The organism is Deltaproteobacteria bacterium (assembly GCA_019309045.1).
In the GTDB taxonomy this organism is placed as follows: domain Bacteria; phylum Desulfobacterota; class Syntrophobacteria; order BM002; family BM002; genus JAFDGZ01.
The window spans coordinates 1-46,701 of sequence record JAFDGZ010000015.1 but is presented as its reverse complement, the minus strand read 5'-3'; the positions used below and the strand labels follow the sequence as shown (position 1 = coordinate 46,701).

Genomic DNA, 46,701 nt, shown 5'->3' with positions numbered 1-46,701 from the left:
CTTGCTCGTCAGACCATTGTCCAATTTTCTGCTGTTTCCGGGGAGGGACGTGATGTGCTCTGGCAGCGGCTGCAGGCCATGATGGAAGGATGAGGTGAGGTGTGAGGGCAGTGATCCAGCGTGTCAGTGAGGCGAGCGTCAGGGTGCACCAGCGGGAAGTGGCCTCCATTGGCAATGGTCTGCTTGTCTTTCTGGGAGTGGCCCACGATGATGGTCCAGAAGACGTCTCTTACCTGGCTGAAAAAATCATCCACTTGAGAATCTTTGCTGACGAGCAGGACAAGATGAATCTCTCTCTGCTAGATGTAAAGGGCGATTTGCTGGCAGTTTCCCAGTTTACTCTGCTGGCCGACTGCCGCAAGGGCAGGAGACCGTCTTTTGCGGCGGCCTGTGAGCCTCGGAAGGCCGCGAGATTATACCAAGACTTCGTTCGACGCTTGCGGGACCGCGGCGTGCAGGTGGCCTGCGGACGCTTTCAAGAACAGATGATGGTCTCCCTGGTCAACAATGGTCCGGTTACAATCTTATTGGACAGCAAAAAGACCTTCTGAAAGCAGGCGGTAAAGTTGACGACTGAGGTAAAAATGAACGGGCCAGGAGAAAAAGGCGGGCCATCTTTTGCAGGAGGGCTTGCTCCCTGTCAGATATTCATTGATCAGCAGGGAGACTGGTATCACAAGGGCAATCTCATGTTCCGCCAGGACATTGTAAGTTTGCTGTGTGAACACCTGCGACGGGATGAGGCCAGTGGACTTTTTATCATCCGACTGGGTGGCCAGGAGTGTTATCTGGAGGTGGAGGATACTCCGGTGGTGATAACTAGAGTGGAAGGTGAAACGAAAAAAGACGGCAAGGGGCTCGAGGAGATTCTCTTGTTTGTCAAACATCTCGAAGAACCGCAGGTTCTGGATCCGACGACGCTCTGGCAGGGCAAGGACAATGTACTATACTGCAAAGTTTTCCCCCAGAGACTGCCAGCTAGATTCCTGCGGCCGGCATATTACCAGCTGGCGAGATTTGTGGAGGAAGACTCGCAGCAGGGAAAGTTTTATTTAAATGTGGCCGGCAGCCGCTATTATATTGGCCGCTCGTGAGAAAGGGCGGCCGCAGCGCTGTCATTGCTGGCTTGTTGCTGCAAATCCAGTCGGCAGCGTTTTGCTGCTGGGCGACGGTCCAGCTGAGGCGCCTGCAACATGATGACAGCAAGGGAAGGGATTGCCTTATGGATAAGCCTATAGAACACTACTGGCAGATTCGGCTGGCAGAGGTGAAGGCGGCATTGGAAGCAAACAATTTCGAAGTATATCTGGTGCAGGACAGTGGCCAGGCCAGAGAGATTGTCCTCGAGGAAATTATCCCCAGGTTGGAGGTCGCCACAGTATCCTGGGGCGGATCAATGACTTTCATCAACTGTGGTCTCTACCAGGCACTGAAAGAGAAAGCTGACTGGGAGGTGTTGGACACCTTTGCCAGGGATCTTTCTCCAGAGGCAATGCTGGAGCTGCGGCGGCGGGCGCTTCTCGTGGATCTCTTCATCACAGGGACAAATGCGGTGACTGAGAATGGCAAGCTTGTAAACCTGGACATGATCGGCAATCGGGTAGGGGCTATCACCTTTGGTCCCAAACAGGTAGTTATTCTCGTGGGCCGCAACAAAATCGTCTCGGATGTGGATGAGGCGATGTTCAGGATCAAGAATTACGCTGCTCCAGCTAATGCAATGAGGCTTGACAAGAAAACGCCCTGCGTCAAGACTTCCTGGTGCGAGGAATGCAAGAGCCCGGAGCGAATCTGCAACAGCTGGGTCATAACTGAAAAGTCTTTCCCCAGGGGAAGAATCAAGGTTGTCTTGATAAACGAGGATGTGGGCATATGACTGGCGGCCAGTCAAAGAGTTTATAGATGGCTCCTGGGGCGATAGATTTGCCTGGGTCACACCAGGTGGCCTGGCATTCATATTGCATCAAGGCACAAGCCATAATGTCTTGTAAACCCGCGAGCAAGGAGAGTATTGCCATGAAGACATTTGTCGTTCCAGTTACGCTCATCATGATCTTCAGCATCTGTTTGCTGCCGATAGACACTGTTGCTGCTCAGAGCCCGTCCCAGTTGGAGGTGGCAGTGGCAGCCATCTGCAGGGATGTGGTCAATCTGGAACCTGTTGATTCCGGCACCAGCTTCCCTGTGTCCACCGGGAAGCTATACTGCTTCACCAAGATTACTGGTGCACAGGAACCCACCCAGGTAACCCATGTGTGGTATTTTGACGGCACAGAAAGAGCGAGGGTGGTTCTAGAGGTAAGATCATCGACTTGGCGGACCTACAGCTCAAAGATTATTCAGCCCCATGAACTGGGAGCCTGGAAAGTCGAGGTACTGGACGCCAACGGTACCTTGTTGCAGACTCTGCAATTCGAAGTAACGCCGTAAGAAGTTGGCGCCATCCGGCCGGCGGTCATTGCCGGCCGGATGGGCCTCGGCAATCTTGCAGCACCTTCCTGCTGACGCTTCCCATAAAGAGCTCCCTGACACCGGTCAGGCCTCTGCGCCCCATCACTATGGTGCCATAGCCGCCGCTCCTGGCTTCCTTGAGAATATCGTTGGCGACATTGCGGCTGCCGTTGATAACTCGAGTGGTAATCTGGGACTCGAGGAGGCCGGCTTCCAGGAGTTTTGCCACCGCTTCTTTCATATACGGAGCGATTTCCTGGCCAATTTTGCTTTGCCAGAGTTCTTCCAGCTCAGGAGCCTCTTCGAGCACTTCCTGAGGAATAAAGCCTCTGAGGTTGCGGATGCTGTGAAAAAGGGTCACCTGGCAATTGGTGCCGGAGAGCATGAAGCCGGCGTGATCGACTGCCCGCAGGGAGTATTCAGAGCTGTCCACGGTAAGGAGCACCTTGTTAGAAGCCACTGTACCGTCGACAATCCATATGGGGCAAAGCCTGCAGTAATCAAGAACCTTTCCGGCAACTTCGCCCGTGAAAAAGGTCTCCAGGCGGCTGCGGCCGCGAGTGCTGATGAGCACAGCGTCTGCCCGCTTGCTCTCAGCCCAGGCTGAAATATCTCTGGCTATTCCTGCTTCTTTCTCCCGGTACACTGTTTTCACCTGATCTTCAGGGAAGCCTTTGCTCACCAGAAAATCTTTGCCCTCCGCCAGGAGACGTTCTGCCAGGCGAATAGACTTGTTTTTCAAGGCCTTCAGCTTCAAGGCCGCTTGCTTGGGCACCACGCCGTCCTGGAGAAAGACGGGCGGCAAGCTGGGCAGCACGTGCTTGAGTATTACTTCGATATTATGATCTCCCCCGTAGATCACATGGAGATAGTCTAATGATTTCATGGAGTTTTCAGATCCATCGAGTGGTACTACCACCATCTTTTGCAAGTCGGCCACGCTTTCCTCCTCTGGTAATGCAGCTTAGCAATTGACTCGTTGGCTTTTCTCAATGATCTCCAGAAAGGCAAGGCAGCCCCCTGTAACCGCCCAGTTCGTCGAGAAGCATACATGTTTTCTAATGAAAACCCAACCACTTTTCAGCCTGTTGCAGTACCTGTTCAGTTTCAGCAGGTGGCTCAGTGGATGGCAAACTGATATGAGTTGCTGACTCGTATGCCGGGCTGACTTCCTTCCTGGTAATTATTTTCACCCGGGGTCCCCTGGGGCCCCAGATTCGCGGATCGGTCGGTCCAAAGATGGCAATAGTGGGCACGCCGCAGGCCGCTGCCAGATGGGTGATGCCGGAGTCGTTTCCCAGGTAGAGAGTTGCCTTTTTGAGCAGGGCAGCCACTCTGCCCAGTGGCCAGTTTTCCATGGTAAGCAGGTGGATTTGCTGCAGCATGGGTTGCAGCAGCCCTATAATCTTGCGGTCGGCCGGGCCCCACAAGAGACCAAGGCGCAGGTGTGCATATGAGGAAAGCTCCCGAATAACTGCTTGCCACCCTGAAGGATGCCAGAGTTTCTGCAGACCGCCGCTTCCAGGATGAATGAGCACCAACCGTTGGCGCGCTGCCAGAGTGGTCTTGATATATTCCGCTACCCGGCTTACTTCCTCAGCTGCAGGCGCAATGACCGCCGGCGGTGGCGGCATGGCTTCTATGCCAATGGCCTGCAGCTGCCGGCACTGATAGTCAGTTGCCGGGATTTTTTCAGCAGCTGGCGGCACCGTCTGGATGCGGTGGGCTGCCTTTCCCAGAATTCGGCCGAGGTTTTCTCGCAAGACTTCACTGGCAGCAAGGCCAAAGACAAAGACCTCTTCCACGCCGTGCAACCGGGATGCCGCACTGGCAGGCACCTTGCCGGACGATACATAGAGGCCGCTCCACAGGCTCGCCTGGCAGTCCCAGACCTCTCCCATGTATGGACGGCCTCTGAGAATTTCAAGGATATGAGGGTGCGCCAGGAAGTTCAAGAGCGCTCCAGGAAAGGAGCGATGAAGTGCCTCGACAGCCGGCAGGCTGAGAATGAGATCTCCGATAGCGCCTTGGTGAACAATGAGCAGGGACGTCATTTCTTGATCAACAAAAGAGGAAACAGTAGCTGGCAGAAGTGAGCGGCGGGCTTCTAGCTGGGTTTGCCCCGGCGAGCTGCACTTTTTCTTGCAGACCACCGCAGTATGGCGCCTACAATGCCCCCAGCCTCAGCAGGAGTGCTTTCGCCAGCGGCAGCAGCTCTTACTTTATGCACCCCGCCGCTGGCAGCAATGGCTTCCTTGAGGCATTCCCGCAAAAGCTCGCAGGAGCGGCACTTTTCCTGCGGCTGAATAATACCATTGTCATCCCGGGGAATACACTCTTCTGGGATGCCAAAACAGGACGGATTTTCTCGAGACATCTATGATACTCGATGTGGCTGATGCAGACCTGGGGCCGCTTTCCTGCAAGCGTTATTCAATGATCTCCAGCACTACTCGTTTTCTGAGCTTCGTTGAAGCTGCATTCAAGATAGTCCTCATTGCCTGGGCGTTTCTTCCCTGTTTGCCGATAATTTTGCCGAGATCTTCCTTGGCAGTCTTCAACTCGATAACTGTGGTCTGCTGTCCAACGATTTCAGTAACCCTCACCTGTTCAGGGTATTCCACCAGAGCTTTCGCCATTACCTCTATCAGTTCCTTCACCGCCCCTCACCTCCGAGTCATAAGATGATCCAACGCGTGAGTATACATGATCAGCACGAGGCGAAAACCGCCCACCGTGTCTACGTTGTGGTTGTCAGAGTCGCAGCCAGATGTAAAAAAGTCGGGCAGTAAACAAAGCAGCCTGTTCTCAAGTGACTATATGCGGGTTGTAATCTCTGAGTCAAGAGCTTTTTCAGTGGAAATTACTCCGCTTCCGCTAACGAGATAAACTTACCATAGAAGGTGCAGCAGGTGGGCTAGACCGGGTCGGCAACAAACGGCAGCAGTGAATGGCTTTCAATGGACTATGTTTACAGGGAACTGGCCACTTTTTCCATTATCTGGAGGAGGCCTGTAGCAGCAACCCCCATGAAGATGATCAGCAGCACCAGCACAGAGAAAATTACCGGCAGCAAAAGGGCCAGCACAGCCCTCAGTTTTGAGGTCTGGTGACAGGCTGCCAGTCCGTGGTATGCAAGGACGAAACCCCACAGAGGAGCTATAATGCTGCCAGCAAGCGGGATGACATTGAGCAGGGCAGTTGCCCCGGAAGTGTAGGCCAGCACCTGCAATGTTGCCCGCAAGGGGCGGTGTGTTCCTCGCAAGATGGCCAGGCTGCAGTGAATAGTGCACGTGCCAATGAGCAGTGATACAAGAAGCAGTACTGGCGTGGCAACTGTCCAGAGAGCAAAATGCAGGGTATTTGTCAGGGCATCTGCAACCAGAGTGCCGTGCTGAATTTCCAGAAGTGTAAACCAGTAGCGACCAATGATCTGGCCCAGAGAGCCATAGATGAGGGCAAAAATCAGCGAAGCACCTGTCCCCGAGGAATAATCGATGGCAGCGAAAGTGGAGCCCGGATGAAAGAGCAGTCGGGTAGCCATGCGCAGCCAGGCTGAGATATCAAGCCATGTGGATCTCTGTTCCCAGGGGGTGCCGGTTGGCACAGCAGATATAGTTTTCTGGGCGCCTCCTGAGCTGACAGCCTCCTGGGCTGCCGGGATGTGCAGGGTGCATCTGCACCTGGGGCAGACAACTTGTGGCTGTGAATGCGCCAGGGCGCTGTTGGTGAGGACCGCCCTGAAGTTGCAATTTGGGCAGGAAATTACCATGGAGAATCATACCCTGGTGCTCGTCAAAATCAGCCTGGGGCCAGATGAGCAGCTAGCCCACTTCCTTGATGGTCTCATCATACCCGGAAGACGGTTTGAAGAAAAGGCCATTTTCGCTCGAGTGCTGTTTTTGACAGCTGCTCGCGCTTGTGATAACAGATGCGGGAAGCCTGGCCTGAACCCGACAGGAGATTGACCGGTGCAGTGATGAACAGACCGCCCAGGAAAACAAACAGCATCCTTCGCTTTACTCATCTGGAGGACGAAAACTCCCGGAATATTATGAAGAGAATGGCCGCAGCTCTCAATGAGCTTGCTGGCCTGGAAGAGCTTGGCCTGTTCAGTCGCAGGCTGGCTCTTCCTTTGAGGGCAAGGAGTCTTAGCATTAGAATTCTGCGACTCTATGATCAATACATATTGCACGCAGTAACCGGCATGAGAAAAAAAGGCTGGCTGTTGTCCTGCGGCCGCAGCTGCTCGTCCTGCTGCTTTGAAATGGTTGCGGGTGTAAGCCAGTGGGAATTGCTCCTCATATATGACCAGATGAAGCTGGTGGGACAAAGCAGCCGTTTGTTCAAGAGACATCTGGAAAACTGTGAAGTGCTCAGTGAGTTGCAGCGGGAGCTGCAGCAAGCTGTCAGGAAGGGGGTAGAGGCAGACTCAGACAGCGAGGTGGAACTCTTGCTCGGGGCATACAGGAAGCAGAGACGGCGCTGCGGCTTTCTTACTATCAGTGGTGAATGCATAATCTACCCGGTGAGACCCCTTGCCTGCCGCATGCATTTTGCTTTTACTCCTGCGGCCTGGTGTGATCCTGCCCATCCCAAGTTCGGCCAGGCAGTGCGCCTCAATTTCCATCCACATGCCCGTGTGTACCAGGCAGTGGAGGCTGTTGACTGCCGACTGGGTTTGAATCTGGACGAACTGCTTTCTCCTGGCCTGGTAGCATTTGCCACCAATGTTATGCAATTTTCCCCAATCTCCTGGGCATCTTGATCTATTTCGATGATTTTCGGCATCTTGTCCCTGCCATTGGAGATGCATAAAGACAATAAACAGGACATTTCCTCAGGCGAATCAGCTCGCATCACACCTTAGAGTTACTGTCTGGAAGGGTATACAGCACCACTTTTGGCAAAAACCTCTCCTTTATTTCTCATTGCCCAAATTTCCTGTCACATTTATCATTCCAGATGGATTCCAGAGCATCCCATGGAGGGCGTAGCAGCAGATGATGGTTCCGCGACAGATAGCCAATGAGAGATACATACACATCATCGAGGCCAGCCAGAACAATTTGCAAAGCATAAGCCTGCACCTGCCGAGAGAACAGCTCATCGCCATTACCGGTGTGAGCGGCTCCGGCAAGTCCAGCTTGGCCATGGAGGTTCTCTATGCGGAAGGCCAGCGTCGCTACGTGGAGACATTTTCTCCTTATGCCCGGCAGTTTCTAGAGCGGTTGGACCGACCCAGGGTTCGGGAAATCATTGGCATACCACCAGCCATCGCCATACCACAGGGCAATCCAGTCAAGAGCAGTCGGTCAACAGTGGGCACCATGACTGAAATCAGCGACTACCTGAAACTGCTCTATGCCAGGAAAGCAACACTTCACTGCGAGAAGTGCGGCCAACCTGTGCAGGAGGACTCACCGGAAAGCATCTGGCAGGCTGTTGCCCAGATGGCTGGTGATGGTCCTGCCTTCATTGTCTTTCCTCTGTACCAGGAGGATGACGAAACAGCTCGGCGCTATCTGCACAGGCATGGCTTTCGTAGATTCCTGCACCAAGGCTTATTGAAGACCCTTGAAGAAGATGAACTGCCTGCGGACAGACCGCTGGATATTGTAGTAGACAGGGTAACGTGGACCGCGGGCAGGAAAAAACGAATCCTCGACAGTCTGGAGCTGGCGCTGCACTACGGCAATGGCAGGGCAACGGTTATTACTGCTGCCGGAGAAAGAAGAAACTTCTCTACAGCAAGAAATTGTCCCAACTGCAACATCGCTTATCCGCCTGTATCTCCCCACCTGTTTTCCTTTAACAGCCCTCTGGGAGCCTGTGAAACCTGTCGGGGCTTCGGGCGTATAATTGACGTGGACCTGGATCTGGTAATTCCTGATAGAAATATATCACTGGCTGCAGGAGCAATTCGGCCCTGGGGCACCAGGCGCGGCGAATACTATGACCTCATGGATTTCTGTCGATCCAGGGGCATTCCCACAGATGTACCTTTCAAACAGCTTTCTCCTGAGCAGCAGCAGGCTGTGATCGATGAGGGTGACGAATTCTATGGTGTGCGCGGCTTCTTCCGCTGGTTGGAGGGCAAGACCTACAAGATGCATGTTCGGGTTTTTCTGTCCCGCTACAGGGCCTATCTCAGGTGTCCCGCCTGCGGGGGCAGCCGCCTTAAACCGCTGGCGCTGCTCTACCGCTGCAATGGTGTCCATATTGGACAATTGAACAGCTGGTCTATAGACAGGTCTCTTGCTTTTTTGAAGGAGCTGACCGCAAGGTATTCCGAGGATCCTGCTGCCAGTCTGGTCTGCAGCGAGGTGGTCAGACGGTTGTCTTATCTCGTGGAAGTTGGCCTTGGCTACCTGACTCTGGATCGTCAGTCAAGAACTCTGGCTGGTGGTGAGGTGCAGAGAGTTCACCTCACCAGGGCCCTGGGTTCACCCCTGGTGAACACCTTGTACGTGCTGGATGAACCCAGTGTGGGCTTGCATCCCCGGGACAATCACAGACTTACAAGAATTCTCAAAGCCCTCACCGCCCAGGGAAATACCGTAGTGGTGGTGGAACACGAGCCAACTATAATTCAACAGACCGACTACCTGGTAGACCTGGGGCCGGATGCTGGAGAGTGCGGCGGCAAGGTGGTCTATGCTGGGCCTACCTCGGGAATTTGCCAGGCAACTGAATCGCGGACTGCCTGTTACCTGACGAGCGGCAGGCAGACTGCCAGACGGCTCCGCCGGAGGCCCCGGGCAGGCCGCTGGCTCCATTTGAAGGGTATACGGGTGCACAATCTGCGCAACATTCAGGTAGACATTCCTCTGGGATTGCTGGTGGCAGTAACCGGGGTTTCTGGGTCAGGCAAGAGCACTCTGGTTGAGGACGTCCTGTACCGCAACTGGTTGAGGTACCGCGGCGTTTCCACGGACAAGCCTGGTTATTGCGCTGACATAAGAGGTTTTGACCTGCTCAGTGATGTGGTGCTGGTGGATCAGCAGCCGATCGGCCGGACGCCACGGGCAAACCTGCTCACCTACAGCGGGGCTCTCTCTTTTATCAGGAGGCTTTATGCCAATACAGCGGAAGCCAAACTGCGAGGATATGGACCAGCGCATTTCTCCTTCAACACGGCGGCTGGCAGATGCGAGGCCTGCAGGGGAGAAGGCTACGAACGGGTGGAGATGCAGTTCCTGGCCGATCTCTACCTCAGGTGTCCAGCCTGCCAGGGGAAGCGCTACCGTCAGGAGGTTCTGGACATTCTCTATCGAGGCCGCTCAATTGGCGACCTGCTCGACCTCACCCTGCAGGAGGCAGTAAATCTGTTTGCGGATCAGGAAAAGGTAGCGGCTGCCTTGCAACCGCTCCAGGAAGTTGGGCTGAATTACCTGCGCCTGGGCCAGCCTTTGAACACACTTTCCGGCGGGGAGAGTCAACGATTGAAGTTGGCCCGCTCCCTAAAAGAAGCGAGCAAAAAGGGAGCACTTCTGCTGCTTGATGAGCCCACCACAGGTCTGCACGGTGATGATGTGGGCGTGCTGCTAGAAGCACTGCACCGTCTCGTGCAGCAGGGACAGAGCGTGGTGGTGGTGGAACACAACCTGGAGGTGATCGACTCTGCCGACTATGTGATAGATCTAGGACCGGAAGGTGGAGACCGGGGCGGAGAAATCGTGGCAGCAGGCACTCCAGAGCAGGTGGCTGAGTCGGAGGTTTCCCATACGGGACGTTTTCTCAGGCTTTTTCGGCAAGGAAGAAGCTCCCGCTCCATGCCGATTCAGATGCCCCGCCCCAGCAGCAACGGCAGGGTCATCAAGATCAGAGGGGCGCGAGAGCACAACCTCCAGGGACTTTCTCTGGACCTGCCGCGGGATCAACTGGTGGTAATTACAGGTGTTTCAGGCTCCGGCAAGACGACTCTTGCCTTTGACATTCTCTTTGCCGAGGGTCAGCGGCGCTACCTGGACAGCCTGTCGACTTATGCCCGCCAGTACCTGCCAAATCGGGATCGACCAGAGGCAGACGAGATTTCCGGTGTGCCGCCAACGGTGGCTATAGATCAACGAAGCAGCTTGATGGGGCCTCGCTCCACAGTTGCTACCATAACCGAAATCTATCACTATCTGCGGCTGCTTTACAGCAAGGTAGGCGAGCCTTACTGTCCACAGTGCGGTGATCCTATTAGCGTGGCCACCCCGGAAGTTATCGCCGCCGACCTCTACCGAATTTTCCTGGGCAAACCGCTCGTCCTGCTGGCGCCAAAAGTAACAGCGCGGAAGGGCTATCACCGGGAGGTGCTGAAGCAGGCAAAGAGACAGGGATATGACCTGGTGCGTGTCGACGGCCGGTTGCAGCCCCTGGACCCTATGCCGATCATCAGGAGATTCCATGAACACGATATCGAGGTGGTAGTGCAGCAGTGGCCCGAGTTGTCTGAAGCTGAGGAAGATCGACTGAAAACAGCGGTCCGCGAGGCCCTGCTGCTCAGTGATGGAACCGTCATTGCCTGGGACGGTAAAGGATTCGAGCGTTACTACAGCAAGAGGTTGACCTGTGCTCGCTGCCATTTGGGTTTTCCTACTCTCGATCCCAGGCTCTTTTCTTTCAACAGCAGGCACGGGGCCTGTCAACGGTGCGAAGGGCTCGGTCGTCTGCAGGAAGATGGCAGAGAGGTGCCGTGTCCGCAGTGCAGAGGCGCACGACTCAACAAGTTCGGCTTGAATGTGCGTATTCATGGCAGCACCATTTGGGACGTGTGTCGCCAATCGGTGAAATCGGCGACACACCTGCTGAAAAGCTGGCGTTTTCACGGCAGAGAGGCGGCCATAGTAGGCCCAGCCATGGAAGAAATTGTTCAGCGCTTGCAGTTTCTCCAGCGGGTGGGCCTCGGCTACCTGCAACTTCACAGAGCTGCTGACAGCCTTTCCGGAGGAGAGGCTCAGAGAATCAGATTGGCTGCTCAGCTGGGGTCAAACCTGAGGGGTGTGTGCTACATTCTCGATGAACCCACCATAGGGCTGCACCCTTGCGACAACGAGCGCTTGCTGGAGACTCTTGTTGGTCTGAAAAACAAGGGAAACACCATCGTAGTGGTTGAGCATGACGAGGAGACCATCAGGAAAGCAGACTATCTGATAGATCTTGGACCAGGAGCGGGTCGCTTCGGCGGCAGATTGGTAGCGCAGGGAAGCCTGGCGGACCTCAGAGGTACGCCAGAATCAGTCACCGGCGCTTACCTCAACGGCAGAGGGAGGCGACGGCTGACCTCCCGGCGGAGAGGACCGCGGCATGGACAGTGGCTCATTGTGCGGGGTGCTAGAGCCCGCAATTTGAGAAATCTCGAGGTGGCGATACCCCTGGGCACGCTTACCTGTGTTACAGGTGTCTCGGGGTCGGGCAAGAGCACCTTGGTGGAAGAAACTCTGTTCAAGGCTTTGTCGAATGAACTGCACAAAACACAGCACCATGCTGGCGAGTACGATGAGCTTCTGGGCTGGCAGAACCTGCATAGAGTGGTGCGGGTGGACCACAGCCCAATCGGCAGGACGCCCAGGTCAGTGCCAGCTACCTATGTAGGGATTTTTGCAGAAATTCGTCGCCTTTTTGCAGCCACGGCAGAGGCGAGAGCACGAGGATATACTGCCGGACGCTTCTCTTTCAACGTGGCTGCGGGTCGCTGTCCGGAATGCAAAGGCCAGGGGCTGAACCGGGTGGAAATGGCCTTTCTGCCGGATATCTACGTGCGCTGCCTGCAGTGTAACAGCAGTCGGTACAACAGTGAGACTCTGGCAGTAAGATACAAAGGCAAGAACATTGCCCAGGTTCTAGCCATGACCGTAGAAGAGGCGGCAGCCTTCTTTGCACCAATATTGAAAATAAGTCGTCCTCTGGATTTCATGCTTAAATTGGGCCTGGGCTACCTCAGTCTCGGCCAGCCGAGTCCAACGCTTTCTGGTGGAGAAGCGCAACGAATCAAGCTGGTGCAGGAACTGGCAGGCAATCGGAGAGCGCGGACAATCTACTTTCTGGATGAACCCACCACCGGGTTGCACATTGCTGACGTCGAGAGGCTGGTGGCGGCCCTGCAGACACTGGTGGACGCGGGACACACTGTTGTGGTAATTGAACACAACCTGGAGGTGATCAAGGCCGCCGACTACGTTATAGATCTGGGGCCAGGAGGCGGCGACGAGGGCGGCCGCCTGGTGGCCAGCGGTTCTCCCGAGGAGCTGCTGCAGTGTACGGCCTACTCACACACGGCCCGCCATCTGCAGCGTTATCTCGAGGGCGATTAGAGACAGGCGGCGTGAGTATACGCTGCCAACCGCCTTCACTCTGGAAACTCGGCCGCGGCCAGGGTTGCCATACCCGTTTCGTCATTGGGCCACGTCATTCGTCTTGACTTTCTCTGAGTATTGACAGGCAGCCGTGAGCCGTCATTCGATACGGGCTTCGTTGCCGTTGCCGCTCGATGATCCAGGCTGCAAGCAGTATTGCTGAGGTTGCTCTTGGCAGTTTCTTTGTGGTAGGATTCCTCTGCAATTTTGGCTGAGGTCAACAGGCGGAACTCAGAGATTAGACCCGGTGAATTATGGATGGCCAGGTTATATTGCGCATAATTATAGTGGTCCTGGTGCTGCTGCTGCCCATGGTCCCAACCATCTGGGCGATACGGGATGTGGCTTACCGGTCGTTTCCCTCCCTGAAGAGCAAGGTTGTCTGGTTCATAGTGGTTACCTTTCTGCCTGTGATAGGAGCGCTCATTTACCTAGTGATAGGCAGACCTCGGCCCACTGACAGCGCCACACCATCGTCCTGATGACCAGGAGAGCAGCAACAGGCGGCGAGTTTTGCTGATGAAAAACTACTACAACATACTCGGCCTTTCTCAGGAGTGTTCCGAAGAGGAGATCCGCAAGGCCTACAGGAAACTCGCCCTCAAGTATCACCCTGACCGTAATCCAGGAGATGCTGCTGCCGAAGAGCGCTTCAAGGAGGTGAGCGAAGCCTACGGGGTCTTGATCGATCCTGACAAACGCCATCACTATGACCGTTGGCTGAGGTCGGGGGCCGGTCAGACATACCGTGCTGAAGGGTTTCCCTTTACGCGCGAACAGGTGTTTCAAGACCTCTGCCGAGACCCCCGTATCAATGCAGCCTTTAGAGAGCTATTTCGTGAGTTCGACAGAGCCGGAGTGCGATTTGACAGGAACTTTCTCGACCAGGTTTTCTTCGGGGGGCGGGGCATTCTTCTCGGTGGAGTCTTTGTATGGGGGCCGCATGGTGTTGGCCGCAGAGGGTCCGGCCACAGTCTGCGGAAAAGGCATCTGCGAAGGCATGGGCGACCAGAGGTGGCGAGCCCTGGTTTTTTGAGGAGACTGGGACGCAAAGTAGGGCAATATTTCCTGGGCGGTCAGAAGAGAGCTCCTCGTCTCCAGCAAATCAACAAGGCAGCGGCAAAGGACTCCTTTTTTGAATTGCGCGTACCGGCAGAGGACGCCCTCCGAGGCGGCTGGGTAAAGGTGGCGATAGACCGGGGGGCAGGGCGGGAAGTCTTGAGAGTGCGCATTCCCCCGGGAACGCGTCCTGGCACGCGGCTGCGCCTCAGGGGCAAGGGTCCTGGCGTCGATCCAGGCGGCGGAGATCTCTACCTCACCATCAACTACACCTGAGGAGACCACTGCACCCAGAAAGAACAGCGTGCAGGCGGCAGGAGTCGAGGTTTCTGCCAATTTGCTGGCCAGATTGACACGCTTCAGCTGTTGGGGAGATAAGGAGTGAGGTCTTTTTTGTATTCAGTGAGCACCTTGTAGCCAGCTGCCACAAGATGCTGCACAGTGCGGTCTCGCGCAGCAGATGAAACCCGAATGACCAGCTGATAAATACCAGGGTGTTGCCGCAGGGGTACGGTTACCATACTGCAGATGCTGATATTGTGCTCCTTGAGCAAACCGCAGACGTCAGCAAGAACACCAACGCGGTCTCTTACCAGCACCACCAGACGGCCACTCTCTTCCTCTATTCCCAAAGCATCCAGCAGTACCTCCATCAGATCCGTGCTGGTGATGATGCCCACCAGTTTATTATCTTCCATAACTGGCAGGCTGCCAATTTTCTTGTCGTGCAGTATCTTTGCTGCTCTTTCAATAGTGGCATCCGGAGTGATGGTGATGACCTCTTTGACCATGATGCTTTCTACGGTGAGTTTTTGCAGAACATATGTAAGTTCATATATGCTGAGAGTAGTGGCCGGGGAGGCCCAGGCCATCTTTATGTCACGGTCCGTAAGAATTCCCACCAGATTTCCTTTGTCGTCCACCACTGGGACCTGCTTGATGTTGTGGTCTCTCAGCAGATCGCGTGCTTTTACTATGGGGGTATCAGGGGTGACAGTGATCAGTTCAGTAGTCATTTTTCGTCCGACGTACATTTTTCTACTCCTTTTCAGTCATAACCATAGATCAGAGAAGCTATTGGCTTCTCTCTTGGCGGCCCTTAGCCGCTGGATGGACGCTGTTGAGCATTCTTGTGCAGCAGCTCCTGAAGGAACTGATAGAACCCTGCGGGCGTCAGATAGGTGACCTTGATGAGTGGGCCAAAGTGGATTTGATCTCCATTGTCGAGGACCTCTCCCTGGTACGGCTCCAACCTTTTGTTGCCCACTCTGGTGCCATTGGTGGAATTTGCGTCCACGATTTCGTAAGCGGACTCTGAGCCCTCTGTGAGAAAATAGGCATGAAGTTTTGAGACCGTATCATTGGCAAAGACGATGTCATTATTGCCGGCACGACCTACGCAGACCATGTGTTCAGGGGCATTTGGCGACCTTTTTTTTACCTCGATGACCAGGATCTCTTTTTCCGACGACTCTGTGTCCTCTGAGTGGCAGAAAGGATCCTCACCTGAGAGCTCTCCCGAGTAGGTCTCGAACTGGATGGATGTCTCTTGCAGCAGTCCTTCCCGCTGGGGCCACAAGAGTAGGGGGAAACGACAGCGTTCGAGGAATTGAGGGTGTTCCAGCGGAGCCCACTCTCTAAGGTAGTATAAAAGTGGCCGGTACAATTTTGTCGACATGTTACCTGTTTTAAAAGTCTAGACCCTGGTCTGCTGCAAAAAAATATTCATCTTTTCCGACTCAACAGCATATACTGTCCACTGTCCTCGAGATGGTACTCGTGCTCCCCCACCTGAAATTGCGGATCATACCTGAATGGCAGGTTAAGGTCGGCTGCAGTGGCAATGTGTTCGAGAAGATATGACAATACTGAGGTCATTTCATGGATTTCAGCCAGCATGATGTCCTGAGGAACGGCAATCTCTTTCAAGTGAAAATGATTGGCAATGCCTCTGGTCAGGAAAATATGGGTAGCAGGCAAGTGAATAATCTCCACTACCTGCGAAGGATTTTTCTGGTTGGCGATAGTAGCAATAACAATTTCGCTACCTTCCTGCTGGTCTGCAAATAACTCCGACATCCTTAACTCCAATCCTCGTCCGCGAAAGTTGTGATGGTGCAGACACTCTTAACACGAGGAGGCTCTCTTTGACAAGTCTGATGAACCCCGAGTTGCTCAACTCTCCTCTTTTCTTTTTCATTTCTTTGAGTCAAAAGATGCTGACAGCATAGACAACCGCGGTAATTCAAGACAATGATCATATCATTTGCTCTGGAGGCAGGGCCTTGGACGTCTAGCTCCAGTGTGTTATAAAAAACTACTATAAAAGTAGGTATTGGCCTTTCATTGCGACTGAGGAGGATTGAGTATGGCAGAAATCGTCCATGAATCCAAGATTACTATTACTAGAGAAAAGGGCCCAACGAGAAAGGCTGTAATAGAGGGTTTTGCTGAGCCCGTGTATTACGGCATTCACGGAGGAATAAAAGACTTTTACAAGTTGGAGCCTAAAGAAGAGCATGCAGCAACCCTGGATCACATCGTCGGCGCTGTTGGCGGTTGAATGATGGGTACCTTGGCCACAGTGCTGGCCAAAGATGGTATTCGCACTCACCAGGGCGTTTTCAATGCCAGGGTGAAGGGGTACATCCAAGATGTGAATGGTGTGTTGAAAATCACCCGTATTCAGGTCCATTATTCCCTGAAGCTGCCCGCGGAAAAATTCAACCAGGCCCAGGAGGCACTGGAAGCGTACCTCTCTCTCTGTCCAGCAGCACAGAGCGTTTTAGGATGTATAGAGATCCAACACCAGCTTCAACTGGAAGAGCTGTAAGCCATGCCTGGGGAGACCCTGCAAATAGCATGTGGAAGGCCACGAGGAACGGCAATCTATTTTACTCAAGTATACTTGCGGCTACTAGAAAATGAGTCAATGATATAAAAAAGGTTACATTTTGCCCTGCCTCCACTTCATGACAGGCTGGGCAGCAGCTCGAAAAAAGAAAGTGTTGAATCGAGGCGCAGGCCAGCCCAGAGAAAGGATCCCTGGTTGCTTCATGGTATTTTGCTGCCATTTTGCCCTGAGAATGAGCAGTTGCGCCAGCAGGGTTAGCAGGTCTATGGCTCAGGAAAGGAGCGTTCGCTCTCTAACAATGGCGATGATGCCGCGGCTGGCATCCTAATTGCTTGGAATCTTGGCAAAGCAAGTGTTTGCGTGAAGCGGGTTGCCGGTTTCAGAAGGATCGTCTCGGCCACACTCTGAAGAGCCTGCTAGAGAAAAAATTTCATGAACGGAGAGAACCATGAGACTTCACGGGATGCTTTCCTACTACGAGAGCAAGATCAAGCTGCTTGATACCCCCAACATTGACGAACAATTGCTCAGAATGGGGTGCTGGGATGCCCCTGTGGAGGCCTCGGGTCTTTCTGATCCGAGGAAATACCGCCAGTTTATAAAAAAGTGCAGGAAGTACTATAACAAGAAAATCGAAGGCATTCTTCACAAGCCGCACGGCCGCACTTCTTTTTAGGGCGCTGTTGAGCAACGGCACTGTTCGCCGAGAAGCAGAGCCGGACACATGCCGCGGTGCTCTCGAGTGTGGTTTTTAGATCAGCCGGGCAAGGCTTTTCCTCCCTTTTCCGGGCGGTGGTAGGCACGCCGCCCATTTCAATTGACTCTTCCTATCAAAATAGATTAGTTTAAATCAAAGATAGTTACAGGGGATTTCGGTTCTGGGCGAACTGTCGGCTTGCCTGAAGATGGTTGAGTTGACCAGACTGCAGATCTGTCCTGGAGACGAAAGCGTATGTTTTGACAGCAAGTGTTGGGGGGATAGTCATGACCTCGCAAAATATTCGCACTATCGGCATCCTCACTGGCGGTGGTGATGTTCCTGGTCTTAATCCTTGCATAAAGGCACTGGTGTATCGCGGCATTGAAGAGGGCTTCAGAGTCATCGGCATTCGACGCGGCTGGGCAGGACTTCTCGAATATAATCCTGATGATCCGCAGAGCATGGCACAAAATATTATGGAACTCGACAAGTCGAAGGTGCGCACCATCGATCGTTCGGGAGGGACATACCTGCATACCTCGAGAACCAACCCTGGCAAAGTGACCTATGAGAGCACGCCTGAATTCCTCAAAAACAGGGCTCGCCAGGGCGAGCTGAATGACTTTACCGACCATGTCCTCCGGGTTCTGCAAGAGCTGGAGATCGATGTCTTGATCCCAATTGGCGGTGATGACACTTTGAGCTATGGTGAAAGGCTCCACGAAGAAGGCTTTTCTGTGGTTGCCATTCCCAAGACCATGGACAACGATGTTCACGGTACTGACTATTGCATCGGTTTCTCAACTGCGGTCACGAGAAGCGTCAATTTCATCAATGCCCTGCGTACTTCAACAGGTTCACACGAGCGCATTGCAGTTATTGAACTCTTCGGCCGCTATTGCGGCGAGACGTCGCTTATTGCTGCCTATCTGGCCAGTGTTGATCGAGCCATTATTTCCGAAGTGCCTTTCGAGCCGGAAAAACTGGCGCGACTGATCATGCAGGACAAGAGAGCCAATCCGAGCAATTATGCCATGCTTACCATCAGCGAAGGAGCCAGGATTGTCGAAGGCGAGATGGTCCAGTATGGTGAACCCGACGCCTATGGACACAAGAAGCTCGGCGGCATTGGCTTGCAGACCGGTGAAATATTGAAGCAGCTCACAGGTCAGGGCATTATTTACCAACAACTGTCATATCTGATGCGCAGCGGGGCTCCGGATTCTCTTGATCTCATGGTGGCGGTCAATTATGCCAACATGGCTATTGATCTCATTCTCAAAAGGGTGAGCGGTCGGATGATTGCCCTGCGCCAGGGTACTTACACCGATGTACCGATGAGCACCATCACTAGCGGCCAGAAAAGAGTCGATGTGCCTGAGCTTTATGATGTGGAACAGTACAGACCTAAAGTCCGTCATGTAATGGGGAAGCCCATGTTTCTTTACTAGGAGGATTCTGCAGAACAGGAAGGGCAGGCTCGAGGTAGCGGATACGCTAGAGAAGGCAGATGAACTCATGATGATCATTTTTGGGGAAGGAGGCAGGAGAGACGTATAATTCCTGAGGGAAGGCCATCTAGAGGCTATGCCATGGGTAGCTGTTGCCGCACCTGGGATTGCGGCTGGAGAGTCGTTCTCGCAGCTGGCTGCCAGACATTGGTCTGAGATCCTGAATGATTGATTCGCTCGATCCAGGAAGACGAGCATGGGCAGCACTGGCAACCTAGAGAAGGAGGAGTGTATCCATGACAGAAAAAAAGAAGATACTTGTTATCGATGACGACCCGGAAATTTGTGATGCACTGAGCGAAATTCTCACTGATGCCGGTTATGAAGTGTTCACCGCTTTGGATGCACCATCCGGCTATGAGATGTTTCAAGAAATGAAACCTGATCTCCTGGTTCTCGACATTATGATGGCTACTATGCACGAAGGGTTGGATTTCGCTGTGGAGATTCGCAAAAAGGAGGGTATCTATGGTGTCCCTATTCTGATAGTTTCCGCCAGACCTCCTGTTGAAAAGGGCTATGGCCGTACCCTGGAGGAAGATTTGGACTGGATCCAGGCGGATATCTTTATGGAAAAGCCTGTTGACCCGGAGGAACTTTTGCACAACGTAAGGCTCCTTCTCAAAGAAAAGAAATGATAATAAAGCCACCCTGCCTGCCAGGTATTCCTGAGCTGGAGTTATTAGCTTTGCTGATGGCGAAGAGGCGCCGTTCAATGTGCCGGCATTAAACGCGACAGGTAACGCTGTGGCGCATGCATGAGATGCCGCAATTCGTTTCTTGGATGTGAAGATGAGGCAGCCGAGCCGCTCATGTGGTATCGAAGTCTTGGTTTTAAACTGATCTGCTGTGTGGGGGCTATCACCGTTCTGGTTATTGGTGTGTACGCCACCGTGAATATCAATGCTCAAAGGAAGCAATTAATCCAGGAGGTGATACGCAGTACCAACCTTGTGAGCGAGACCATAAAAAGGAGCATGCGCTATGATATGCTCCAGTATCAACCGGAACGGCTGCACCGGGCCATCGACACTATAGGTGCCCAGGAAGGTATGGATAAAGTCCGTATATTCAACTACCTGGGTGAGATCATCTACTCCTCCGACAAGGCCGAGATGGGGAAGATGCTCGACAAATCGTCCGAGCAATGTTATGCCTGTCACGCCAAAGAAAAACCTTTCGAACGTCTCACCACCTCAGCACGTTCTAGGATTTTCAAGAGCACTGCCAATTACCGCCTGCTGGGCATGATCAATCCGATTTACAACGAACCCGATTGTTACAATGCTTCCTGCCATGTCCATCCACAAGAGCAAAAGGTCCTGGGCGTCCTGGACATAGATGTGTCTCTCAGAGAAGTAGATGCGGTAATCGCCAGTTATAAAAAGAAAATGATCCTGTTTGCTACGGTTGCCATCTTGAGTATTTCAGTGATCATTGCCGTGTTTATCCAGAGATTTGTGAGCCATCCAGTGAAGCAGCTCCTGGAGGGCACCGAGAGGGTAATGGCAGGCGACCTTGCCACCTCTATTGCAGTGTCTTCCAACGACGAGATCGGCATCCTGGCGCGCTCTTTCAACCAGATGACGCAGCAACTGCGCACTTCAGAGCTGGAGCTCAAGGCTTCTGAAGAGAAGTATCGCTCATTGTTCAACAATGACCCAAATCCCATTTTTGTCTTTGATCGCACCACCTTCAAGATCATTGATGCCAATATCCGCACTACCGAGACCTATGGTTATTCCAGGGAGGAGCTGTTGCAAATGTCGTTCCTTGATCTGGGTGACCAGCACGAAGCAGAAAAGATTCGCTCTCTGGTGGTGGAAGCCTGTATTTTTCTGCCAAAGATCCGACATCGGCGCAAAGACGGCAGCAGCATGTACGTGAACATACACTCCTGCCCCCGGCAGCATCTGGGCAAAGAAGTGATCATTGCCAACATTGCCGACATCAGCGATCGCATCCAGGCCGAAGCCCAGCTGATTCAAGCGGGCAAAATGGCAACCCTGGGTGAAATGGCCGCTGGAGTCGCCCACGAGCTCAACCAGCCTCTCAATGCCATTCGAATCGGCAGTGATTTTCTCAAGAAGATGATTGACCGGGGAGAGCCAGTAAAGCCAGAGATTGAGGCCAGGGTCACAGCGGAAATATCAGCACAGGTAGAACGTGCAGCCAACATCATCAACCACCTGCGAGAATTTGGTCGCAAGACTGATCTGGATGAGCTGGAAAGCCTCGATATCAACAAACCAATACGTGATGTATTTACTGTTCTCGGTCAGCAGTTGAAGCTGAGACAGATCAAAGTGGAGCTTGATCTGGCGGAAAATCTCCCTCCTGTGCTCGGCGTGAGTAATCGCCTGGAGCAGGTGTTTATCAATCTGGTGATGAATGCCAGGGACGCTATGGAGGAGAAACAGGTTGGGGCGGATCAGGACGAACTCCAGAATGTACTGGCTATCAAGTCATATCACAAGAACGGCAAGGTAGTGGTTATTGTGGCCGATACTGGCTGCGGCATGCCAGAGAATATTCGAGAAAGAATATTCGAACCTTTTTTCACTACCAAGGAAGTAGGCAAGGGCACTGGCTTGGGCTTGTCTATCAGCTACGGCATCATAAAAGATTATGGTGGCACAATAGAGGTGGAAAGCGAGGTCAATCGGGGAACAGTTTTTACCCTCACCTTTCCGGCAATTAGACGACAGGACTCGGTCCAGAAAGATGTATCGGCATGAACACGCTTCTTGTTATCGACGATGAAGAGAGTACGCGGGAGCTGTTGAAGATCTCCCTGGAGAGCGACGGCTACGAGGTGTATACCGCTGAGGATGGACCAAGCGGCCTGCGCATCTTTTCTGAACGTATGCCGCCAATTGTACTCACAGACATCAAGATGCCCGGAATGGACGGCATCGAAGTGCTGCGTCGGGTGAAAGAGATCAATAGTGACGCGGAAGTTATCGTTATTACCGGTCATGGCGAGATGAACCTGGCCATCAAAGCCCTGCAATTGGAAGCCTCCGATTTTATCAATAAACCTATCAGCGACGCAGCATTGAACGTGGCTCTGCGGAGGGCAAAAGAGCGGATCTGGATGCGCAATAAACTCCGCGAGTACACTGAAAATCTGGAGTGCATGGTCAAAGAGACCACCGAGGAGCTCCAGAGGATCAACGAGTTTGAGCACAATCTCATTCAGGTCTCAATGGATGGCATTATCGCCAACGACCGGGACGGCGATATCATCATATTCAACGAGGGAGCTGAACGGATCACCGGCTACACCCGGGAGGAGGCCATTTCCAGGTTGCATGTCAGCCAACTCTATGCTGAGGGTGAGGCCAGAAAGATCAAAAAAAAGATTTACAGCAGCAATTTCGGTGGCCCCGGCCGTCTGATCGACCATGAAGCGGACATCATCACCAAAAGTGGCGAGCGCGTGCCCATTCTGCTTTCTGCAGTCCTTCTCTATGAAGAGGGCAGGGAGGTTGCCACTGTAGGTTTCTTTAAAGACATGCGTGAGATCAAGCGGCTGCAAAAGGAACTGATGCAGCGCTACGAATTCGAACACAATCTCATTCAGACCTCAATGGACGGCATCATTGCCAATGACCCTCAGGGCCGCCTCATCATATTCAACGAAGGTGCCGAGCGTATTACGGGCTACAGCCGCCAGGAGGCCTTGCAGCAGCTTCACGTCCGGCAGCTGTATCCGCCCGGTGTGGCAAGAAAGATAAAGAAGAAGATTTATGGACCGGAGCACGGTGGCGCTGGTCGCCTGATCAACTATGAGGTATACGTCCTCAGCAAGAGTGGCGAGTGCATCCCCATCCTTCTTTCTGCCACTGTGCTGCACGAAGAGGGCAAAGAGGTAGCCACAGTAGGCTATTTCAAGGACATGCGAGACATCAAGCGGTTGGAAAAGGAGCTCATAGACAGAGAACGCATGGCTGCCATGGGACAGGCCATGGCCGGGGTGGCCCACGGAGTAAAAAACATCCTGCACGGCATGAAGCTGGGCGGTTTCATGGTCGACAGGGGGCTTGCCGAGGGCAAGGAGAGCCTCCTGCGCAAAGGGTGGTCTCTGGTTGGCAAGAACATCGAACGGATTTCACGCCTCACCCTGGATATGTTAAGCTACGTCAGGAGCAATGTCCCAGACTACGAACCATGCTCGCTCAATGCCATCATTGAGGAAGTGTGCGAATTGGTGGCCGGGCAAGCAGCAGCCCGGCAGGTGAACCTGCTTCGGGAACTGGACCCTTCTTTGCCTCTGGTAGAGGCAGATGCCGAAGGGATGCACACCTGTCTGTTGAATCTGGTTACCAATGCCATAGAGGCCTTTCCAGAGACTGGCAGCGGTGGAGTGGTGACGGTGATAAGCCGCACAGAAGGCGATGATAAAGTGAGCCTGCAGGTGAAGGACACGGGCAGGGGTATGTCTCCGCAGCTGCAAAAGGAGATTTTCCAGAACCTTTTCAGTACAAAAGGGGCGCGCGGTACAGGTCTCGGCCTGGCCATAACCCAGAAGATTGTCCACGAACACGGCGGCAGTATCACCGTAGAGTCGGCTCCAGGTGAGGGTTCCTGCTTCACAGTAACGCTGCCGCTGCGGCACCCTGCCAGACGATCTCAGCGGCCAGAGGAACTGTGATGGGGCGCTGCAGAGATTCTCTATTTGCCGCGAAGCCATAAGATGCTGCCTGTTCCGATTATGGCGGCAAGCATCTAGAAACAGGCAACCAGCTAGATACCGATGCCAAACGTCTTCCGCAGGAGCCGGCCGCACCCTGTCCTGCAGCATAAGGATCGCAGAGGAATCTTCTATTTTTTTGATTTTGGCAAGGCAAAGGCTCTGGCGATTGCCCGTTCAGCCTTACCCACCTGGTCTTCAGGAATTACACACAGTGATGAAGTGATGGTGGTGGCGTTGCTATAGACCTGGACCCCCGCCTTCATAAGTGCTGAGAAAAGCACACCGGAGGTCCCAACCTGGATGTCGAAGTGTGGACCCAGCATGCGCACTATGGCGACCGGCTGCCGCAACGTCACTTTCTTGGGCTGCATTCTGAGTTTCACCTCAGCCAATTCTGCTTCCAAGTCAGAGAAATATTTGCTGGGGATACAGATAACCAGATCTCTACCCGCAAGACCAGCACACCCTTCGAGAAGGAACTTTAAAGGCACTGTGTGGCGCTCCAACAGATCAAAAAGCGGCCTCGTTGCCCCTGGTCGGCTGGGAATCCCTAGAAAGCTCATCTGGCTCAGACTGCGAAGAATTTTCAGGGGAAAGATTTCCAGGACTCTATCATGCTGTAGCACAAGGTTATTCCTCCTCGCAGCTGTTGTGAGCGTCCTTTCTCGAGTCGTGCGCCTGTGAATGAACTGTTTGCTCAAGGAAGGTCGAAGGCTTGCTCGAGAAAGGCCAGAGCTTTGTCAACATATTCTTTGCCGAGCACACAGGATATGACCGAACTGGCATTGTTTGCCGCCAGAGGTTCTATACCGTTCAGACGGAGGGTAGTAAAGAGTCTTTCCGCAACTCGCGGTCGTTCTTTGTAGGGATAGATGGAAATGACTCTAACCTCAGGGCGATAGATCATTTCAAGAATGCCCAGTTTCTCGCTTTGCGATTCGAGCAATTCGAGCGCCCTCTCCAGAGCGTTTACATCTATGCAAATACAGAGGCTGGTTTCATCATTAGAACCTTGATATATACTGATGAAACGGATGTTGATTCCCCGGGAGCCAAGGAGAGAGAGACACTCTGCCAGAGACTCCTGCCGACCTGCCGCCAGCATGAAGGATATGGATGCCAGATCAGGACTCTGCAAGATGCCGGTGATGCGAATCTTCTTAGGCTCAGGGGCGCCAATGCGCCGCATGATCCGGACTGTTTTGCTTCTCTTGCTCACCCTGAAATATACTCCTTCGCCTGGATTATTAACGAATCAGTGGCCTCCAACCAGGATAATAAGCGAAGCAAGTGCAGCAGGCAGCCTGTCGGCCAGTCCTGTGGCCCTCAGCTGGCAAACCATGACAACAATGCTCCCGGCCAGCAAGAGGTACGGCAAACAGCGTTGCACCTGCCAGCGAGCTGCTGATGTGCTCGAGAAAAACCACTATAGCACACATGGCAGAGCAAACGTAACGGGGATGTTTTCTTCGTCGCGGCTAGAGACCCCTCCGACGACTGATTCTCTATTTGTCATCAAGAGGCTCTTCATTTATTATGAACCGTTAGTTAATAGGGGACGTGGTCAAAACTGGCAAACCTAGATACATGACGAACCGCACTTTGCAGTCTGCCACCCCTGTGAAGGCAATGGCTCTTGCCTTTGTGGTGAGCTGTTTGCTGACCAGCGTGAAGTTTGTGGCTTATGCAGTGACCGGCTCTACCGCGGTGCTCTCCGATGCCTTTGAATCGATTATCAACGTGGTTGCCGGTGGTTTTGCTCTGTTCAGCACTCACCTCAGCAGTATCCCTGCTGACAGGAAGCACCCATATGGCCATGGGAAAATTGAGTATTTTTCTGTAGGATTTGAAGGAGCGCTTATCGCCCTGGCCTCTATGGCCATTCTCGCAAGATCAATTCCGGAATTCTTCCATGAGCGTCAGCTAACCAATCTGGAGCAGGGAATTTTTCTGATTGTTGCTGCCTCGGCAGTCAATTTTTTTCTGGGATGGTTCTTGATACGGACCGGTAGAAAGAATAACTCGGATGTGTTGATAGCTGACGGCAAGCACCTGCTCACAGATGTCTATACCAGTGGGGGGGTACTGGTGGGGTTGGTACTGGTGCGCACTACAGGGGCGCAGTGGTGGGATCCAGCCATTGCCTGTCTGGTGGCGGTGAATATCCTCTACACTGGCTGGCGTCTGCTCAGCACATCTTTTGGCCGCTTGATGGATCAGGCAGATCCTGACCTGCTTTCTCGCATTGTGGCGATTTTGAACCGGCATCGGCAGCCAGAGTGGATTGATATTCACCACCTGAGAGCTCGCCGCTACGGCAGGCAAGTAAGCATTGATTTTCATCTGATCCTGCCGCGAAGCTTCAGTCTGGTGGAAGCCCACAGCCAGGCCAAAGAGATTGAGAGAGTTCTGGTCAACGCCCTGGGTGAGATCGGTGAGGTGATTGTCCATCTGGATCCCTGTGATGATCCATTTTGCCCTAAATGTCAACGCCATTCCTGTGCTGACAGAACAACGGAGTCGCTGGGACTGCACGCACCCTGGCGTGTTGAGGATGTGGTTGCCGAAAAGCTTCATCATGACTGAAAAGTGTCATACTGTCCGGAGCAGCCTGGGAGTGAGATCCTGTGGTCAATCTAGTGTATGCAGATGAAAACGGCCGCATATTCGACCATCCGTCCCTGGAGATGACTGGCAGTAGTGCAGCTTCCTGGCAGAGAGTCGATGAAAGAACTTTGATTCCCCTGCCTGCCGGCTCTGAGCTCTTTGTACTGCCTGGAAGACTGCCGGTTGGTTATGATCGCAGGAGCGGCAGCTTTCAAGTGGTCACTGATGATCCCTATGCTGCCGGCAAAAAGGTGCAGGCGGTGGCTGCCTTCATGGCACCGGCACACACCCAGATTCTTACGGCGGCCTATTATCGCCGTAGAAATGCGCCAGTTTTGCCGCTTTTCAGTTACACAGCGGTGGGCTGGAAAGAGGGGCAATTCTGGGTTGCCGGTATTCGCGTGGATGAGGACCGACGGCAGGACAGTGACCAGTTCAACGAGGACAGACTGCGGCGGCAAGCCAGAGACTATCTCGAAAGGCTGCCGCATAATCGGCTGGTTCAGCACCTTGGGAAGTGTGCCCTCACCTATGGCTGCCCTGCTGCCAAGAATTTTTTTCTGGAGCGCTGGGAGGCGCCTCTTCCTTCCTCTCCTGTGTGCAATGCTGCTTGTCTGGGTTGCATCAGTCTACAGCAAGGAACTCCCATCTGTGCCTCACAGGATCGTATTTCCTTTGTACCACGAGCGGAGGAGCTTGCAGAAGTTGCCCTTGGCCATTTGCAAAGAGCTGCCGCACCTGTGGTAAGCTTTGGCCAGGGATGCGAGGGAGAGCCATTGCTGCAAGGGAAGACACTTGCCGCAGCTGTAAAGAAAGTTCGGCAGCAGAGCGGTCGTGGCACCATAAATCTTAACACCAATGGCAGCTTGCCCCAGGTTGTTGCCCAGCTGCGCCAATATGGCCTGGACAGCATTCGAGTGAGCTTGAATAGTGCCAGGCAATATTATTATTGTCGCTACTACCGACCTCGAGGATTTGACCTGAAAGAAGTAAAAGAATCGATGCAGGTCATGAAAATGAGTAAAGGCTTTGTTTCAATCAACCTGTTGACCTTGCCTGGACTTACTGATGAGGATGAAGAGGTTGAGGCACTCATTAGACTGATCGACGACACCAATCTAGATCTCATTCAGATGCGAAATTTGAATATTGATCCTGAATGGTATCTATCCGGCATCAATTATCAGCCAAGGGCAAACAAACACGGCATCCTTGGTATGATGGCGCACATCAAGAAGCATCACCCCCAGGTGAAGTTTGGCTACTTCAATCCTTGCCTGAGCCCTGCTTAGCATTCCTTGACGCCAGGAGCCGCAGACTGCCTCAGCTCGAGAGTAAGCCGTTCTTCTCTTTTGCTGGCATAAGGCTTGCAGATATGCTCGGCCGAGAAACCGGCTGCCCGTTTTCTAGTGCGCATTTATTGCTCGGCAAAATGCCGCAACTCGTGAAGTATCTGAATCCGTGTCCGGGAACATTGAGAATCAGGCTTGTTTGCTGATCTATAGCAATTGTTTTCTGGAGGCGGACATAGATCAGGAACGAGAGCAAAGACTGCGATCAGGCGCTCCTGATACAGAGACCTGCACTGCAAGTGCGTGGACATTGCGGTTCGGCAGACATCTAGACCTGATGCAGTGCAGCCCCCTTGCAGTGCGCCAATGGAAGTCTCGGGAAATCTCCTGGTTAGTCCTGCAGGAATGCCTGAAAAGTTTGAGAGCTACAATGTGTTCGGCTTTGGTGCTCACAGTTCACCAGTTGTGGGAGGCTTATGCGACGCCCGAGAGGTAGACTGCATCTAGAGACCCAGAATCTTGCCACCATGACCCTTGGTATAGTTCTGGTCTGTTTCATTGCCTACCTGCTCATGGCGAATTACCGTTCCCAGGTTAGCTTGCGACAGAGTGCTCTCTCCCAGCTCGAACAGGATACAGAAAAACGTGCAGAAGCGGTGTTGTACTTCTTCGATGAACGCCGCCAGGATCTAGAAAGCCTTGCCAGGAGCCGGGTCGTTGCCAATTTTTTCCGTTACAAAGCACTCGAGCCTACTCCGAGCGGCATGGATGACAGGCTGGCCGCCATTGGTCGGGAGTTAGATCAGCTGCTAGATGCCAGAAAAATCGGTGGGCAGAGAATATACAGTCTGATTGTCTTGGTAAACTCAGCAGGCGAGGTGCTTGCAGCGAGCCAGAGCGACAGGAAAGAAGGGTATAGCAGACGGAACTGGCGGAACTACCTGACTCCAGACAGAACCGAGGCTGCTCTCATCCCAGAGGCAAGCAAGATAATGGTCTCCCTGCCATACTACTTCCAGGGCAGATATGAGGGCCAGATTATCGCCAGGGTTGTACCGCAAAGCGTATACGACCATCTGGTGAAAGTCAGCCGTACTGACAGTCAGTTTGTGGGCATATCCTCTGGAAAAGACACGCTTTACGCCCCTGAAGACATGCCGTTGAATGTCCTTTTTTCCGGTCTCACTGAGCTGCGATCCCTGGAGAACGGCCAGATGAGAAAATTTAGACTGCCTGGCAGCCACTGGGGCAATAAAGAGATGTTTGCCATCAAAGTAGCAGTTGGCAACACCCCTTTCTCTCTGGTAAGTGTTCTGCCAGCCTCCGAGGTCTTTGGCAGGGCTGATCCCTGGCATCTGCTGCTTGCCATGGTGGTGCTGTCGATTCTTATTTTGGGCGGCCTGGCCTTTGGCCTGCGACTCAATACCCACCGCCTGGTCTTGAGTGCTAGACTAGAGGAAGCGGCGAGGAGAGAAAGGGAGGTAGAAGAGAAAAATCGACAACTGCAAAGTGAGATAGTCGAGCGTCAGAAAGCAGAAGAAGAGCTCAAGAAGAGCGAAGAGCGCTATCGACTGGTAGTTGAGGACATGCCTGATATGATCTGCCGTTTTCTGCCGGATGGTACTCTGACTTTTGTAAACAGCGCCTACTGTTCCTATTTGGGACTGGGGAAAGAAGACCTGTTGGGCAAGAACCTCTTTCAATCCATACCGGAAAAAGAACGACAAGCTGTGCGTCACTGCCTGCGCTCTCTGCGGTCTGAGAATCCTATTGTGACCTATGAGCATCAGGCTTTCTTTGCGGACGGCTCTCTACGCTGGCAGCAGTGGACCTATCGTGCCATCTTCGATGAGGCGGGTGAGTTGATAGAATACCAGTCACTGGGAAGCGATGTTACCGAGAAGAAACGGGCGCAGCAGGAAAAGTACAAACTTGAAAAGCAGCTCCAGCACGCCCAGAAAATGGAAGCCATCGGAACTCTGGCAGGTGGTATTTCCCACGATTTCAATAACCTGCTGCAGGCTGTCCTGGGATATGCAGAACTGCTCCTCATAGAAAAGAAAGAAGGAGATCCCGGCTATCGAGAACTGCAGCAGATCGTCAGTGCTGCCAAAAGGGGCAGTGAGCTTACCAGACAGATGCTTACCTTCAGTCGCAAAATGGAGAGCAAGAGGAGGCCTGTCAATCTGAATCATGAGGTGGAAAAGACCAAGAAGCTGCTCGAGCATGCCATTGAAAAAATGATTGATATTGAACTGCATCTTGAAAAAGAGGTGCAGCTGGTCAATGCTGATCCGGTGCAAATGGAACAGATAATTATGAATCTGGCTGTAAACGCCAAGGACGCCATGCCCGAGGGGGGCAAGCTCCTGATCGAGACAAGAAACACCGTGTTGGACCAAGCCTATTGCAAGAGCCACATGGGAGCACGGCCGGGCGAGTATGTCAAACTGAGCATATCTGACACTGGCCATGGCATGGACTCGTATACTCTGGAACACATTTTTGAGCCCTTCTTCAGCACCAAGGTTCCAGGGCAGGGCACCGGACTAGGCCTGGCCATGGTGTATGGCATTGTCAAGGGACACGACGGCTATATCACCTGCTCCAGTGAGCTCGGTAAGGGAACGAGCTTTGAGATTTACCTGCCGGCAATCAGGCACGAAATGCATGATGCTGAGGTTGTTGAAGGGCAACAACTTCTCCGCGGCGGCAATGAGTGCGTGCTGCTGGTGGATGATGAGCCGGCCATCAGAGACCTGGGTGAGCGCATCCTCAGGAGTTTTGGCTATACAGTGCTCGTAGCTGGAGACGGCGAGACAGCGCTCACACTGTACGACCGGGAAAGGGGCAGAATCGACCTGATCATTCTCGACCTCATAATGCCAGGTATGGGCGGCAGGAAGTGTTTGGAGAAAATTCTGGAAGTCAATCCAGCTGCCAAGGTCCTGATAGCCAGTGGGCACTCGCCCAACGGTCCCAAAACCGAGCTGCTCGCTGCCGGTGCCAAGGGCTTCTTCGCCAAGCCCTACAAGGTGACCGAGTTGCTGGCCGGTGTGAGAGAAATCCTGGACGGCAACTGATTCAATGAGGGCTGCAACACAGCTCAATCCTGCAGGCAATGGTTACAACTGCTCGGTATTGATCCAGAATTTCACTACCTTTTCTGAGCCACATACATAAGGTGCTGGCCCAGGTGCTTCAGCACGGGCACCCTGGCAATTGTGGATTCCAGGGTGTCAAGGTATCTGCTCATTGAACCGGCATCACCCCGAGTGCAGAGTTCGATCAGCAGATATGGGAAAATCTCCGTTTCAAAACTGCCTCGCCAGACGAGGCGAAATCCTGCCCCCTCTAGAAGGGATTCCAGTTTCTGCCGAGAGAAGTGGTAGTGTATGCCGTATTCAGGCTCAGGCTTTCGCCAGTTGAATTCAAACTGGGCGTGTAAATTGTGGTAGGGAGGCAGTACACGCTCGCAAGCCAGGCTGAGCACCTTTTCCAGGACAAACAGAGGATTGTTGCTGTAGTTCAGGTTGTGCCTGCTGGGAGTGGTGACAAGCAGTACTCCCTCTTTGCGGAGCAAATCGTTACAGGCGCTGAGACCTCGAGGCGGGTCGAGCAGATGCTCCAGTACCTCGGCCAGCAAAATGCAATCGAAGCTGGCTGACTGGAAAGGCGGCTGGGCTGCATCAGCGCAGACAAATGCTATATTTTCTGGCCCAGCTGCCCCCAGCAGATGTCGCCGAGCCCATTGCAGTTTTAAATCGTCGAGCTCCAGGCCAATGGCAGTACAGTGCAGTTCCTGGCAAATATACAGAGCGTTCTTGCCGAAGCCGCAGCCCATGTCCAGTATTCTTCTGGCGCTGCTGGCATATTCAGCCAGCAGCTGCCGGGCGTGCTCGTATCTGGCATAGTAGAAATATCTGTCCAGGGGGCCCCGCAAGAGAGCTCGTTTATCGGGGGTGTTGAAATCGTCCCGCATGGTGTATTTTCTCTCAATGGCCTTTATCGCACCGAGGTTCATTGTCCGGCGAATGGCCTGTGAGTGGCGGAAGTTCAATGCGGCCTCCCGCCGGTAGTGGAGATAGTTCATCAGCAGATAAATGAATGAAATCCAGAAAACTACCCGGTGCTGCCAGTAGAACAGATCAAGCAAGAGAGCAGCTACTGCCACCAGTTCAACCGCACTTCTTTTGAACCGCTTCGAAACTTTCATGGCTGCTATTCGGACATCTTCAAAAGAATACCCGTCTTCCTGGAATGATTGAGGGCGTAGTGCATGGCCAGAGAAGCAAGAATGACATAACCGAAAACCAGCACGTAGCCCAGTGCCAATGGACTGGGGCTGCTGGGGGGGAAGCCATAGAAAGATCTGAAGTACTCCAGGAAGTAGGTGAGAGGGATCAAGGCAGACAGCGCCTTCAAAGGGGCAGGTAGGACCTCTACCGGGTAGTAGATGCCGCTCAACAAGATGAGAACAGATACTATAGATGTGGCGCCAACATGAGAACGACCGCCAAATCGGAATGCCAGAGCACAGACCACGATACCTACAACTGCTGAAGTCAGGGCCAGGCCAAGGTAGAAAAGGGCCAGGGGCAGCAGCCCTGGTTTCAGAAAGCGAAAATCAAAGGCATAACGGCTGAATATTGAGAGCAGTGAGAAGATCAGCAGGGAATGGATTACTCCCATGGCCCAGGTGCCGGCAATTAAATGAAAGGGCTGTGTAGGGGCGGCCATTTCCTGTTTCAAGCTCTTGTTCCAGACGCTGTAGAGAATTACATAAGAGATGTCCAGCTGGCCAACCTGCACCACACTCAGGGCGATTACCCCGATGAGGATAAAGGCGACCATGTTTGGTTCTAACTGCAAGAATCTGGTGAGCAGCCCCACAGACACCAGTCCAATGGCTGGCCAGAAAAGAATTTCAAAGATATGAAATACTCTTTTCCTGGTAATCAACCAGATCTTGAAAAAGAAGGCATTAATCTGAATCAGGTCTCTCTGCAAGGGCAACAAACACATCTCCTAGAGAGGGTTCGCTGATAGAAAGATTTTCTATAATGCCGCCTGAACAAAGAACAGCCTCGATGAGTGCATTGATTCGCTTTTCCCTGGAGTCCACCCGGCAACTCAATTGATTTTGCTCACCACTTATGAGAGAAACCCCGGCAATTCCGGTCAATACCGCGGATGCCGCAGAGAGCTTCTTGCCGAAGATTGTAATGGTCTCCTGGAACTGGATGCCTCTTTTCAGTTCTGCGGCGTTGCCGATTCTGACGAAGCGGCCATCATTCAGAAAGCCGAGGCAGTCGCTCATCTGCTCTGCTTCGTCCATTTGATGGGTAGTCAGGATTATGGTGATGCCCTTTTCTCGGTGCCACTGGAGCAGTCTGGAGCGAATCAGGGCAGCGACTTGCGGGTCCAGCCCTACTGTGGGTTCGTCGAGAAAAAGGATTCTGGGCTCGTTGATCAGTGACTTTGCCAGAGCGAGGCGTTGTTTCAGGCCGGTGGACAATTGATTGAAGGGAATTTTCCGATAACTGTCGAGCTCGAAAAAGCTGGCAAGCTCGTCCCTCTTTTTCAGGCGTTCAGCTCTGCCCAGTCCGTACAACATGCCAAAGTAGGTGAGGGTTTCATCCACAGTGAAATTGTCAGGCAGGTTGGCATGTCCGCTTGCAAAGTTTACAATTGATCTGATCTTCCTCCGTTCTCTGAGAAGATCCAGTCCCCACACTCGGCCCATGCCTGCATCCGGATAGAGCAGGCCTGACATGATAGTTATCAGGGTGGTTTTCCCTGCCCCATTCGGTCCCAGGATGCAAAATATCTTGGAGCTCTCGATGCTGAGGTCGATGCCTTTCAGGGCATGAACGGCTGGATTTCCCCCTGCTGCGGGATAGATTTTCTCGATGCCCCGAATTTCAATTGCAAATTGATTCATTGCGGGCGCCAAAACTTTCAGCCTTGAACCATCCACTCCAGCAGGCTGGCGCTCCGCACCATCCTGGCTGGCGGCGGCTCGGGCAGGCCCAGTCTGCTGAAAAACATCGTGCCGAGGGCTGAGGGTTAAACTGGCAATCAAGCAAACCCTCGCCAGAGTGGTGGCAAAACTACACTACTGGCTTATCTGGTAATTGTTCAGGTCCACCTTCTTGAAATCAACTCGTTCGAATCTTTCCGTCCTCGGAAAGGGACAGGTGGCATCCATGCCGATCTTGGTTACAGTGCCGCCTTTGCCGTCGGCATTTACTTTCACCATTGGATTGAGAATATGCCCCCACTGATTTGGCAGTATGATGAGATCTGTGTCTGGATTGAATCTGGTGGTGAGGGCCCAGTTTACATCTATAGGATCATAGAGGTTGACGTCGGTATCCACTGCCACCACTCTCTGCAAAGGCTTGAAGGCCTTGAACGTCTCCATGATGGCCTGGCGGCCAACCATTGCCCCGTCCTTCTCCACCTGGACCACAGCTCCATAAAAGCCGCAACCTCCAGGCGTCAGGTACACGGCCCTCAACTGGGGCACTTTTTTCTTGACTGTCACAAATATTTTCGCTTCAGCGGTGAAGCCCACGGCGTTCCAGACCTCCTGTCCAGACAACAGAGTATGAAACACTGGATTCCTGCGGTGAGTGATTGCCTTTACTCTCATGACCCACCGCTTGTCTCTTTTGGCATAATAGCCTGTTACTTCGGCAAAAGGACCTTCGTCCTCCCGCAGGTTGGGAAGAATTTCAGCCTCGATGACAAATTGAGCATCGGCATAGGCAGGTACATCCACGGTCTGTGCCTTGAGAAGATTGATGGGGCGGCCGATAATGTGATGGGCTATCTTGTACTTGCCGTCTCCCTGCCTCGGGATAGCCGAGTTGAGCCAGGGCGCCAGACTGATGCCATTGTTTATGGTTACCTGCAGTGGCATGTTTCTTTTTTCCATGACTTCCAGGTAAGCACCAAGATGACGACCAGGATCTATCAGAAAGGTGAGGCGGTCCTTGCCCGTGATCATCAAGCGGTGGATGGAAATGTTGAGTTTGCCGGTCTCGGGATTCCTGGCAATTACCACCGAGGAGTCGAAATACCTGCCGCCATCCTTGAGGGCGTGTATCGGCACCGGCAGTTTGTAAAGATCCACATCCTTCTCGATGACTTCATTGGCAGGCCCTTTGTCCAGGATGGGAGATTCCATGGCCTCCTTGTTCCTTTTCCACTGGCCAATGGCGCCGCCAATTACAAAAGGCACCTTTTCCCTGGGAACACCAAAGATGCTGGCAACAATGTCTCTGTTCCATAGCAGGCCGATAAACACTGGATAGTCGCTGCCCTTTACCTTTTCGAACAGGACGCATTTCTTGCCCTCATATTTTTTGGCAATGCCGGCTAACTCGTATTCTGGATCAACTTCCGACTTGACCCTAACAAGATTGCCAGTATCCTCCAGATATTCAATGCAGGCTGTAAGGTCCACCAGCCGCCTGGCCACCTCGTCGGGCGTGCTGGCTTCTGACGTCTTAACTGCTCTGCGACCGCAACCAGCAAGGAGAACAACTGCGGCTGCGGCAATAATCAACAACGCGGCAAATCTTTTCATGGCCAACCTCCCCCTCAAGCAAATGTATTTACGGTATTGAACGCAGAGAACTGACAGCAGCCGCTGTCATGCCCCCTGCCAACGGCGAAACAGTTGATGAGATATCTGAAAGCAGTCGAGGACTTTTCCTATGGTCTGATGGATCAAATCAAGAATTGTTTTCGGGCGATGATAGAAGGCTGGAACTGGCGGCAAAATCACTGCTCCCCGGGAGGCAGCAGCAAGCATTAGCTGCAGGTGTCCCTCGTGGAGCGGCGTCTCCCGCACCACCAGAACCAGAGTGCGGCGCTCCTTGATGGTGACATCAGCAGCCCGTACCAGAAGGTTGTCATTGTATGAGTGAGTTATGGCTGACAGGCTCTTTATGGTGCAGGGAATCACCACCATGCCTCTGCTAAGGAAAGAGCCGCTCGAGATTGGCGCGGCCAGGTCTTCATCGTCATATATTTTGCCGGCTGCTGCCTCCACTTCTTCGATGGAGTGTTCTGTTTCCAGGAGAAAATTCATTCGGGCTGTCTTGCTCAGGATCACATGACTCTCATAGCCCAGCTCCTGCAAAACTTTGAGCATTTCCAGGCCGTAAATTACTCCGCTGGCTCCCGATATGCCCACCAGTAGACGTCTTGATGCATCAACCATGCTCTTTTGCCGTTCCTTCCTCTCTCAAGATGATCTCCGCAAGAGCCCGGACATTGCTGACTACCTGGCTGATTTCTTCCCCACTGAGATTATCCCAATGCAGCCCCGCCACCACCACGACTTTTGCCGCCAGGGCAGAGGCCAGCCGCTCTGAAACCTCCTTTACCACTTCGTCTTCCTTGTGTCCCACATAACAGAACACCGAGGCGGTGGCAGACACCCGGCTCGGGTCCTGCAGACTGGGACGAGGCTGGGCCATGCCTACAGCGCCAATGTGGGCAACACCGCCCCAGATGGACAGGAGATAATCTTCGCCCAACGACTGCCACAGGGCCTCCACTCGAAAACCTCCTTCTTCGAACTGGAAGTGGCGAGGCTGTCTATCCATGGAGGAAACCTCCATTTTCCAAAAAAGATTGTTTTCCCCTTGGCAGCTTCAAATTGGCTCAGCCAGGCCGGTATTCTTTTCCTTGGCAACATGGCTGAAACGGCAATCCCAGTGGCTAGAGGGGTGAGCTTGTCTCTTGTCAAGATCTGCCACTGGGATGAGCGGCTGCCGGCGCCAAATAATCCACAGGCAGGGAAGTCGTTCCTTTTGTCTGGCAGCAAGGAAGCTAATGGGCTTCTTTTCCAATAACGGCACCTATAGACTGAAATCCCTTTTCTTGTCAAGTGCATGAATGGCAGTACACCATGGATCATTCTTTCTTGCTCTCTTCAGGGCAGCTTGTCTTGCTTGCGGGGCGACTGCCACTGGCCGCCTCCCTCAATTCACAGTCGGCCAGTTCGGCAGGGCCAGGAAGAACCACGGTTGTCAGTTTGCAGGAGGCATTGGCATGCCAACCATTCACCCTCGATACGAGGGCAGATACTCCAACGTTACATTGTGCAGAGCGTGGAATATGTTTCCCCTGATCTTCCTATTCTGCCGATAGAGCCTTTTCAATATTTCTCGTATTTCCTGTCTCTTGCCGCTGTTTTTCGATGGACATGGATTTGGAGCGGCAGGAAAGCCGCGGCTGGCATGGAAGCGGCGAATCACTTCCGGCGGCAGGATTGCCAGCGGCCGGATGACAGTGATTTCACCGTTGAAAAAAGACTGGCGGGGGAGCATGGTGGCGATCTGCGAGCCGTAAATGACGTTCAAGAAAAAGGTTTCAATCAAATCGTCCATGTGGTGGCCAAAAGCAATTTTGTTGCAGCCAAGTCTGCGGGCTGTCTTGAACAGGGCTGCCCGCCGCAAACGGGCACAGAGGAAGCAGGGGTTCTCCCTGTTTTCAGGTCTGTGGGCTTGCAGGCCGAAGTTGGTGTCGAGCACACGGCATGGGATCCCCAGGGATTCCACCCAGGAGCGCACAGGAGAAAAATCTTCGCCGTCGAAACCCAGGGCTATGTGGGCTGCCTGCACTTCATAGGGAATGGGAATGTGTCTGAGACGATCCTGGAGGAGCCAGAGCATCGCCGTACTGTCTGTGCCGCCACTGAGTGCCACCAGAATGCGGTCATTGGCCTGTATCAGGTCGTAGCGCTGTACGGCCCTGCCGAGCAGTCGACGGACTTTCTTTTCAACATAGGGTACTTTTATTCGTTCACGCACGCTGAGCAAGCCCTCCACAGACAAAAGTGCTTCACTGTGATGTCCGGGAAATTTGCCTGGTTGCTCCGGATGGATGTTCAGGCCGATTTTTTTTGCACACCTTCGATGACAGTGGACATAAAAAAGCATGTGCCAGCCACCAGAATTATAGTGGCTCCTGAGGTCAGATTGAAGGTGTAGGACAGCCAGAGACCGGCTGTAGTAAAAAAACAACTCAATGCAAAGGAGAGAAGCATCATCGTCCACAGAGAGCCAGCCTGATTTTCGGCAATGTACGGTGGAATTGTCAGAAGGGCGATCACCAGGATGAGTCCGACGACTCGCATGATCAGCACCACGGATAGGGCAACCAGAGCAAGGAGGACGAAGTAGAGGAGGGTGACCCGCACTCCTCTGATCTGGGCAAAATCCTCATCAAAAGAGAGGGCCAGAAAATCGTTGTAAAGAAAAGCAATGGTCAAGAGAATCACCACATCGAGGCTGAACATCAGCCAGAGATCTGACGCAGGTACAGTGAGGATGCTGCCGAAAAGAAAACTCATGAGATCCACATTGTACCCTGGAGCAAGGTCGAGCAGAACCACCCCGAGAGCCATGCCCACTGCCCAGAGTACTCCAATGACAGTGTCAGTGCGATGTCTCGCCTTCAAGGTGATCAGGGCCATGATTATGGCAACGGCAAGGGCAAAGCCGAGCGTGCCCACAACGTAGGGTATGCCAAAGAAAAAGGCGAGGCCAATGCCGCCATAAGCTGCATGAGCAATGCCGCCCGAGAGAAAGACTATGCGGTTCACCACCACAAAAGTGCCAATGACCCCGCAGGCTATGCTGGCGAGCAGACCGGCCATAAGGGCATTCCTCATGAACTCGAAGTGCAGGGCTTCCCACATGTCATTCCTCCTCGTGTGTTTTAAGAACGCGGTGAGGAAGACCGTGGGCAACGAGCTCTACAGGGCAGCACTGGTAGGCCTTTTCAAGCAGCTCGGTGCTCAATTCACCGCTGTCGTGATAATAGACCTGCTGGTTTACACAGGCAACGGACTTGACGTGGCTGGAAATAATACCCACATCGTGGCTGACTACCACGATGGTAACCTTTTCATTGAGCTGCCTGAGGATTTCAAAGAGATCTGTTTGATGTTTGGTGTCCACACTGGCTGTTGGTTCGTCCAGAAATAAGGCCTCCGGCTCATCAACCAGGGCCCTGGCTATAAAGACCCTCTGCTGCTGCCCCCCTGAGAGCTCACCAATTCGTCTCGCCTGGTAGTCCCACATCTCTACTCGCTCGAGCGCCTTTCTGGCCGCCTCTTTGTCTTCTGCAGTATAGCGCGACCAACCCGGTGCTCTGTGCCGCAGTCTGCCCATCAACACCACATCGAAAACCGAGATGGGGAAGCTCTGTTTCAGGTGGATGTGCTGCGGCATGTAGCCGATGCGCTGCGAGGCCTGGCGGGGAGATTCACCAAAAATGCGCACAGTTCCCTTTTGCGGCTTGAGGAGGCCCAGCATGATCTTGAGCAGAGTGGTCTTTCCTCCTCCATTGGGCCCCAGAAGGACGAGAAAATCGCCACTGTACACGGTAAGGTTCACCTCTTTGAGCACCGGAATCGTGTCATAGGCGAACCATAGATCCTCTATTTCTATGATTGGTTCATTCATGCTATTTCACCTCAGGGCGGCGCTGATCTCCAATGCTGCCTTTTTAAGATTGTTATACCAGTCAGCGGCCAGTGGATCCAGAAAAACGATGCGTCCGCCGATGGATTTTGCTATGGCGGCAGCGATTTGCCAGGAGAATTGCGGCTGCACAAAAATTACCTCGAGCTGGTGTTCTCTGGCATAGCGGGTGACAGCGCTCAGCTGCACTGGCCCCGGCTCTTTGCCCTCCAGCTCTATGGGTATCTGTACCAGGCCGTAAGACCGGGCAAAGTAGCCCCAGGCAGGATGGAACACCAGAAATTTCTTGCCCCTGCCCTGGAGAATCTGGTCAATTTCAATATCAAGCTCAACGAGGTCCCGGATAAACTTCCTGTAGTTATTGCAATACTCGAGGCGATGGTCAGGGTCTACCGCCAGAAGTGCATGGAAGATATTGCGAGCCTGCAGCATAACCAGAGAAGGGGAGAGCCAGATATGGGGGTCCATTATCCGGCTGTGCTCACTGGCTGTTGTCTGCTGCTGACCATGGTCCAGACCTGCCCCGGGGAGCCGTCTCGCCATGGCGATCCTGGCAACGCCCTCTTCACAATGGACCACGACCATCCTGGGATTGATGGTGGAGATTTTCCGCAGCCACATATCTTCAAAGGGCACCCCGGTAGCGAAGTATACATCTGTCTTGGCAAGGGCGGCCATCTGTTTCGGTTTTGGTTCATAGATGGCAGGATTGGCTCCTGGTTGCACCATGACCGATATTCTGGCAAGATTGCCGCAGATTCTCTTGACGAAATACTGTTGTGGGGCGATGCTGACGAATACGTTCAGCGAGTCCGCTGCATTGAGAGGTGAAGCAAGCAAAAGCATGACGCACAGGGCGCTCTGCAAGAACAACCGGCGAAAAAAGCTGCAACGCTGCAAGACACTGGCCATAGAACAGGATCCTTCTCGGGTACAATCGGCAAACCAGCAAAAAGCTCGCTGAGATCATGCAATGTTTTTGCATAACGGTCAAGTAAAACGATTCTTGGTGATGCACGGCAACGAGTTGGTAGCCGCAGGCTTCAGACTGCGTTGGCCTGTGTTGTATTGATTCCCAACAGCAACTGCGCCATGGCACCATTTTGATAATCGTTAGAATGATTTCTGGGTAAGGGTTGCTCACTTTCAGGTTGACAACCAGCAAACCGTTATGTATCTTCTTTGTATATACTTACTGGAGGTATTTGGATGAAGGTTCGCATTCAAAAATGGGGTAACAGCTTGGCATTGCGCATTCCAAAGGCATTTGCGGCTGAAACCAACCTGAAGCAAAACTCGCTGGTAGAGATTTCTCTGGTTGAAGGGAAAATAGTGGTGTCCCGAGCCTCAGAAACCGCTTATAGCCTTGAGGACCTTCTGGTTGGAGTGACAGAGGAGAACCGGCACAGTGAAATTGATTTCGGTCCTCCTGTAGGCAAGGAGATCTGGTAAGATCCGATGGTGTACGTTCCTGATCGTGGTGATGTGGTTTGGATCACGTTGAGTCCTCAAGCGGGACATGAGCAGGCGGAAAGACGACCAGCTCTAGCCCTCTCCCCCAGAGCATATAACCGAAAAGTGGGACTCGCCCTTTTCTGTCCTGTCACCAAGTCGGTGAAAGGATACCCGTTTGAGGTCCTCATTCCAAAGGGACTTGATGTGACCGGGGTGATATTAAGTGATCAGGTGAAGAGCCTGGATTGGCGAGCGCGGAAAGCAGAATTGATATGTAATCTGCCCGTAGAGGTTGTGGAAGAGACTCTGAAAAAGCTAGCTACACTCCTATGAAATTGTGTGAATAGGGGTCACATCTTAAAAACTAAGTGAAGGCAACAACCACCACTAAGATGGGTGGCACTAAAGTGCTACTAATAGGGGCCTTACATGACCGGCTCAGGTTGATTTTTGCCTATTCCAGGGTTTACGAAGATGGAAAGGTATGTCTCACTTGTCCGAACAGGACTCGAAGGGCGGCTGAGCTCTGTCAGTTTGTGCCAGATTAATACCCTTTTCAGCGATCCCCAGAAATAGAAGGGAGGCTCTGATGCGCAGCGGCGGTCTCATCATTACCGTTGGTGGTTTGTTCTATTTGATTTTTTCCCTGACATTGGCGTCCGTCGCTCTGTCCGCTCCACCGCCGGACACCTTTTACGTGTCCCCTTCGGGAATTGATGTGGCCGGGAGAAACGGCTCTGAAGGGGAGCCGTGGCGCAGTATCAGCTACGCTCTCTCCAGAGGCGAGGTGGGCGGCGGTGATATCATCATGGTTGTGGGTGACGGGGTGGAGGACAACGACGACTACCTGGATAACGTCATCGTCGACAAGAGTGTGAAGATTTATGGTGACCTTTCCAGTACATTTCTGCCTACAGTCAAAGCTGCACTGTCAACCGCCGACGTCTTCAACGTGAGGATGAATGGCGTAGAGATAAAAAATCTCCTCATTTACGGCGCCGACACCGCAGCCGCTATCGAGTTGAACGGAGTGAGCAAATGCCTGATCGAGGGAAACTACTGTGGTCTCAATTCATCCGCGAAGAACGCTCATGGCATCATGGTGAGCCTTGGCTATCAGAACGTTATCAAAGGCAACTTCGTGGATCATAATACCAATAGCGGCATCACCTTGTGGCAGACGTCGGGCAATGTGGTCGAAGACAATAATCTCACTTGGAACAAGATTGGTATCGTTCTCATACAGGCTGGATCCGCAAACGTCCTCACCTTTAACAGAATCCAGCATAGCAACGATGCAGGACTCAAGTTCGGGGCCTCCACCAATCAGAATGTGGCCACGGGGAATGTTATTGAACTCGGTGGTACCGGCATCGACCTGGACGGCATGGTAGACGGGATCATTGCAGGCAATACCATTGTTAACAATATCGAGGGAATGTACGTGCCAGCGTCTGCCGCGAGCAACAGCATCTTCCGAAACCAGTTCGACAACACCACCAATATCAACTCGACAGCTAGCGGATATTACCTCGGCTCCTGGTCGCCTCTCTTCTATGTTTACCGGAATTATTATAAAAGTATTCTAGGCAACTATTATTCGGATTACAGCGGTACGGATGCAAATGGCGACGGCCTTGGCGATACGCCTTACTCCACGGCCAGTTACCGGGACAACCAACCCCTTGTCAAGTCGGCAGATTCATACATCCTTCACGGCTTCTTCCTGGCTAGAGTTGGTGGAATCGGTAGACTCTACATAAATAGCTACTCTTTGCAAGGCGAGGTTGTTACCTTGCATGCAGTTCACAGCACAATTTTTTCATTTAGCACTCCTGCCGTGGCACGCTGGATATTCAGAGGCGGCAACCCGAGTTCCCAAACTACCTGGACGGGCTGGTTGACTTTTGCATCTCCCCCGCCAGTCGGGCATACTGTAGAAGTTACTTTTGGCACAAGTGATCCCGGAGGGGCCAATTTTCAAGCAGTTGGGCCTGTTGCCGACGTCGTGGGCAACGATGCGGATCACATCCTTCATTTCACTGCTGAAAAAAATGTCTTCGTTCTGCCCGAGGGCAAAGCCTTGGCCGTCCGTTTGACCAACACGGGCGCCACGGATCTGGAAATGATGACAGGCGGCGCCGCCGCTATGCTCTTCGCCCCGGCAGGTAGCCGCCCGGTGGTGCCCTTGCAGCATATGTTTCTGTTGTTGGACCACTCTTCCTGATCCTTCCGAGTCGACCTCGAGCACAATTTCGACTGTTGATATTGCGGCTTACAAAGGGCAGCCTGTTGTTGCCTTCGTAGAAGACAATACACTCAAAGTCAAAAAATACATCACATCGGGAGCCAATTCACCTGGCGTGGAGTTGCTGTTGTTGGATGAATAGTTCGATAATAATGCAAGAAAGAGCTCGAGAATGCTTGCCGGTTATGTGTATTATGTTAAATATAATCGGCTAGATAGCAAAGAAATGACTAAATATGAATCGCATATTATTTTGAGATAAATTTGATGTAGTTATTTTGTCCCTGCCAATTCACACTGTTGAGATTTAAAGAACACTGAACCGTTGTCAAATGTTGCCCATGAAATTTGACATGGAACGGTTTTCTGTCGTATAATACCAGCCATCCAAACTGAATTCCAATCAATTTTAATATAAGTTTTACCTCAAACAACAAAAGCTTGTTTTTGTCAATCCATATTGCTTCCGTGTGAGAACGAGTTCCTGTCAATTCAATATCTGCAGGACAGGCCGAGACAGGGGGTCATAATGAATAAAAAAGTGCATTCAAATTTAATCATTCTTGCTGCACTTATATTCGTTTGTTGTGGGAAGGCTTATGCTGGAGAACTTGTTACCGGAGAAGATGCTCGAGACCGGTTCGAGGATTATCGCAAATACTCGCTCGATATGTTTGTCGATTTCGAAAGCTATGAACCGGGCCTCTATACTGAACTCGCCGGTCTCGGCGTTACCTTGCACACCACAAAATTTCGCTGGCCTCTGCCTGTTGAAAATGCCCCGGAGGACACACCAGTGGTCATTTTGCCCTACGACTTCGTCACCTCTCCCGCCAATCATCGACTGATGGGGGTGCGGGCAGGAAATATTCCGGATGGCCAATCTCAATATGTGATTGACTTCGAAAAATGTCAGAAAAGAGTGGCGCTCGAGCGCAACTGGAACACCTATGCGCTTACCCGTTTCATCATTCCTGCAGGGGACCTTGAATACAGGAACAAGAAGAATAATGAATTTATCGGCTATATCGGCGATGCAGACGAACCAGGCGACTGTGTTTGGAGTATTGTTATCGACGGCATTGAAGAAGATCCTGATGACGAGAACGAAGATGAGAATTTTTTGTACCAGGTAGGTGAAGTTGACAACCTCTATTTCGCCACTCCCTGTGTTGAGCTAACTGTCGAGTTCCAACCAAATCCAAACAACGCTACAATTCCCGTAGTGCGCTCGGGCGAAACCATAAAGTTGAAGGTGAAAGTCAAAAATCTCGCTCCCTATTCGGTTGAGAAGCTAGCGCTTAGGGTTGAATTTGTTAAGTACGAGTATGATTTTGCCCTATCTATTGGACAAGAAAAAGATATAAATGTACCTGCTAAGCAGACATTTGAGAAGATGTTTCAGTTCAACTTCAAGCGATTGCCGCCACGTATTTACGGACTTAGAGTTACATTAATTGAGCGAATGCTGCGAGTCATCCATAAAGTCGACCAAAAATTTTTGCTTGTTTATGGCAATTCGCCTATGATTATGGAGCTTCTGCTGGGTCTTGATTAAACTCAGCTAGTTTAGGTCGTATCGGTTGATGGCAAAATGAAAGTGCACCTGATAACCAGTATCGGCAACCAGGCATGACAGGCGATTGAAGATACGGCAACCAGTTGGCAGCCGCAGCTTTAGCCTTCGTTGTCCTGTGTTGCTATCTATTTCGGCAAGCAATTACGCCGTGGCGCAATTGTAATGCTGGCCACTACCTCAGCCTCCAGGTTAGGCAGCAGCATTCGGGCAGTGATAGGGGTGCACTTTCATTTTGCCAATCAACCACCAAGCAAAAGGAGCAGCGGTGACAAAGGGCTGTAAGGATGACTGCCTGCCGGTGCATAGAACATGCAGGCTGCACCACCCACCATTATTTGCAGATCGGTGTCAGCCATGTTTTCGAGGCACACTGCCAGGTGCCTGCCCCGTTGTACCCTGAATGCCCCTGGCGTGGCTGTGAAAAAAAAGATGTAGTTGGTCCCATCTCCTGAGATATCAGCTGAGGCACTGCTGGGCTCAAAGCTGCTGGGATACCCCTTACTTGACCCAAAAGTAATCGACACGGAATGGTCCGCCGCCGGGGGCGAAGCGAAGGTGAGCCAGCCGTTCCAGATGGCTGGCTGGGTTCCACTGCTGCTTCCTGGAAATACAGCTGAAAATTCGCCGAAGGGCTTGGCGGTTGAAAAAATCGCCTTGGCGTGTGCGGCCAGAGTCAACACTTTTCCAGGACCTCCGATGTCTTCATCGTTAAGTGTAGTGGACAAACCTGTTGGCCCCAGGTTCCACCCGAAAAGCTTGTATGACACTATTTGCTCTACAAGGGGATAATGGTCCAGATAGCCTGCTCCACCGTAAGATGTTTCGCCAATACCGTCACCGTTGCTGTCGCTGCCTGCATAATCTGAATAATAGTTGCCCAGCGGCACCCTAAAATATCGACCGGAAAACTGGTAAAAAAGAGGGCCCCAGGCACTGAGAGGATACTCACTTGCGGCAGAGTCAACATTGGTATCATTTTCGAAATGATTGAGAAAGAAGAAGTGGTTCAGGGCATTCGCTGGTAAATAAAGCCCGACCGTGTTATCGAGGAAGCGGTTGGCAGTGATGATGCCGCCTAGCCTGGTCGATGTGGAGCTTCCCAACTCGACGCCTGTTCCATTGCCTTCAACAGAATTCCCAGAGATGATATTTTGCTGCCAGCCCACCTCGAGGTGAAGACCGCTGCCTCCACCGCTGCTATCGAGGAGTGTGTTGCCGAGTATGAGGTTGGCATGGGAGTATAGGAAGTTGATGTTGCTTTCTGAGTTCATTTGCAAGCTATTGTTGTAAATAATGTTTGCCGAACTGTAATAGAGGTCGATGCCAATCTTGTTGTATTGGCAAGTATTGTTTCTGACCACATTTTGTGAGCTGTGGTCAACCCAAACACCAAAATAGTTCCTTTTGCTCTCATCCGGTCCGCCCAGGGAATTTCCTTCGATCAGGCAACCGCTCACGTTGTTCAAACGGATGGCTGCTCTAGCTTCACTGCCGTAAATACGAAGACCACTTATTTCAACTCCGTCAGCAGTTACAATGAACACACTGAATGATGCGTTAGATGGTCTGACCACCGGTTGTGATGGGTCCGAGGAATTGGCGCGAATCTTGACACTCTTATCCACCGTTACTACCTCCACGTAATCGCCGTTGCCATCGATTCCGGCGCTATTCACCACAATGACATCGCCGCTGCCAACCTCGGCCCTCGAGAGTGCGTAATTGATGGTACGCCAGGGTTCTGACTCGGAGCCAGCTCTCGAAGCGTCGTTCACGCCTGTGGGTGAGACATGGAAGATGTCTGGTGGCGGCGCAGCCTGCACCGCGGACGCCGAGACAAATATGAAGACGGGCAAAAAAATCCATGCTGCAACACTCAGAGCTGACAACTGCACGACTGACTCCCTGGTAGGTTGTGGAATTTATGCAAACTCCATTGCCTGCAATCGGCTCCACATAGTGAAATTAAGCATTTTTGATCTGTTGCTCCATCTCCTGCAACTTCTTATCTTCGCTCAGCGTTGGGCTGCTTTGCCTTTAGGGTACAGTTATGCTGGCAGTCCTCGCCCCAAAATAGACTGTACAGGTTTTTTCCAGGTAATATTGCCGAGTTCTCTTCGCGGATGAACTGCGATTGTTCTGGCGGCCAGCCGCTGCCGCTTCTACTCTAATTGAGGTGGAAAGGAGTCATACCTTTTCTGACTGGCGGCGAAGATGATATCTCCGGTGCCACCTTCATGATGTGTGAACAATAACGTGAGATATACTAACCATAATAAATCTCTTGTAAGATATCATACCTCTACTGAAATCAGCAAGAAATAATATTGGTAAACCGAGGAAGGGTATGAAGGAGGACCAAACTCGATAATTGATGGGGTTACTAAATCCAA

General features: G+C 52.5%; 44 protein-coding genes. 23 read left to right on the top strand and 21 right to left on the bottom strand.

Annotation, left to right across the window (positions count from 1 at the left end; translation table 11 throughout):
• The first annotated feature begins 101 nt into the window (after positions 1-101).
• The 4 genes from JRI89_05150 (at position 102) to JRI89_05135 (ending at position 2,430) form a co-directional block, all read left to right on the top strand.
• On the top strand, positions 102-551 hold the full coding sequence (locus tag JRI89_05150) for a D-tyrosyl-tRNA(Tyr) deacylase (protein ID MBW2070625.1): 450 nt from the start codon (positions 102-104) through the stop codon (positions 549-551).
• A gap of 15 nt (positions 552-566) precedes the next feature.
• A complete protein-coding gene (locus JRI89_05145; protein MBW2070624.1) occupies positions 567-1,094 on the top strand; it encodes a DUF1285 domain-containing protein in 528 nt (175 codons plus the stop codon).
• A 128-nt stretch (positions 1,095-1,222) separates the two neighbouring features.
• Complete coding sequence (locus JRI89_05140; protein MBW2070623.1) at positions 1,223-1,876, top strand: lactate utilization protein; 654 nt, start codon at positions 1,223-1,225, stop codon at positions 1,874-1,876.
• Between the two features lie 140 nt (positions 1,877-2,016).
• Positions 2,017-2,430 carry a DUF2914 domain-containing protein gene (locus tag JRI89_05135; protein MBW2070622.1) on the top strand — a complete coding sequence of 138 codons (414 nt, stop codon included), beginning with the start codon at positions 2,017-2,019 and terminating at the stop codon, positions 2,428-2,430.
• A 25-nt stretch (positions 2,431-2,455) separates the two neighbouring features.
• On the opposite strand, the gene JRI89_05130 is transcribed toward JRI89_05135, so the two are convergent.
• The 5 genes from JRI89_05130 to JRI89_05110 form a co-directional block, all read right to left on the bottom strand.
• Entirely contained in the window at positions 2,456-3,391 is a 936-nt protein-coding gene (locus JRI89_05130) for a universal stress protein (GenBank protein MBW2070621.1), read from the bottom strand.
• A 118-nt stretch (positions 3,392-3,509) separates the two neighbouring features.
• Positions 3,510-4,505 (bottom strand): glycosyltransferase family 9 protein, encoded by a 996-nt coding sequence (locus JRI89_05125; protein MBW2070620.1) that lies wholly within the window; start codon positions 4,503-4,505, stop codon positions 3,510-3,512.
• A gap of 53 nt (positions 4,506-4,558) precedes the next feature.
• Complete coding sequence (locus JRI89_05120) at positions 4,559-4,828, bottom strand: hypothetical protein (GenBank protein ID MBW2070619.1); 270 nt, start codon at positions 4,826-4,828, stop codon at positions 4,559-4,561.
• A 52-nt stretch (positions 4,829-4,880) separates the two neighbouring features.
• Positions 4,881-5,111 carry a KH domain-containing protein gene (locus tag JRI89_05115; GenBank protein ID MBW2070618.1) on the bottom strand — a complete coding sequence of 77 codons (231 nt, stop codon included), beginning with the start codon at positions 5,109-5,111 and terminating at the stop codon, positions 4,881-4,883.
• A 311-nt stretch (positions 5,112-5,422) separates the two neighbouring features.
• On the bottom strand, positions 5,423-5,995 hold the full coding sequence (locus JRI89_05110) for a YIP1 family protein (GenBank protein MBW2070617.1): 573 nt from the start codon (positions 5,993-5,995) through the stop codon (positions 5,423-5,425).
• Between JRI89_05110 and JRI89_05105 the strand changes: the two genes are divergently transcribed.
• From JRI89_05105 to JRI89_05085, 5 genes are all read left to right on the top strand, one after another.
• Complete coding sequence (locus JRI89_05105; GenBank protein MBW2070616.1) at positions 5,994-6,419, top strand: hypothetical protein; 426 nt, start codon at positions 5,994-5,996, stop codon at positions 6,417-6,419. The genes JRI89_05110 and JRI89_05105 overlap by 2 nt on opposite strands.
• A gap of 8 nt (positions 6,420-6,427) precedes the next feature.
• The gene (locus JRI89_05100) at positions 6,428-7,219 is read left to right on the top strand and encodes a hypothetical protein (GenBank protein ID MBW2070615.1); all 792 of its coding nucleotides are present in this window, start codon (positions 6,428-6,430) and stop codon (positions 7,217-7,219) included.
• A gap of 238 nt (positions 7,220-7,457) precedes the next feature.
• Positions 7,458-12,752 carry an excinuclease ABC subunit UvrA gene (gene uvrA, locus JRI89_05095; GenBank protein ID MBW2070614.1) on the top strand — a complete coding sequence of 1,765 codons (5,295 nt, stop codon included), beginning with the start codon at positions 7,458-7,460 and terminating at the stop codon, positions 12,750-12,752.
• 296 nt (positions 12,753-13,048) lie between these two features.
• Positions 13,049-13,276, top strand: a complete 228-nt coding sequence (locus tag JRI89_05090) for a PLDc_N domain-containing protein (protein MBW2070613.1) — start codon at positions 13,049-13,051, stop codon at positions 13,274-13,276.
• A 37-nt stretch (positions 13,277-13,313) separates the two neighbouring features.
• Complete coding sequence (locus JRI89_05085) at positions 13,314-14,129, top strand: DnaJ domain-containing protein (GenBank protein MBW2070612.1); 816 nt, start codon at positions 13,314-13,316, stop codon at positions 14,127-14,129.
• Between the two features lie 83 nt (positions 14,130-14,212).
• On the opposite strand, the gene JRI89_05080 is transcribed toward JRI89_05085, so the two are convergent.
• The 3 genes from JRI89_05080 to JRI89_05070 form a co-directional block, all read right to left on the bottom strand.
• Complete coding sequence (locus tag JRI89_05080; protein MBW2070611.1) at positions 14,213-14,887, bottom strand: CBS domain-containing protein; 675 nt, start codon at positions 14,885-14,887, stop codon at positions 14,213-14,215.
• A 65-nt stretch (positions 14,888-14,952) separates the two neighbouring features.
• A complete protein-coding gene (locus tag JRI89_05075) occupies positions 14,953-15,531 on the bottom strand; it encodes an FHA domain-containing protein (GenBank protein MBW2070610.1) in 579 nt (192 codons plus the stop codon).
• A gap of 47 nt (positions 15,532-15,578) precedes the next feature.
• The gene (locus tag JRI89_05070; GenBank protein MBW2070609.1) at positions 15,579-15,932 is read right to left on the bottom strand and encodes a hypothetical protein; all 354 of its coding nucleotides are present in this window, start codon (positions 15,930-15,932) and stop codon (positions 15,579-15,581) included.
• 289 nt (positions 15,933-16,221) lie between these two features.
• Here JRI89_05070 and JRI89_05065 point away from each other — a divergent pair, with 289 nt between their 5' ends.
• The 7 genes from JRI89_05065 (at position 16,222) to JRI89_05035 (ending at position 23,575) form a co-directional block, all read left to right on the top strand.
• A complete protein-coding gene (locus JRI89_05065; GenBank protein ID MBW2070608.1) occupies positions 16,222-16,416 on the top strand; it encodes a hypothetical protein in 195 nt (64 codons plus the stop codon).
• Positions 16,417-16,686, top strand: coding sequence for an OsmC family protein (locus JRI89_05060; protein ID MBW2070607.1), 270 nt, complete (start codon positions 16,417-16,419; stop codon positions 16,684-16,686). It abuts the gene before it with no gap.
• 469 nt (positions 16,687-17,155) lie between these two features.
• Positions 17,156-17,383 carry a hypothetical protein gene (locus JRI89_05055; GenBank protein MBW2070606.1) on the top strand — a complete coding sequence of 76 codons (228 nt, stop codon included), beginning with the start codon at positions 17,156-17,158 and terminating at the stop codon, positions 17,381-17,383.
• A gap of 308 nt (positions 17,384-17,691) precedes the next feature.
• Positions 17,692-18,858, top strand: a complete 1,167-nt coding sequence (locus tag JRI89_05050; protein ID MBW2070605.1) for a 6-phosphofructokinase — start codon at positions 17,692-17,694, stop codon at positions 18,856-18,858.
• Between the two features lie 296 nt (positions 18,859-19,154).
• Positions 19,155-19,556, top strand: coding sequence for a response regulator transcription factor (locus JRI89_05045; protein MBW2070604.1), 402 nt, complete (start codon positions 19,155-19,157; stop codon positions 19,554-19,556).
• A 120-nt stretch (positions 19,557-19,676) separates the two neighbouring features.
• Positions 19,677-21,656, top strand: coding sequence for a PAS domain S-box protein (locus tag JRI89_05040; GenBank protein MBW2070603.1), 1,980 nt, complete (start codon positions 19,677-19,679; stop codon positions 21,654-21,656).
• A complete protein-coding gene (locus JRI89_05035; GenBank protein ID MBW2070602.1) occupies positions 21,653-23,575 on the top strand; it encodes a PAS domain S-box protein in 1,923 nt (640 codons plus the stop codon). Before JRI89_05040 ends, JRI89_05035 begins: the two co-directional genes overlap by 4 nt.
• Positions 23,576-23,745: 170 nt before the next feature.
• On the opposite strand, the gene JRI89_05030 is transcribed toward JRI89_05035, so the two are convergent.
• Both JRI89_05030 and JRI89_05025 read right to left on the bottom strand, forming a co-directional pair.
• Positions 23,746-24,243, bottom strand: coding sequence for a hypothetical protein (locus JRI89_05030; protein MBW2070601.1), 498 nt, complete (start codon positions 24,241-24,243; stop codon positions 23,746-23,748).
• 71 nt (positions 24,244-24,314) lie between these two features.
• Positions 24,315-24,836, bottom strand: a complete 522-nt coding sequence (locus JRI89_05025; GenBank protein MBW2070600.1) for a hypothetical protein — start codon at positions 24,834-24,836, stop codon at positions 24,315-24,317.
• A 368-nt stretch (positions 24,837-25,204) separates the two neighbouring features.
• Here JRI89_05025 and JRI89_05020 point away from each other — a divergent pair, with 368 nt between their 5' ends.
• The 3 genes from JRI89_05020 (at position 25,205) to JRI89_05010 (ending at position 30,599) form a co-directional block, all read left to right on the top strand.
• The gene (locus JRI89_05020) at positions 25,205-26,203 is read left to right on the top strand and encodes a cation transporter (protein ID MBW2070599.1); all 999 of its coding nucleotides are present in this window, start codon (positions 25,205-25,207) and stop codon (positions 26,201-26,203) included.
• A 101-nt stretch (positions 26,204-26,304) separates the two neighbouring features.
• The gene (locus tag JRI89_05015; protein ID MBW2070598.1) at positions 26,305-27,516 is read left to right on the top strand and encodes a radical SAM protein; all 1,212 of its coding nucleotides are present in this window, start codon (positions 26,305-26,307) and stop codon (positions 27,514-27,516) included.
• 476 nt (positions 27,517-27,992) lie between these two features.
• Complete coding sequence (locus JRI89_05010) at positions 27,993-30,599, top strand: PAS domain S-box protein (GenBank protein ID MBW2070597.1); 2,607 nt, start codon at positions 27,993-27,995, stop codon at positions 30,597-30,599.
• 74 nt (positions 30,600-30,673) lie between these two features.
• Here JRI89_05010 and JRI89_05005 read toward each other — a convergent pair whose 3' ends face one another.
• The 10 genes from JRI89_05005 to JRI89_04960 all read right to left on the bottom strand — a co-directional run bounded on the left by JRI89_05005 (position 30,674) and on the right by JRI89_04960 (position 39,938).
• Complete coding sequence (locus JRI89_05005; GenBank protein MBW2070596.1) at positions 30,674-31,732, bottom strand: methyltransferase domain-containing protein; 1,059 nt, start codon at positions 31,730-31,732, stop codon at positions 30,674-30,676.
• Between the two features lie 5 nt (positions 31,733-31,737).
• The gene (locus JRI89_05000; GenBank protein MBW2070595.1) at positions 31,738-32,532 is read right to left on the bottom strand and encodes an ABC transporter permease; all 795 of its coding nucleotides are present in this window, start codon (positions 32,530-32,532) and stop codon (positions 31,738-31,740) included.
• Positions 32,501-33,460, bottom strand: coding sequence for an ABC transporter ATP-binding protein (locus JRI89_04995; protein MBW2070594.1), 960 nt, complete (start codon positions 33,458-33,460; stop codon positions 32,501-32,503). Before JRI89_04995 ends, JRI89_05000 begins: the two co-directional genes overlap by 32 nt.
• Before the next feature lie 174 nt (positions 33,461-33,634).
• On the bottom strand, positions 33,635-35,113 hold the full coding sequence (locus JRI89_04990; GenBank protein ID MBW2070593.1) for a UbiD family decarboxylase: 1,479 nt from the start codon (positions 35,111-35,113) through the stop codon (positions 33,635-33,637).
• Positions 35,114-35,179: 66 nt separating this feature from the next.
• Positions 35,180-35,752, bottom strand: a complete 573-nt coding sequence (locus tag JRI89_04985; protein MBW2070592.1) for a UbiX family flavin prenyltransferase — start codon at positions 35,750-35,752, stop codon at positions 35,180-35,182.
• Positions 35,745-36,140, bottom strand: coding sequence for a hypothetical protein (locus JRI89_04980; protein MBW2070591.1), 396 nt, complete (start codon positions 36,138-36,140; stop codon positions 35,745-35,747). The genes JRI89_04985 and JRI89_04980 overlap by 8 nt, the downstream gene beginning before the upstream one ends.
• Before the next feature lie 459 nt (positions 36,141-36,599).
• Positions 36,600-37,349: a tRNA 2-thiocytidine(32) synthetase TtcA gene (locus tag JRI89_04975; GenBank protein ID MBW2070590.1), complete on the bottom strand. Its 750-nt coding sequence runs from the start codon at positions 37,347-37,349 to the stop codon at positions 36,600-36,602.
• A 77-nt stretch (positions 37,350-37,426) separates the two neighbouring features.
• On the bottom strand, positions 37,427-38,239 hold the full coding sequence (locus JRI89_04970) for a metal ABC transporter permease (GenBank protein ID MBW2070589.1): 813 nt from the start codon (positions 38,237-38,239) through the stop codon (positions 37,427-37,429).
• 1 nt (position 38,240) lies between these two features.
• A complete protein-coding gene (locus tag JRI89_04965; protein ID MBW2070588.1) occupies positions 38,241-39,008 on the bottom strand; it encodes an ABC transporter ATP-binding protein in 768 nt (255 codons plus the stop codon).
• A 6-nt stretch (positions 39,009-39,014) separates the two neighbouring features.
• Positions 39,015-39,938 carry a zinc ABC transporter substrate-binding protein gene (locus JRI89_04960; GenBank protein ID MBW2070587.1) on the bottom strand — a complete coding sequence of 308 codons (924 nt, stop codon included), beginning with the start codon at positions 39,936-39,938 and terminating at the stop codon, positions 39,015-39,017.
• A gap of 297 nt (positions 39,939-40,235) precedes the next feature.
• Here JRI89_04960 and JRI89_04955 point away from each other — a divergent pair, with 297 nt between their 5' ends.
• From JRI89_04955 to JRI89_04940, 4 genes are all read left to right on the top strand, one after another.
• Complete coding sequence (locus JRI89_04955) at positions 40,236-40,478, top strand: AbrB/MazE/SpoVT family DNA-binding domain-containing protein (protein ID MBW2070586.1); 243 nt, start codon at positions 40,236-40,238, stop codon at positions 40,476-40,478.
• Positions 40,479-40,484: 6 nt separating this feature from the next.
• Entirely contained in the window at positions 40,485-40,814 is a 330-nt protein-coding gene (locus tag JRI89_04950) for a type II toxin-antitoxin system PemK/MazF family toxin (protein ID MBW2070585.1), read from the top strand.
• A 256-nt stretch (positions 40,815-41,070) separates the two neighbouring features.
• Positions 41,071-42,708, top strand: coding sequence for a right-handed parallel beta-helix repeat-containing protein (locus JRI89_04945; GenBank protein MBW2070584.1), 1,638 nt, complete (start codon positions 41,071-41,073; stop codon positions 42,706-42,708).
• A 550-nt stretch (positions 42,709-43,258) separates the two neighbouring features.
• On the top strand, positions 43,259-44,287 hold the full coding sequence (locus JRI89_04940) for a hypothetical protein (GenBank protein MBW2070583.1): 1,029 nt from the start codon (positions 43,259-43,261) through the stop codon (positions 44,285-44,287).
• 260 nt (positions 44,288-44,547) lie between these two features.
• Here the strand turns inward: JRI89_04940 and JRI89_04935 are convergent, their stop codons facing one another.
• Positions 44,548-46,164 (bottom strand): right-handed parallel beta-helix repeat-containing protein, encoded by a 1,617-nt coding sequence (locus tag JRI89_04935; protein MBW2070582.1) that lies wholly within the window; start codon positions 46,162-46,164, stop codon positions 44,548-44,550.
• Between the last annotated feature and the right edge of the window lie 537 nt (positions 46,165-46,701).

Coding starts and splice junctions, on each gene's coding strand:
- JRI89_05140 (MBW2070623.1), top strand. CDS start 1,223: ATGGATAAGCCTATAGAACACTACTGGCAGATTCGGCTGGCAGAGGTG.
- JRI89_05135 (MBW2070622.1), top strand. CDS start 2,017: ATGAAGACATTTGTCGTTCCAGTTACGCTCATCATGATCTTCAGCATC.
- JRI89_05125 (MBW2070620.1), bottom strand. CDS start 4,505: ATGACGTCCCTGCTCATTGTTCACCAAGGCGCTATCGGAGATCTCATT.
- JRI89_05120 (MBW2070619.1), bottom strand. CDS start 4,828: ATGTCTCGAGAAAATCCGTCCTGTTTTGGCATCCCAGAAGAGTGTATT.
- JRI89_05105 (MBW2070616.1), top strand. CDS start 5,994: ATGCGCAGCCAGGCTGAGATATCAAGCCATGTGGATCTCTGTTCCCAG.
- JRI89_05110 (MBW2070617.1), bottom strand. CDS start 5,995: ATGGCTACCCGACTGCTCTTTCATCCGGGCTCCACTTTCGCTGCCATC.
- uvrA (MBW2070614.1), top strand. CDS start 7,458: ATGGTTCCGCGACAGATAGCCAATGAGAGATACATACACATCATCGAG.
- JRI89_05090 (MBW2070613.1), top strand. CDS start 13,049: ATGGATGGCCAGGTTATATTGCGCATAATTATAGTGGTCCTGGTGCTG.
- JRI89_05085 (MBW2070612.1), top strand. CDS start 13,314: ATGAAAAACTACTACAACATACTCGGCCTTTCTCAGGAGTGTTCCGAA.
- JRI89_05080 (MBW2070611.1), bottom strand. CDS start 14,887: ATGTACGTCGGACGAAAAATGACTACTGAACTGATCACTGTCACCCCT.
- JRI89_05075 (MBW2070610.1), bottom strand. CDS start 15,531: ATGTCGACAAAATTGTACCGGCCACTTTTATACTACCTTAGAGAGTGG.
- JRI89_05070 (MBW2070609.1), bottom strand. CDS start 15,932: ATGTCGGAGTTATTTGCAGACCAGCAGGAAGGTAGCGAAATTGTTATT.
- JRI89_05065 (MBW2070608.1), top strand. CDS start 16,222: ATGGCAGAAATCGTCCATGAATCCAAGATTACTATTACTAGAGAAAAG.
- JRI89_05060 (MBW2070607.1), top strand. CDS start 16,417: ATGATGGGTACCTTGGCCACAGTGCTGGCCAAAGATGGTATTCGCACT.
- JRI89_05055 (MBW2070606.1), top strand. CDS start 17,156: ATGAGACTTCACGGGATGCTTTCCTACTACGAGAGCAAGATCAAGCTG.
- JRI89_05050 (MBW2070605.1), top strand. CDS start 17,692: ATGACCTCGCAAAATATTCGCACTATCGGCATCCTCACTGGCGGTGGT.
- JRI89_05045 (MBW2070604.1), top strand. CDS start 19,155: ATGACAGAAAAAAAGAAGATACTTGTTATCGATGACGACCCGGAAATT.
- JRI89_05040 (MBW2070603.1), top strand. CDS start 19,677: ATGAGATGCCGCAATTCGTTTCTTGGATGTGAAGATGAGGCAGCCGAG.
- JRI89_05035 (MBW2070602.1), top strand. CDS start 21,653: ATGAACACGCTTCTTGTTATCGACGATGAAGAGAGTACGCGGGAGCTG.
- JRI89_05020 (MBW2070599.1), top strand. CDS start 25,205: ATGACGAACCGCACTTTGCAGTCTGCCACCCCTGTGAAGGCAATGGCT.
- JRI89_05015 (MBW2070598.1), top strand. CDS start 26,305: ATGACTGGCAGTAGTGCAGCTTCCTGGCAGAGAGTCGATGAAAGAACT.
- JRI89_05010 (MBW2070597.1), top strand. CDS start 27,993: ATGCGACGCCCGAGAGGTAGACTGCATCTAGAGACCCAGAATCTTGCC.
- JRI89_05005 (MBW2070596.1), bottom strand. CDS start 31,732: ATGAAAGTTTCGAAGCGGTTCAAAAGAAGTGCGGTTGAACTGGTGGCA.
- JRI89_04995 (MBW2070594.1), bottom strand. CDS start 33,460: ATGAATCAATTTGCAATTGAAATTCGGGGCATCGAGAAAATCTATCCC.
- JRI89_04990 (MBW2070593.1), bottom strand. CDS start 35,113: ATGAAAAGATTTGCCGCGTTGTTGATTATTGCCGCAGCCGCAGTTGTT.
- JRI89_04985 (MBW2070592.1), bottom strand. CDS start 35,752: ATGGTTGATGCATCAAGACGTCTACTGGTGGGCATATCGGGAGCCAGC.
- JRI89_04980 (MBW2070591.1), bottom strand. CDS start 36,140: ATGGATAGACAGCCTCGCCACTTCCAGTTCGAAGAAGGAGGTTTTCGA.
- JRI89_04970 (MBW2070589.1), bottom strand. CDS start 38,239: ATGTGGGAAGCCCTGCACTTCGAGTTCATGAGGAATGCCCTTATGGCC.
- JRI89_04965 (MBW2070588.1), bottom strand. CDS start 39,008: ATGAATGAACCAATCATAGAAATAGAGGATCTATGGTTCGCCTATGAC.
- JRI89_04960 (MBW2070587.1), bottom strand. CDS start 39,938: ATGGCCAGTGTCTTGCAGCGTTGCAGCTTTTTTCGCCGGTTGTTCTTG.
- JRI89_04955 (MBW2070586.1), top strand. CDS start 40,236: ATGAAGGTTCGCATTCAAAAATGGGGTAACAGCTTGGCATTGCGCATT.
- JRI89_04950 (MBW2070585.1), top strand. CDS start 40,485: ATGGTGTACGTTCCTGATCGTGGTGATGTGGTTTGGATCACGTTGAGT.
- JRI89_04945 (MBW2070584.1), top strand. CDS start 41,071: ATGCGCAGCGGCGGTCTCATCATTACCGTTGGTGGTTTGTTCTATTTG.
- JRI89_04940 (MBW2070583.1), top strand. CDS start 43,259: ATGAATAAAAAAGTGCATTCAAATTTAATCATTCTTGCTGCACTTATA.